The sequence below is a fragment of the Saccharopolyspora taberi genome (assembly GCF_039534165.1).
Taxonomy (GTDB): domain Bacteria; phylum Actinomycetota; class Actinomycetes; order Mycobacteriales; family Pseudonocardiaceae; genus Saccharopolyspora_D; species Saccharopolyspora_D taberi.
Window position 1 is genome coordinate 136,490 of record NZ_BAAAUX010000003.1, and the last position, 55,991, is coordinate 192,480.

General features: G+C 70.7%; 57 protein-coding genes, 3 tRNA genes and 1 riboswitch (1 of these 61 cut by a window edge). Of the genes, 40 read left to right on the plus strand and 20 right to left on the minus strand.

The features are described from left to right. Positions 1–164 precede the first annotated feature (164 nt). The 3 genes from era (at position 165) to ABD691_RS03365 (ending at position 2,452) form a co-directional block, all read left to right on the plus strand. Entirely contained in the window at positions 165–1,088 is a 924-nt protein-coding gene (gene era, locus ABD691_RS03355) for a GTPase Era (RefSeq protein ID WP_425564952.1), read from the plus strand. A gap of 124 nt (positions 1,089–1,212) precedes the next feature. Further along, entirely contained in the window at positions 1,213–1,995 is a 783-nt protein-coding gene (locus ABD691_RS03360; RefSeq protein ID WP_344677856.1) for an RDD family protein, read from the plus strand. A 55-nt stretch (positions 1,996–2,050) separates the two neighbouring features. Further along, on the plus strand, positions 2,051–2,452 hold the full coding sequence (locus ABD691_RS03365) for a DUF2752 domain-containing protein (protein ID WP_344677857.1): 402 nt from the start codon (positions 2,051–2,053) through the stop codon (positions 2,450–2,452). Here the strand turns inward: ABD691_RS03365 and ABD691_RS03370 are convergent. Beyond that, the gene (locus tag ABD691_RS03370) at positions 2,449–2,853 is read right to left on the minus strand and encodes a DUF4190 domain-containing protein (protein ID WP_344677858.1); all 405 of its coding nucleotides are present in this window, start codon (positions 2,851–2,853) and stop codon (positions 2,449–2,451) included. The genes ABD691_RS03365 and ABD691_RS03370 overlap by 4 nt on opposite strands. A gap of 39 nt (positions 2,854–2,892) precedes the next feature. Here ABD691_RS03370 and ABD691_RS03375 point away from each other — a divergent pair, with 39 nt between their 5' ends. Further along, complete coding sequence (locus ABD691_RS03375; RefSeq protein ID WP_344678018.1) at positions 2,893–3,381, plus strand: DUF2752 domain-containing protein; 489 nt, start codon at positions 2,893–2,895, stop codon at positions 3,379–3,381. Positions 3,382–3,389: 8 nt separating this feature from the next. Here the strand turns inward: ABD691_RS03375 and ABD691_RS03380 are convergent, their stop codons facing one another. The 3 genes from ABD691_RS03380 to ABD691_RS03390 all read right to left on the minus strand — a co-directional run bounded on the left by ABD691_RS03380 (position 3,390) and on the right by ABD691_RS03390 (position 5,398). Further along, positions 3,390–3,731, minus strand: a complete 342-nt coding sequence (locus tag ABD691_RS03380; protein WP_344677859.1) for a DUF4190 domain-containing protein — start codon at positions 3,729–3,731, stop codon at positions 3,390–3,392. A gap of 181 nt (positions 3,732–3,912) precedes the next feature. Then, the gene (locus ABD691_RS03385) at positions 3,913–4,986 is read right to left on the minus strand and encodes a hypothetical protein (protein ID WP_344677860.1); all 1,074 of its coding nucleotides are present in this window, start codon (positions 4,984–4,986) and stop codon (positions 3,913–3,915) included. A 1-nt stretch (position 4,987) separates the two neighbouring features. Further along, a complete protein-coding gene (locus tag ABD691_RS03390) occupies positions 4,988–5,398 on the minus strand; it encodes a hypothetical protein (protein ID WP_344677861.1) in 411 nt (136 codons plus the stop codon). A gap of 136 nt (positions 5,399–5,534) precedes the next feature. On the opposite strand from ABD691_RS03390, the gene recO reads away from it, so the two are divergent. The 6 genes from recO to ABD691_RS03420 all read left to right on the plus strand — a co-directional run bounded on the left by recO (position 5,535) and on the right by ABD691_RS03420 (position 10,158). After that, a complete protein-coding gene (gene recO / locus ABD691_RS03395) occupies positions 5,535–6,356 on the plus strand; it encodes a DNA repair protein RecO (protein ID WP_344678019.1) in 822 nt (273 codons plus the stop codon). Continuing rightward, a complete protein-coding gene (locus ABD691_RS03400) occupies positions 6,353–6,958 on the plus strand; it encodes a GNAT family N-acetyltransferase (RefSeq protein ID WP_344677862.1) in 606 nt (201 codons plus the stop codon). The genes recO and ABD691_RS03400 overlap by 4 nt, the downstream gene beginning before the upstream one ends. Before the next feature lie 57 nt (positions 6,959–7,015). Continuing rightward, positions 7,016–7,855 (plus strand): isoprenyl transferase, encoded by an 840-nt coding sequence (locus ABD691_RS03405; RefSeq protein WP_344677863.1) that lies wholly within the window; start codon positions 7,016–7,018, stop codon positions 7,853–7,855. Beyond that, the gene (locus ABD691_RS03410) at positions 7,852–8,283 is read left to right on the plus strand and encodes a hypothetical protein (RefSeq protein WP_344677864.1); all 432 of its coding nucleotides are present in this window, start codon (positions 7,852–7,854) and stop codon (positions 8,281–8,283) included. Before ABD691_RS03405 ends, ABD691_RS03410 begins: the two co-directional genes overlap by 4 nt. A 60-nt stretch (positions 8,284–8,343) precedes the next feature. Beyond that, a complete protein-coding gene (locus ABD691_RS03415; RefSeq protein WP_344677865.1) occupies positions 8,344–9,351 on the plus strand; it encodes a permease in 1,008 nt (335 codons plus the stop codon). 102 nt (positions 9,352–9,453) lie between these two features. Then, positions 9,454–10,158 carry a TIGR03943 family putative permease subunit gene (locus tag ABD691_RS03420; protein ID WP_344677866.1) on the plus strand — a complete coding sequence of 235 codons (705 nt, stop codon included), beginning with the start codon at positions 9,454–9,456 and terminating at the stop codon, positions 10,156–10,158. A 40-nt stretch (positions 10,159–10,198) separates the two neighbouring features. Here the strand turns inward: ABD691_RS03420 and ABD691_RS03425 are convergent, their stop codons facing one another. Together ABD691_RS03425 and ABD691_RS03430 are read right to left on the minus strand one after the other, a co-directional pair. After that, positions 10,199–10,624, minus strand: coding sequence for a Fur family transcriptional regulator (locus tag ABD691_RS03425; RefSeq protein ID WP_344677867.1), 426 nt, complete (start codon positions 10,622–10,624; stop codon positions 10,199–10,201). After that, positions 10,621–11,094: an ArsR/SmtB family transcription factor gene (locus ABD691_RS03430; RefSeq protein WP_344677868.1), complete on the minus strand. Its 474-nt coding sequence runs from the start codon at positions 11,092–11,094 to the stop codon at positions 10,621–10,623. The genes ABD691_RS03425 and ABD691_RS03430 overlap by 4 nt, the downstream gene beginning before the upstream one ends. Positions 11,095–11,380: 286 nt before the next feature. Between ABD691_RS03430 and ABD691_RS03435 the strand changes: the two genes are divergently transcribed. From ABD691_RS03435 to ABD691_RS03455, 5 genes are all read left to right on the plus strand, one after another. After that, entirely contained in the window at positions 11,381–12,766 is a 1,386-nt protein-coding gene (locus ABD691_RS03435) for a glycine--tRNA ligase (protein ID WP_344677870.1), read from the plus strand. A 105-nt stretch (positions 12,767–12,871) separates the two neighbouring features. Then, the gene (locus ABD691_RS03440; RefSeq protein WP_344677871.1) at positions 12,872–13,531 is read left to right on the plus strand and encodes a YdcF family protein; all 660 of its coding nucleotides are present in this window, start codon (positions 12,872–12,874) and stop codon (positions 13,529–13,531) included. Between the two features lie 409 nt (positions 13,532–13,940). Continuing rightward, entirely contained in the window at positions 13,941–15,236 is a 1,296-nt protein-coding gene (locus tag ABD691_RS03445) for a deoxyguanosinetriphosphate triphosphohydrolase (protein ID WP_344677873.1), read from the plus strand. Between the two features lie 222 nt (positions 15,237–15,458). Continuing rightward, on the plus strand, positions 15,459–15,644 hold the full coding sequence (locus tag ABD691_RS03450; protein ID WP_344677874.1) for a hypothetical protein: 186 nt from the start codon (positions 15,459–15,461) through the stop codon (positions 15,642–15,644). An 86-nt stretch (positions 15,645–15,730) separates the two neighbouring features. Then, positions 15,731–16,822, plus strand: a complete 1,092-nt coding sequence (locus ABD691_RS03455; protein ID WP_344677875.1) for a serpin family protein — start codon at positions 15,731–15,733, stop codon at positions 16,820–16,822. Between the two features lie 49 nt (positions 16,823–16,871). On the opposite strand, the gene ABD691_RS03460 is transcribed toward ABD691_RS03455, so the two are convergent. After that, positions 16,872–17,753 carry a sigma-70 family RNA polymerase sigma factor gene (locus tag ABD691_RS03460; protein ID WP_344677876.1) on the minus strand — a complete coding sequence of 294 codons (882 nt, stop codon included), beginning with the start codon at positions 17,751–17,753 and terminating at the stop codon, positions 16,872–16,874. Positions 17,754–17,835: 82 nt separating this feature from the next. Between ABD691_RS03460 and dnaG the strand changes: the two genes are divergently transcribed. The 4 genes from dnaG to ABD691_RS03480 all read left to right on the plus strand — a co-directional run bounded on the left by dnaG (position 17,836) and on the right by ABD691_RS03480 (position 21,187). Then, positions 17,836–19,722, plus strand: a complete 1,887-nt coding sequence (gene dnaG / locus ABD691_RS03465; protein WP_344677879.1) for a DNA primase — start codon at positions 17,836–17,838, stop codon at positions 19,720–19,722. Further along, complete coding sequence (locus ABD691_RS03470; RefSeq protein ID WP_344677880.1) at positions 19,719–20,246, plus strand: hypothetical protein; 528 nt, start codon at positions 19,719–19,721, stop codon at positions 20,244–20,246. The genes dnaG and ABD691_RS03470 overlap by 4 nt, the downstream gene beginning before the upstream one ends. Beyond that, the gene (locus ABD691_RS03475) at positions 20,246–21,007 is read left to right on the plus strand and encodes a trans-aconitate 2-methyltransferase (RefSeq protein WP_344677881.1); all 762 of its coding nucleotides are present in this window, start codon (positions 20,246–20,248) and stop codon (positions 21,005–21,007) included. The genes ABD691_RS03470 and ABD691_RS03475 overlap by 1 nt, the downstream gene beginning before the upstream one ends. Positions 21,008–21,114: 107 nt before the next feature. Then, positions 21,115–21,187, plus strand: a tRNA-Asn gene (locus tag ABD691_RS03480). Positions 21,188–21,292: 105 nt separating this feature from the next. Here the strand turns inward: ABD691_RS03480 and ABD691_RS03485 are convergent. After that, a complete protein-coding gene (locus tag ABD691_RS03485) occupies positions 21,293–21,874 on the minus strand; it encodes a hypothetical protein (RefSeq protein WP_344677882.1) in 582 nt (193 codons plus the stop codon). Positions 21,875–22,650: 776 nt separating this feature from the next. Here ABD691_RS03485 and ABD691_RS03490 point away from each other — a divergent pair. The 8 genes from ABD691_RS03490 to ABD691_RS03525 all read left to right on the plus strand — a co-directional run bounded on the left by ABD691_RS03490 (position 22,651) and on the right by ABD691_RS03525 (position 30,417). Further along, on the plus strand, positions 22,651–22,845 hold the full coding sequence (locus tag ABD691_RS03490) for a hypothetical protein (protein ID WP_344677883.1): 195 nt from the start codon (positions 22,651–22,653) through the stop codon (positions 22,843–22,845). A 130-nt stretch (positions 22,846–22,975) separates the two neighbouring features. Then, a tRNA-Ile gene (locus ABD691_RS03495) sits at positions 22,976–23,053 on the plus strand. 266 nt (positions 23,054–23,319) lie between these two features. Further along, a complete protein-coding gene (locus tag ABD691_RS03500) occupies positions 23,320–24,384 on the plus strand; it encodes an MrcB family domain-containing protein (protein WP_344677884.1) in 1,065 nt (354 codons plus the stop codon). A gap of 129 nt (positions 24,385–24,513) precedes the next feature. Beyond that, a complete protein-coding gene (locus tag ABD691_RS03505; protein WP_344677885.1) occupies positions 24,514–25,140 on the plus strand; it encodes a dihydrofolate reductase family protein in 627 nt (208 codons plus the stop codon). A 113-nt stretch (positions 25,141–25,253) separates the two neighbouring features. Beyond that, complete coding sequence (locus tag ABD691_RS03510; protein ID WP_344677886.1) at positions 25,254–27,158, plus strand: P-loop NTPase family protein; 1,905 nt, start codon at positions 25,254–25,256, stop codon at positions 27,156–27,158. Positions 27,159–27,173: 15 nt separating this feature from the next. After that, entirely contained in the window at positions 27,174–28,658 is a 1,485-nt protein-coding gene (locus ABD691_RS03515) for a type 1 periplasmic-binding domain-containing protein (RefSeq protein WP_344677887.1), read from the plus strand. A gap of 49 nt (positions 28,659–28,707) precedes the next feature. After that, complete coding sequence (locus tag ABD691_RS03520) at positions 28,708–29,691, plus strand: adenosine deaminase (RefSeq protein WP_344677888.1); 984 nt, start codon at positions 28,708–28,710, stop codon at positions 29,689–29,691. A 27-nt stretch (positions 29,692–29,718) separates the two neighbouring features. After that, a complete protein-coding gene (locus ABD691_RS03525) occupies positions 29,719–30,417 on the plus strand; it encodes an alpha/beta fold hydrolase (protein ID WP_344677889.1) in 699 nt (232 codons plus the stop codon). An 18-nt stretch (positions 30,418–30,435) separates the two neighbouring features. Here the strand turns inward: ABD691_RS03525 and ABD691_RS03530 are convergent, their stop codons facing one another. The 3 genes from ABD691_RS03530 to ABD691_RS03540 form a co-directional block, all read right to left on the minus strand. Next, the gene (locus tag ABD691_RS03530; RefSeq protein WP_344677890.1) at positions 30,436–32,043 is read right to left on the minus strand and encodes an alpha/beta hydrolase; all 1,608 of its coding nucleotides are present in this window, start codon (positions 32,041–32,043) and stop codon (positions 30,436–30,438) included. A gap of 143 nt (positions 32,044–32,186) precedes the next feature. Beyond that, entirely contained in the window at positions 32,187–32,396 is a 210-nt protein-coding gene (locus ABD691_RS03535) for a YbdD/YjiX family protein (RefSeq protein ID WP_344677891.1), read from the minus strand. Beyond that, positions 32,393–34,516, minus strand: a complete 2,124-nt coding sequence (locus ABD691_RS03540; protein ID WP_344677892.1) for a carbon starvation CstA family protein — start codon at positions 34,514–34,516, stop codon at positions 32,393–32,395. The genes ABD691_RS03535 and ABD691_RS03540 overlap by 4 nt, the downstream gene beginning before the upstream one ends. A gap of 405 nt (positions 34,517–34,921) precedes the next feature. Here ABD691_RS03540 and ABD691_RS03545 point away from each other — a divergent pair, with 405 nt between their 5' ends. The 4 genes from ABD691_RS03545 to ABD691_RS03560 all read left to right on the plus strand — a co-directional run bounded on the left by ABD691_RS03545 (position 34,922) and on the right by ABD691_RS03560 (position 37,650). After that, on the plus strand, positions 34,922–35,413 hold the full coding sequence (locus tag ABD691_RS03545) for a SigE family RNA polymerase sigma factor (protein ID WP_344677893.1): 492 nt from the start codon (positions 34,922–34,924) through the stop codon (positions 35,411–35,413). Next, the gene (locus ABD691_RS03550; protein ID WP_344677894.1) at positions 35,410–36,438 is read left to right on the plus strand and encodes a WD40 repeat domain-containing protein; all 1,029 of its coding nucleotides are present in this window, start codon (positions 35,410–35,412) and stop codon (positions 36,436–36,438) included. The genes ABD691_RS03545 and ABD691_RS03550 overlap by 4 nt, the downstream gene beginning before the upstream one ends. 27 nt (positions 36,439–36,465) lie before the next feature. After that, positions 36,466–36,882, plus strand: coding sequence for an acyl-CoA thioesterase (locus ABD691_RS03555; protein ID WP_344677895.1), 417 nt, complete (start codon positions 36,466–36,468; stop codon positions 36,880–36,882). Positions 36,883–36,972: 90 nt separating this feature from the next. Then, entirely contained in the window at positions 36,973–37,650 is a 678-nt protein-coding gene (locus tag ABD691_RS03560; protein ID WP_344677896.1) for a hypothetical protein, read from the plus strand. Here ABD691_RS03560 and ABD691_RS03565 read toward each other — a convergent pair whose 3' ends face one another. Further along, positions 37,651–38,916, minus strand: a complete 1,266-nt coding sequence (locus tag ABD691_RS03565) for a hypothetical protein (RefSeq protein WP_344677897.1) — start codon at positions 38,914–38,916, stop codon at positions 37,651–37,653. A gap of 377 nt (positions 38,917–39,293) precedes the next feature. Between ABD691_RS03565 and ABD691_RS03570 the strand changes: the two genes are divergently transcribed. After that, positions 39,294–39,797, plus strand: a complete 504-nt coding sequence (locus ABD691_RS03570) for a DUF3145 domain-containing protein (protein ID WP_344677898.1) — start codon at positions 39,294–39,296, stop codon at positions 39,795–39,797. A 70-nt stretch (positions 39,798–39,867) separates the two neighbouring features. Then, entirely contained in the window at positions 39,868–40,458 is a 591-nt protein-coding gene (locus tag ABD691_RS03575; protein WP_344677899.1) for a hypothetical protein, read from the plus strand. A gap of 60 nt (positions 40,459–40,518) precedes the next feature. On the opposite strand, the gene ABD691_RS03580 is transcribed toward ABD691_RS03575, so the two are convergent. The 5 genes from ABD691_RS03580 to ABD691_RS03600 form a co-directional block, all read right to left on the minus strand. After that, on the minus strand, positions 40,519–41,763 hold the full coding sequence (locus tag ABD691_RS03580; protein ID WP_344677900.1) for a beta-ketoacyl-[acyl-carrier-protein] synthase family protein: 1,245 nt from the start codon (positions 41,761–41,763) through the stop codon (positions 40,519–40,521). After that, on the minus strand, positions 41,760–41,999 hold the full coding sequence (locus ABD691_RS03585; RefSeq protein ID WP_344677901.1) for an acyl carrier protein: 240 nt from the start codon (positions 41,997–41,999) through the stop codon (positions 41,760–41,762). The genes ABD691_RS03580 and ABD691_RS03585 overlap by 4 nt, the downstream gene beginning before the upstream one ends. Positions 42,000–42,065: 66 nt before the next feature. Then, positions 42,066–43,043 carry a beta-ketoacyl-ACP synthase III gene (locus ABD691_RS03590; RefSeq protein ID WP_344677902.1) on the minus strand — a complete coding sequence of 326 codons (978 nt, stop codon included), beginning with the start codon at positions 43,041–43,043 and terminating at the stop codon, positions 42,066–42,068. Next, a complete protein-coding gene (locus ABD691_RS03595) occupies positions 43,040–43,963 on the minus strand; it encodes an ACP S-malonyltransferase (RefSeq protein ID WP_344677903.1) in 924 nt (307 codons plus the stop codon). The genes ABD691_RS03590 and ABD691_RS03595 overlap by 4 nt, the downstream gene beginning before the upstream one ends. A gap of 207 nt (positions 43,964–44,170) precedes the next feature. Further along, positions 44,171–45,373, minus strand: coding sequence for a PucR family transcriptional regulator (locus tag ABD691_RS03600; protein WP_344677904.1), 1,203 nt, complete (start codon positions 45,371–45,373; stop codon positions 44,171–44,173). A 469-nt stretch (positions 45,374–45,842) separates the two neighbouring features. Here ABD691_RS03600 and ABD691_RS03605 point away from each other — a divergent pair, with 469 nt between their 5' ends. After that, the gene (locus ABD691_RS03605) at positions 45,843–46,724 is read left to right on the plus strand and encodes a peptidoglycan recognition protein family protein (protein ID WP_344677905.1); all 882 of its coding nucleotides are present in this window, start codon (positions 45,843–45,845) and stop codon (positions 46,722–46,724) included. Between the two features lie 51 nt (positions 46,725–46,775). Here the strand turns inward: ABD691_RS03605 and ABD691_RS03610 are convergent, their stop codons facing one another. Continuing rightward, entirely contained in the window at positions 46,776–47,006 is a 231-nt protein-coding gene (locus ABD691_RS03610; protein ID WP_344677906.1) for a DUF3263 domain-containing protein, read from the minus strand. Between the two features lie 164 nt (positions 47,007–47,170). Beyond that, positions 47,171–47,308, plus strand: a riboswitch (FMN riboswitch). Between the two features lie 108 nt (positions 47,309–47,416). On the opposite strand from ABD691_RS03610, the gene ABD691_RS03615 reads away from it, so the two are divergent. After that, positions 47,417–48,064 carry a nicotinamide mononucleotide transporter family protein gene (locus ABD691_RS03615; RefSeq protein WP_344678020.1) on the plus strand — a complete coding sequence of 216 codons (648 nt, stop codon included), beginning with the start codon at positions 47,417–47,419 and terminating at the stop codon, positions 48,062–48,064. Positions 48,065–48,119: 55 nt separating this feature from the next. Further along, positions 48,120–49,373 carry a M14 family metallopeptidase gene (locus tag ABD691_RS03620; protein WP_344677907.1) on the plus strand — a complete coding sequence of 418 codons (1,254 nt, stop codon included), beginning with the start codon at positions 48,120–48,122 and terminating at the stop codon, positions 49,371–49,373. Between the two features lie 91 nt (positions 49,374–49,464). Here the strand turns inward: ABD691_RS03620 and aceE are convergent, their stop codons facing one another. Next, positions 49,465–52,239 carry a pyruvate dehydrogenase (acetyl-transferring), homodimeric type gene (gene aceE / locus ABD691_RS03625; RefSeq protein ID WP_344678021.1) on the minus strand — a complete coding sequence of 925 codons (2,775 nt, stop codon included), beginning with the start codon at positions 52,237–52,239 and terminating at the stop codon, positions 49,465–49,467. Positions 52,240–52,540: 301 nt separating this feature from the next. Here aceE and ABD691_RS03630 point away from each other — a divergent pair, with 301 nt between their 5' ends. From ABD691_RS03630 to ABD691_RS03645, 4 genes are all read left to right on the plus strand, one after another. Next, a complete protein-coding gene (locus ABD691_RS03630; RefSeq protein ID WP_344677908.1) occupies positions 52,541–52,975 on the plus strand; it encodes a DUF3052 domain-containing protein in 435 nt (144 codons plus the stop codon). Between the two features lie 104 nt (positions 52,976–53,079). Further along, the gene (locus tag ABD691_RS03635) at positions 53,080–53,544 is read left to right on the plus strand and encodes a peroxiredoxin (protein ID WP_344677910.1); all 465 of its coding nucleotides are present in this window, start codon (positions 53,080–53,082) and stop codon (positions 53,542–53,544) included. A 75-nt stretch (positions 53,545–53,619) separates the two neighbouring features. Beyond that, positions 53,620–53,691 (plus strand) — tRNA-Val (locus ABD691_RS03640). A 394-nt stretch (positions 53,692–54,085) separates the two neighbouring features. Further along, a complete protein-coding gene (locus ABD691_RS03645; RefSeq protein WP_344677912.1) occupies positions 54,086–55,156 on the plus strand; it encodes a hypothetical protein in 1,071 nt (356 codons plus the stop codon). A 10-nt stretch (positions 55,157–55,166) separates the two neighbouring features. Here ABD691_RS03645 and rfbA read toward each other — a convergent pair whose 3' ends face one another. Beyond that, a protein-coding gene (gene rfbA, locus ABD691_RS03650; RefSeq protein WP_344678023.1) for a glucose-1-phosphate thymidylyltransferase RfbA crosses the window boundary here: on the minus strand, positions 55,167–55,991 show its 3' portion. Its footprint extends 54 nt past the window's final position; 825 of the gene's 879 nt are visible here — the last part of the coding sequence; the start codon falls outside the window, past its right edge; it ends in the stop codon at positions 55,167–55,169.

The following is a 55,991-nucleotide window of genomic DNA, read 5'->3' on the forward strand; positions in this document are numbered from 1 at the left end:
TGCGGCGGGCGAGTTCGTGGAGGTCCTGCGGCCCTGACCGGGCCCGGGTCGCGCGCCGGGCGGTCGTCGAGCCAGGGCGCCCGGCATGCCCGACGATCCCGGGCGCGCCGCTGACCTGCTGCGACGACCCCGGTCCGGGAGGCGAAAACCGCAGGTCAGAGGCCATGCGTCAGAATGGGGCGGTGACCAGTCCTGATGCGCATCGTTCCGGGTTCGCCTGCTTCGTCGGCCGCCCCAACGCCGGCAAGTCCACGCTGACGAACGCCCTCGTCGGCTCGAAGGTGGCGATCACCTCCAGCAAGCCGCAGACCACGCGGCACGCGATCCGGGGCATCGTGCACCGGCCGGACGCGCAGCTGATCATCGTCGACACCCCCGGCCTGCACCGGCCGCGCACGCTGCTGGGGCAGCGGCTCAACGACCTGGTCTACGAGACCTGGTCGGAGGTCGACGTGGTGGGGTTCTGCGTCCCGGCCGACCAGAAGATCGGCCCCGGCGACCGCTACATCGCCGAGCAGCTGGCCAAGGTCGCCCGCCGCACCCCGGTCGTCGGCATCGTCACCAAGACCGACCTGGCGAGCAGGGCCCAGGTCGCCGAGCAGCTGCTGGCGTTGCAGCGGGTGATGGACTTCGCCGACCTGGTCCCGGTCTCGGCGGTGGACTCGTTCCAGATGGACACCCTGTCCGACCTGCTGGTCGGGCACCTGCCGGAGGGCCCGCAGCTGTACCCGGACGGGGAGCTGACCGACGAGCCGGAGACCACGCTGATCGCGGAGCTGATCCGGGAGGCCGCGCTGGAGGGCGTGCGCGACGAGCTGCCGCACTCGCTGGCGGTCACCATCGAGGAGATGATCCCGCGCGAGGACCGCGAGGACCTGATCGACGTGCACGCGGTGATCTACGTGGAGCGGCAGAGCCAGAAGGCGATCGTGATCGGCAAGGGCGGCGAGCGCCTGCGGTCGGTCGGTTCCCAGGCCCGCAAGCACATCCAGGCGCTGCTGGGCAGCAAGATCTACCTGGACGTCCACGTCAAGGTGGCCAAGGACTGGCAGCGCGACCCCAAGCAGCTCCGCAGGCTGGGGTTCTGATCACAGAACGGTCAGGGATCTACTGGAATCGCCCTTTCGGCGGAGTGCTCTCAGGTACGTTTTCGCCCGGCCGTGTTCACTGCCGGCCATCCGAACCTCACCCTGAGACCTGAAGGAATCCCCTGTGAGCACCCCTTACGGCGGTCCGCCCTCCGGACCGAACCCGCAGCAGCCCTACGGCCAGCAGCCCGGCGGCTACGGCCCGCCTTCCGGCCCGCAGCCCCAGCAGCCCTACGGCCAGCCCCAGCCGGGCGGCTTCGGTCCGCCTTCCGGGCCGAACCCGCAGCAGCCCTACGGCCAGCAGCCCGGCGGCTACGGTCAGCCGCAGCAGCCCTACCCGGGGCCGCAGTACGGAGTGCCTGGCATGCACCCGGCGGGCCGGCTGGCCGAGTGGGGGCCGCGGGTGCTCGGTTACCTCATCGACGCGGGCATCCCGGGGGCGATCGCCGCGATCGTCTACCTCATCGCGGCCCTCATGATCGGGGCCAGCATCTCCAGCACGGGCAGCTTCGGCGCCGTCGCCGTGATCGGCGTGATCTTCATGGTGCTGGTCTACCTGGGGATCATCGGTTTCCAGATCTGGAACCTCGCCTACCGGCGCGGCACCACCGGCCAGACCCTCGGCCAGAAGGTCGTCAAGATCAAGACGGTGGACGAGATGACCGGCCAGCCGATCGGTTTCGGCCAGGCGTTCCTGCGGCAGCTGTGCCACATCGTCGACTCGATCATCTGCGGTCTCCCCATCGGCTGGCTGGCCCCGCTGTGGGAGGAGAAGAACCAGACCTGGGCGGACAAGATCATGAAGACCGTCGTGGTGCAGGTGGACGAGTTCGCGCCCGGTGCTCCCGGCGCCGTGCCCGGACAGCCCGGTCCGCAGCCGGGATACGGACAGCCCCAGCAGTGGTGATCCGAGACCAGGTCTCCGGCCGGACCGGTCGGAGACCTCTTGCTCGGGGCAGCCGGTGAGTGAGTCCGCGGTCACGGCGCGGCGCAGGCGCAGGACGGCGGGACTGGCCGTGGGTGCAGGGGCGCTCGGTCTGCTGCTCGCCACCGGCGTGCTGGCCGTGCCGTGCCCGTTCAAGCTGCTGACCGGCCTGGACTGCCCCTTCTGCGGTGGTAGCCGGATGCTCGGCGCGCTCCTCGCGGGTGATTTGGGCCGCGCGCTCGACCTCAACGCCTTCGCGCTGCTGGTGGTGCTCCCGCTGGCCGCCTCGATGCTGATCGCGGGGGTTCTCCGGGATTTCCTGGCGGTGCGGATTCCGGGGCCCGGCCGGACGGCCGGGATGACGCTCCTCGTTCTGCTGGCGGCGTGGAGCGTCCTGCGAAATCTTCCGTTCGAACCGTTCCTGGTGCTGCGGGCCTAGTTCGGAAGGTTGTTCACCATCACCATCGCCATCGTGATGACGAACGCGGCGTAGGCCAGAACTCCGCCGATGATGATCCAGCCGATGATGATGGCGGCCAGGGCTATCCCGGCGCCGTCCCACCGCGGATCCTCCTTGATCCTCTTGCGTGCCATGTGGCCGATGATCACGCCCGGGATCGCGGTGACGAAGCAGAACGTGGCCACCAGCGACAGGATCAGGGATGTCGTCGCGAGGCTGTGCGTCGGTCGCCCGACGTAATAGACCGGATGCGGCGTCGGATACGGGTACGGGCCGGCGGGAACGATCGGGTGTTCGGGCGCCGACGGCATGTTCTGGGGAAAGCTCTGGGCCGAGCCCGACGGGTCTCCGGGATTGCCGTCGCCGTGCGCGTTGGTCATGACAGCCTTCTGGTGTCAGCGGTTCTGCTTCGGGTTTCGATGCTCCCGGGCCGGCTGCCGCGCGGGTGGCCGGTCGGCCGGGATGGGAGCGGCCTCACACGGGTTAGGATCGGCCGCGTGCCGACCGGTTGGACGAGTTCGCTGCGGAAACTGCGCTGGACTTCGAGCGCTGTTCTTGCGGCCGGAGCGACCGGGCTGGTGCTCGGCGGCGGAATCGTATCGCTGGCCTGCCCTTTCCGGACGGTTTTCGGAATCGACTGCCCGGGGTGCGGTGGAAGCCGCATGATCGGTGCCCTCCTGCGCGGAGACTTCGCCGCGGCGCTGGACTTCAACGCCTTCGGACTGCTGGTCGTTCTCCCGCTGGCCGCGGTCCTGCTGATCGCGGGCGCGCGCGTGGAGCTCGGCAGGGCCGCCCGGATGTGGCCATCCGGCCGCACCGGGCTGCTCGCCGCTGTCGCGCTGGGGGTTGCGATCGTGGCGTGGGCCGTGGTCCGCAACCTGCCCGGGGCCGAGGTGCTGCTCGCCTGATCGGCGATCTAGTCGAACCCGCGCTGGAGGTCGGGGCCGAGTACCCCGGTCGCGGCCAGGATCACGAAGGTGAGCAGCAGCAGCCAGATCCCGAAGACGATCCAGCCGACGAGGATCCCGGTCAGCGCCATCCCACCGCCGAGGCTCTGCTGCGGGGACTTCTTGATCTGGTTCTGGGCGACGTGGCCGAGGATCGCGCCGACCGGGCAGATGATCAACGCTCCGTAGCAGCTGATCATCCCGACGAGCGAGACCACCATCGAGGCGATTGCCATGCCGTTGTACCGGGGCGGCATCGGGTACTGCCCGTACTGCGGATACGGGGACGGGGCGTTGTAGGGGTAGGTCATCACGATCCTCTCTGCGCCGGCCGAACGGCGGCGCCGGGTATGGGCCCGGGAGATGGGACGGATCGCCGGCGTTGGCGGATCCAACGGGATTCTCCGCCTTGCGTCACCTGGACGTGTGAGTAGGTGTACGCCTGGCGGGAGTACGGCCGACACGGCGTGTCACGCGCCGGCTGCTCGGGTCCTACTTGGGCAGCTCGGGGAGCGGGGCGGCCCCACCGGTGTGCAACTCCAGCAGATCCACGGCCACGATCAGCGAGTGGTACAGGGTCTTGGCCATGTCCCAGACCATCATGCACTGGTCGGAGATCGACTTGATCGCTTCCTGGATGAGATCCCAGATCTCGGTCACGAGACTCCACAGGGTCTCGACCAGTTCGATCAGCACATCCGGCGAGAGCAGCTTTGCCGGATTCCTGGCGAGGTCCTTGATCTCCTTGACGACCTTGCGGATTCCGAGTCCGCGGATGCGCAGGATCGAGATGACCGCGCGGAGGGCGTTCTCGTACACCCGGGCGATGCCGTCGCAGCAGTCCTTCAACGCGACGCAGATGTCGGCCTGAGTCGTCACCGAGCGGATGTGCTTCTCCCGGATCTTCTGCTCGGCAAGGTGGGCGGCGAGACCTTCCCAGTGCCCGGACACCTGATCCAGTCCGGTGCGGGAGTTCTCGGCGAGAGCTTCGAGTGCGACACCGGTCTCGCCCCAAGCGCTCCCGACCCGGCGAATGGCTCCTGGGTCGCCGAGGACGAAGGGCATCACCTGCTCCATGATGTCGAAACCGGTGAAGTCCTTGACCGTGCCGACCCAGTCGCCGATCAGCCCCTCGATCTGCTCTTTGAACGGATCGATCTCGTTGTTGTCCGGCGGAGCCTTCGGGGTGACCGCGGACTCGGGCATGGAAACCGCTGGTTCCGGAAGCCGCCCGGCATGGCCCATGGACGGCATGAGCTGTGCGCCGTGCTTCTCGAACACCTTCTCGGCCCCGGAGTCCGTCTGCGCGTAGACCTCCGCCGACCCCCGCAGCTCATCGGCGTTCCTGCGATACGTCTCGGTGGTCCGCCCGAGGCCCTCCGCGAAGTTGTCCGCCCCTTGGCTGAAAATTCCGCGCAGCGGCGACAGAACTCCGTCTATCCGGTCGAAGTTCCGGCAGTGCTCGTTGATGTGACGGGTGATGTGCGCCAACGCACCGTCGGCATTTCGCTCGAACTGGTCGGCATATCCCTGCAAGTACGGCAATTCGACTTGGAATCCGCCCATGCTACTGCCCTCGGTTTTCGTCGGCGGCCTTTCGGAGCACCGCGTTCGCCGCGTCTTCCGGCGAAGCACCGCCCTGCCTGAGTTCGTAAACCTCGCGCACCACCCGGACCTGGCGGTTCATCTCGTTGTGAATCGCGCGCACCGCCGGTTCGTCCGACAGGTTCCCGGTTCCGCGCAGTACGTCGTTCCAGGTGAGTTCACCGGCCGACACGAGACCCGCCACTTCGCGGTATTCCGGTGAAGCGTCGGAGAGGTCCTCGATTTCGTCGCCGAAATCAGCGTGCGCTTCCGCGAACCGCTCGTTCTCCTCGTCGATCCGCCGCGTCCAGGCGTTCATCGCGGATTCCATCTCATCCAGTTTCAGCTGGATTTCCGCGCGCAGTTCGGCGCGGTTCTTCAGCTCGTCGACCACGAGCGGGAACGTAGCAGCCACGGTGCGGCAGCAGGGCCGTTTTCGCCGAGGATCGTCCCGGAACCGCGGGGTCGGCGGCGGATCGGTCGGCCCCTTGCCTCCCGCCGTCCGCCGAAGAGGTGAGACGATGCCCTGCGTGAGCCTCTACCGGGATTCCGCGGTCGTGCTGCGGGTGCAGAAGCTCGGCGAGGCCGATCGGATCATCACCCTGCTGACCAGGCGCTACGGCAAGGTCCGGGCGGTGGCCAAGGGGGTGCGCCGGACGACCTCCCGCTTCGGGGCCCGCGTGGAGCCGTTCTGCCACGTCGACGTGCAGCTCTACACCGGGCGCACGCTCGACGTCATCACGCAGGTGCAGACCGTCGACGCGTTCGGCGTGCACATCGTCGACGACTACCAGCGCTACACCGCGGCGTGCGCGGTGCTGGAGACCGTCGACCGGCTCGCCGCCGAGGAGGGCGAGCCGGTGCTGCGGCTGTACCTGCTCGCGACCGGGGCGCTGCGCGCGCTGTCCGGGCGCGAGCGCGACCCGTCGCTGGTGCTCGACGCCTTCCTTCTCCGGGCGATGTCCTTCGCCGGGTGGGCGCCCGCGCTCGCCGAGTGCGCGCGCTGCAACGCGCCGGGCCCGCACGGGGCGTTCAACGTCGCAGCGGGCGGTGCGGTGTGCGCGCAGTGCAAGCCCGCGGGCTCGGTGCGCCCGTCGCCGCTGACGCTGCCGCTGCTGGAGGCGCTGCTGCACGGCGACTGGAGCTCGGCCGAGGCCGCCGCCCAGCCGGTGCGCCGCGAGGGCAGCGGGCTGATCGCCGCGCACCTGCAGTGGCACATGGAGCGCCAGCTGCGGTCGCTGCCGCTGGTGGAGCGGTCCGAGTGGAAGGTGCCCGACCTCATCCGCGAGCGCGCGGCCGAACTGGAACCACCCCGGGATGTGATCACCGCCGCGGCCGGGGAGGACGGTTGATCGTCCGGAGCTGGCGGCCCGGCGACGCCGAGGCCGTGCACCGGATCTGCGTGGCCACCGGCGACGCCGGCGAACCGGTGCACCCGATCCTGGCCGACCCGAACCTCGTCGCCTACGTCTTCGCCGACCCGTACGTGCTGCTTCAGCCCGAGCTGGCGTTCGTCGCCGAGTCCGGGGGCGCGGTGCTCGGCTACGTCGTCGCGGCACTGCACACCGAGGAGTTCTACGCGCGGTGGCAGCTGGAGTGGTCCCCGCGCTTCGCCGCGACCCACCCGGCCAGCAGCCGGGTCAACGCCCGCAACGCCGACAGCCAGCTCCGCGCGTTCCTGCACCGGCCGCGGCTGATGCTGCCGCCGCACCTGGACAGCTACCCCTCGCACCTGCACATCAACCTGCTCGCCCAGGCGCGGCGGCAGGGCGCGGGCCGCAGGCTGATGCACGCGGTCTTCGGCCAGCTCGCGCGCGCCGGATCACCAGGCGTCCAGCTGGGCGTGCGGGTGAGCAACACCAGGGCGCAGGCTTTCTACCGGGCGACCGGGATGATCCGGCTCGCCTCGCACGACCGCTCCGAGGTCCGGTTCGGCCTACCACTGAACGGGTGACCGCGAGCGGTCCGGGACAATGAGCGTTCCGGCACGCCGACCAGAGGGAAGGAACCCATGCTGCGACGCAGAGGGCGAGGCAAGGACGACCCGAGCGTGCGGCCTCCCGACCCACACCCGTCCGGAGCGCGCCCGCCCGCGCTGCCCCCGGAGCTGGTGCCCCAGCACATCGCCGTCGTGATGGACGGCAACGGCCGCTGGGCCAACGAGCGCGGGCTGCCCCGCATCGAGGGGCACAAGCGCGGTGAGGCGGTGGTGCTCGAACTGGCCAAGGGCGCCATCGAGATCGGGGTGAAGTGGCTGTCGCTGTACGCGTTCTCCACCGAGAACTGGAAGCGCAGCCCGGACGAGGTGCGGTTCCTGATGGGCTTCAACCGCGACGTCATCGCCCGCCGGGTCGACGAGCTCGACGAGCTCGGCGTCCGGGTCCGCTGGGCGGGCCGCAAGCCGAAGCTGTGGCGCAGCGTGGTCAACACGCTGCAGGCCGCCGAGGTCCGGACCGCGGGCAACGAGGTCATGAACCTGACGATGTGCGTCAACTACGGCGGCCGGGCCGAGATCGGCGACGCGGCCAGGGAGGTCGCCCGGCTCGCCGCCGCCGGGAAGATCAACCCGGACAAGGTCGACGAGCGGATGCTGGCCAAGCACATGTACCAGCCGGACATGCCGGACGTGGACCTGTTCATCCGCCCCTCCGGGGAGCAGCGGACGTCCAACTTCATGCTCTGGCAGTCCGCCTACGCCGAGATGGTCTTCCAGGACACGCTGTTCCCCGACGTCGACCGCACCCACCTGTGGCGGGCGTGCGAGCAGTACGCGCGCCGCGACCGCCGCTTCGGCGGCGCGATCGACCGGGCCGGGCAGCACACCGAGACCGCCCAGGAGGGCACCCGATGACCCAGGAGGCCGCCACCACCGCGGAGCTGATGACCGCGGCCAAGGAGGCGCTGGAGACCTACCACGACGTCCACGTCGACGACGACGGCGCGCTGACGTTCCGGCACGCCGAGGTGCCGTGCGCGGTGCAGGCGATGCAGCTCGCCGAGGGGCTGACGGTGCTGAGCCTGACCTGCGTGGTGGCCTGGGACCTGCCGCAGAGCGACCGGCTCGCCCAGTCCGCGGCCGAACGCGCCGGGCAGGGCCTGTTCGGCACGCTCGGCGTGGTCCGCACCGAACGCGGGATGGACGTGACGCTGCGCTACGCGTTCCCGGCCCAGGGCATGGACCCGACGCCGCTGGGCACGCTGCTGATGCTGGTGGTCTCCACCGCGTCGCAGCTGCGCGGTGAGCTGCTCGCCGAATCCGAGGACGTCACCGGGGAGTAGCTCAGGGGGAGATCACCCCTAGTGCGAACGATTATCACTTCGGGCTGGCAGGATGTCGGCGTGACCACGACCGCCAGTCCGCCGGGCCGCGCCCGGCCACGTCGTCGCATCACCTCCCTCGAAGTGCTCTGCGCGCTGCTCGTCGCCGCCGTGGTGTTCCAGGCGCCGCTGGCGTCGGTGCTGGACGTGCCCGCACTGCGGACCGGCTCGACGGTGTTCGTCGCGGTCTGCGTGCAGGCCATGCCGTTCCTGGTGCTCGGCGTCCTGATCAGCGGCCTGATCGCGGCGTTCGTGCCACCCGAGGCCCTGCGCCGGATGCTGCCGTCGCACGCCGCGGCGGCGGTGCCGGTGGCCGGGGTGGCCGGGCTCGCGCTGCCGGGCTGCGAGTGCGCGTCGGTGCCGGTCGCGCGGCGGCTGATGCAGCAGGGCGTAGCGCCCGCGGCGGCGCTGGCGTTCCTGCTGGCCGCCCCGGCGGTCAACCCGATCGTGCTGGTCTCGACGGCCGTGGCGTTCCCGGCGGAACCGCTGATGGTGCTCGCCCGGTTCCTGGGCTCGCTGCTGACCGCCTGCGTCATGGGCTGGCTGTGGGTGCGGGTCGGCAAGGCGGAGTGGATCGCCGAGCGGGCGCTGCGCCGGATGGAGCACGGCGTCGAGGGCGGCCGGTGGGCGGTGTTCACCGAGACCGCCCGGCACGACCTGGTCGAGGCAGGCGGGTTCCTGGTCCTGGGCGGGCTGACCTCGGCGGTGTTCAACGTCGTCGTGCCCGCCGAGTGGATGCAGTCGCTCGGCGGTCAGCTGGTGCTCGGCGTGCTGGTCATGGCGGTGCTCGCGGTCGTGCTCGCGCTGTGCAGCGAGGCCGACGCGTTCGTGGCGGCGTCGCTGTCCGGGCTGCCGCTGATCCCGAAGCTGGTGTTCCTGGTGGTCGGCCCGGCGGTGGACCTGAAGCTGATCGCCCTGCAGTCGGGCACCTTCGGCCGCCGGTTCGCCGCCCGCTTCGCCCCGGCGACCTTCGTGGTGGCCGTCGCGTGTTCGGTCGCTGTCGGTGCGTTGCTGCTCGGAGGTGCGTGACCGAAGCGGTCCTGCCGCTTCGGAGTCCCCTGCCTGCGGTGGTGCCGGTTGCTCGGATCGGCCAAGCGGCTGTGCCGCTTCGAAAACGAAAAGAGGACGATGATGCGGCGCGAGACCCAGAACCTGCTGTTGCTGCTGCTTGGCGGTGCACTGCTCAAGATCGCTCTCAGCGGCGCGTACCTGCGCTACGTCAAGCCGTCGCTGCTGCCGTGGCTGCTGGTCGCGGGCGGCGTGATGGTGGTGCTGGCGGTGGTCGCGATCGTCGGCGACATCCGCCGCGACAGCGCGCCGCACCACGACCACGGTTCCCGCAGCCCGTGGCTGCTGCTGCTCCCGGTGTTCGCGATCTTCCTGATCGCCCCGCCCGCGCTCGGCTCCGACTCCGTCGACCGCGCGGGGGCGGTCGCGCCGCAGCAGCCGCGCGAGTCGCTGTTCGAGGCCCTGCCCGCGGGCCCGGCGCCCGAGCTGACCCTGTCGGAGTTCGTCACCCGCGTCGTCTGGGACGACAGCGGCGCGCTCAACGGGCGGACCGTGCGGCTGCGCGGCTTCGTCGTGCACCCCGACGGCGCGGGCGCCCAGCTCGCCCGGATGCGGATCAGCTGCTGCGCGGCCGACGCGGCGCCGGTCCGGGTCGACCTGGCGGGCCCCGCCGCCGGACGGGCGGCGTCGCTGCCGTCGGACACCTGGATCGAGATCACCGGAGCGCTGCGCCCGGGAACCGCCACCGAGGGCAACGGCCACGTCCCGACCGTCGACGTCACCGACGTCCGGACGATCCCCGCGCCCGACGACCCCTACGAGTACTGAGCTGCCCTACGAGTCACCGGGCTATGAGTTCCGGGCTGCCCTATGAGTACTGAGCCGCGCAGTCCGGGCAGGTCCCGATGATCTCCACGGTGTGGTTGACCTCGGAGAAGCCGTGCTCCTCGGCGATCCGCTCCGCCCAGTTCTCCACCGGCGGGTCGGAGACCTCCACGGTCCGCCCGCACCGCCTGCACACCAGGTGATGGTGGTGGTGGCTGGAGCAGCGCCGGTAGACGGCCTCGCCCGAGTCGGTGCGCAGGACGTCGATCTCGCCGGCGTCGGCCAGGGTCTGCAGGGTCCGGTACACGGTGGTCAGGCCGATGCCCTCGCCCTGTCGCCGCAGCTGCTCGTGCAGCTCCTGGGCCGAGCGGAAGTCCTCGACCTCGTTGAGCAGCTTCGAAACGGCGGCTCGCTGCTTGGTCGCCCGGAGGCCGGGTACGCCGGCCGCGGGGCGCTCACCGGTGGTCACGCTGTCTCCGTCTCCTGTCGGGTGTGCGGTGCGACGGTCGCTCGCCGGGGACGCTTGCCCGCGATCTCCTCGGCGTGCGCCACCGCGTCGACGACGATGTGGGCCAGGTGCTCGTCGACGAGACGGTAGACGACCTCCCGGCCGTGCCGTTCGCCGTAGACCACGCCCGCCGACTTCAGCACCCGCAGGTGCTGGCTGATCAGCGGTTGGGTGACCCCCAGCGCCTCGACCAGTTCGTGCACGCACCGCTCGGCGGTGCGCAGCTGGAGCACGATCGCGATGCGCACCGGCGCCGCCAGCGCCCGCAGCAGCTCGCCCGCGTCGACCAGCGTCTGCTGGTCGCGCAGCGGCGCGGGCTGCCTGGGCCCCCGTTCGGGAGAGTGCACGTGTTCCTCGGCGCGGTCGGGATGACCGGTGCCAACAGCCGACCGGGCCGGTTCGGGAACGGAGTCCGGACTGACCGCGGGCATGGTGTCCTTTCCGGCGGGGAACTCGCCTGACCTCGAACGGGCGCCGGGGCGGCTGACCTGCGGACCCGGAGCCCGGAACGCGACGCGCGCTCTGCCGTTCCCATACTACGGGTACGACTTGCCCGGACGAGCACCGTTGACCGGCCCCCGCACGCGTCCGCGCCGGGTGGGGCGCGACAATGCGGTCGCACGCATGGGTAGGCTGGGTCATCCAGCACGTCCGTCGTGCGTGACCAGCAAGTTCGACGCCCAAGCGATACTTCCCGAGCGATATTCCGGAGTGAACGTGCCCGCCGATCAGATCGACACGATCGTCAACCTCTGCAAGCGCCGTGGTTTTGTCTACCCGTCGGGCGAGATCTACGGCGGTACCAAGTCGGCGTGGGACTACGGTCCGCTGGGTGTCGAGCTGAAGGACAACATCAAGCGCCAGTGGTGGAAGTCCGTCGTGCAGGGCCGCGACGACGTCGTCGGCCTGGACTCCTCGGTGATCCTGCCCCGGCAGGTCTGGGAGGCCTCCGGCCACGTCGGCGCGTTCCACGACCCGCTGGTGGAGTGCACCTCATGCCACCACCGGTTCCGGGCCGACCACCTCGCCGAGGAGTTCACCGAGCGCACCGGCAAGGAGCCCGCCGAGGGCGACCTGTCCGAGATCCCGTGCCCGAACTGCGGCACCCGCGGCCAGTACACCGAGCCGCGCGAGTTCAACATGATGCTCAAGACCTTCCTCGGCCCGGTCGAGAGCGAGGAGGGCCTGCACTACCTGCGGCCCGAGACCGCGCAGGGCATCTTCGTCAACTTCGCCAACGTGATGACCACGGCGCGCAAGAAGCCGCCGTTCGGCATCGGCCAGATCGGCAAGTCCTTCCGCAACGAGATCACCCCGGGCAACTTCGTGTTCCGGACCCGCGAGTTCGAGCAGATGGAGATGGAGTTCTTCGTCGAGCCGGGCGAGGACGAGACCTGGCACCAGTACTGGATCGACCAGCGCATGGACTGGTACGCCGAGCTGGGCATCGACCGCGACAACCTGCGGCTCTACGAGCACCCGAAGGACAAGCTGTCGCACTACTCGAAGCGCACCGTCGACATCGAGTACCGCTTCGGCTTCGGCGGCGGTGAGTGGGGCGAGCTGGAGGGCATCGCCAACCGCACCGACTTCGACCTCACCACCCACTCCAACCACTCCGGGGTCGACCTGTCGTACTTCGACCAGGCCAGCAACTCCCGGTACCGGCCGTACGTGATCGAGCCCGCGGCGGGCGTGGGCAGGCCGATGATGGCGTTCCTGATCGACGCCTACACCGAGGACGAGGCGCCCAACGCCAAGGGCGGCGTGGACAAGCGCACCGTGCTCAAGCTCGACCGCAGGCTCGCCCCGGTGAAGGTGGCGGTGCTGCCGCTGTCGCGCAACGCCGAGCTCTCGCCGAAGGCCCGCGACCTGGCCGCCGGGCTGCGCAGGAACTGGAACATCGAGTTCGACGACGCCGGTGCGATCGGCCGCCGGTACCGCAGGCACGACGAGATCGGCACCCCGTTCTGCGTCACCGTCGACTTCGACTCGCTGTCCGACCACGCGGTCACCGTCCGCGAGCGGGACACCATGGCCCAGGAGCGGGTCGCGATGGACAAGCTGGAGGAGTACCTGGCGGTCCGCCTGCTGGGCTGCTGAGTGGTGCCGGGCTGCTGAGGGGCTGATCGCTCCCGGCCCCGCGCGGGTCACGCGGCTGCGCCGCTTCGAGGACAAGGCAGGCGGGAAACGGGGATCATGCGGGATGTGAACACCTCTCGGGCCGGCCGGTCGCCGGGATCCCGGTGGGGCACCATCGTGCGACGCGCGCTGATCGGTGCCCTGCTGGTGGCGTTGCTGGTCGGCGGTGGCACCGCGTTCCGGGTCTGGCAGGTCGCCCGCGACGACCAGCGCCGACCGGTCGACATGGTGGTCGTGCTCGGTGCGGCCCAGTACCACGGAAAGCCGTCGGACGTGCTCGAAGCGCGCCTGCGGCAGGCGCTGGAGCTGCACCGGGAGGGCCTGACCGACCATATCGTCACGGTCGGCGGCAGGCAGAGCGGCGACAAGTACACCGAGGCCCAGGCGGGCAAGAAGTGGCTGGTCGACAAGGGCGTGCCCGCCGAGCAGATCGTCGACGTCGACGTGGGCAGCGACACCCTCGGCAGCATGCAGGCGGTGGCCGACCTGGGCAGGCAGCGCGGCTGGAGCAGCGCGCTGATCGTCAGCGATCCCTGGCACTCGCTGCGGGCCAGGACGATGGCCAACGACTTCGGCCTGGAGACCTGGGCTTCGCCGACCAGGTCCGGGCCGATCGTGCAGACCAGGGACATCCAGTTCCAGTACATCGTCCGGGAGACCGGCGCGCTGCTGTACTACCGGCTGACCCACGCCCCGGCCGAGCTCACCGGGGACGGGCTGGGCTGACCGGCGGGCCGGGGTGGTCGGCGGGCCGGGGTGGTCGGCGGGCCGGGTTGCTCGGCGGGCCGGGTTGCTCGGCGGGCCGGGATGACCGGCGGGTCGGGCTGGTCGATGGGCTGGGTTGATCGACGGCCTGGGTTGACCGGCGGGGTGAGCTGGCCGGCAGGCCGGGGTGATCGGCGTGCTGGGCTGATCGGCGTGCTGTGTCGACCGGCGGCCTGTGTCGACCGGCGGCCTGGGTTGACCGACCGCCTGGATTGACCAACCACCTGGATTGACCGGCCGCCTGGGTTGACCGGCCGCCTGGGTTGACCGGCGGCTTGGGTTGACCGGCGGCCAGAGCTGACCGGCGGGCCGGGGTGATCCCGCCTCGGCCGTGACCTGTTCGTCGGGTTCCGGCCGTAGTCTGGGGCCGATGAGCGACGAGTTGCCCGGCTACGGCGAGCACGACCTGCGTCGGCTCCTGCCGGAGCCGCCGAAGCAGGCCGCGCTGCCCGGCTCCCGGTCCGAGGACCGGACCCCGTTCGCGCGCGACCGCGCGCGGGTCCTGCACTCCGCCGCGCTTCGGCGGCTGGCGGGCAAGACCCAGGTCATGGGGCCGGAGGAGGGCGACGTCCCGCGCACCCGGCTGACCCACTCGCTGGAGGTCGCCCAGATCGGCCGCGGCATCGCGGCGGCGCTCGGCGCCGATCCCGACCTGGTCGACACCGCCGGGCTGGCCCACGACATCGGCCACCCGCCGTTCGGGCACAACGGCGAACGGGCGCTCAACGACCTGGCCGAGGGGTTCGGCGGCTTCGAGGGCAACGCGCAGACGCTGCGCATCCTGGTCCGCCTGGAGCCCAAGCTGGTGACCGACGACGGCGCGGGCCGGGGGCTGAACCTGACCAGGGCCTGCCTGGACGCGGCGACAAAGTACCCGTGGCCGAAGCGGCCGGGCGAAGCCAAGTTCGGCGTCTACGCCGACGACCTCGACGTGTTCGCGTGGATGCGCGAGGGCGCGCCGGAGGGGCGCCGCTGCCTGGAAGCGCAGGTGATGGACTGGGCCGACGACGTCGCGTACTCGGTGCACGACGTGGAGGACGGCGTGCACTCCGGCCGCATCTCGCTGCACTCGCTGACCCGGCCGGACGAGCGCGCGGAGATCGTCCGGATGGCGGCCAAGCACTTCTGGCGCGACGGGCGTTCGGCGCAGGAGACCACCGCGCTGCTGGAGCAGGCGGCGGGCGAGCTGGTCGAGCTGCCCGCGGTCGCCGCGGTGCTCGACTACGACGCGACGCTGCGGGCGCAGGTCGCGCTCAAGCGGCTGACCAGCGAACTCGTCGGCCGTTTCGCGTCGGCGGCGGTGACCGGGACGGCGGCCGCGTTCGGCCCGGGTCCGCTCACCCGCTACCGCGCCGACCTGGTGCTGCCGGAGCAGGTGGTGGCCGAGGTCGCGGTGCTCAAGGCGGTCGCGGTGCGTTACGTGCTCAGCGATCCGGAGCGGCTGCGCAAGCAGGAGCGCCAGCGGGCGCTGCTCGCCGAGCTGGTCGAGGCGCTGGCGAGCCGCGCACCGGAGTCGCTGGACCCGGCGATGGCGGTGGCGTGGAACCGGGCGGGCGACGACGCGGCGCGGCTGCGGGTGGTGGTGGACCAGGTGGCGTCGCTGACCGACGCGCAGGCGATCCGCTGGCACCGGCAGGCGTGCGCGGACAGCAGGACTGCGGTGTGAGGTACGTCCGAAAGCCTGCCGATCAGCGGTCCCCGTTCGGCACACTCTTCACTCAGGGTGTTCGCCGGTTCTGAGACATAGCCAGATCGGGTGACACCTGGAGCGTTATGGGTGGCTGGTCGGCCCGTTGCCCCGAACAACGGACCGGCCGCGCAGCGGACCTGTGTCGCTCGCACCCCGCGGCCCGGTCCCCGTAGTCCCCGTGCCGCAAGGAGACCCCCGATGCCCAACCGGCACTACATCCAGAAGCTCGTCGCGGGCGGCGAGCCGTACGTCAACACCGACGACCTGGCCAACTGGGTCAAGGACCTGCGCTGGAACGACCCCGCGGCGCAGCGGGCGGCGGACTACATCGCCCAGGAGCTGCGCCTGATGGGCCTGTCCGACGTCGAGGAATCGCTCCGGTAAGCGAAACCCCACGAGCGCCCGCGGGACTGGCAGACTCGGGATCAGCCCGGAGACCCAGGCGATCCCGATTGGAGTCCAGCGCGGCCATGAGTGAGCATCTCGACTTCAGCCTCTCCCTGCACCGCCACCTCGCACCGGCGGCCGGCCGGCCGTTCTGCTGGTCGCCGTACTCGGTGGCCAGCGCGCTCGGCCTGCTGACCGCGGCAGCGGGCGGCGGTACCCGGCAGGAGATCGCCGACGCGCTGCGGGTCGACCCGGAGGACCGGGGCGGGCTGCTGGAACTGCTCGGCGGCGCGGCCGAGCTCGGCGGTGACCAGCCGGTGCTCGCGGTCGCCAACACGCTGTGGGCGCACGAGGACCTGCTGGTCACCGAGTCGTTCCTGCGGGAGCTCAAGGACTGGCCGGGCAACGCCGTGCGCAACGCGCCCTTCCGGCGGGAGCCGGAGCAGGCCAGGGAACTGATCAACTCCGACGTCGCCGAGACCACCCGCGGCCTGATCCCGGAACTGCTGCAACCGGGCACCGTCGATCCGGAAACGGTCGCGGCCCTGGTCAACGCGCTGTACCTGAAGGTCTCCTGGCAGGAGTCGTTCGACGACAAGGCCACCGCGCCGCGCGCCTTCCACGCCCCCGAGGGCGACCGCGACGTGCCGACCATGCACGTCACCCGGCGCTTCGGCTACGCCGCGACCGACGGCTGGCAGGTCGTGAGCCTGCCCGCGGCCGGGGGTGTCGAAGCTGTCGTGCTGCTGCCCGACGGCGACCTCTCGACCGCCGAAGCGGCCCTCGACGGCGAAAGGCTGGAAAGCCTGCTGTCGGCGACCAGCTCGCAGCGGGTGGAGTTGTTCCTGCCGAAGTTCGACGTGCGCGGGGACGCGGAGCTCCAGCGGTCGCTGGGCGAGCTGGGCGTGCACAGCGTGTTCACCCCCGGCGCGGACTTCTCCCCGCTGACCGACCGGCCGCTGCGGATCTCGACGATGGTGCACCAGTCGGTGCTGCGCGTCGACGAGAACGGGTTGGAGGGCGCCGCGGCCACGGCCGCGATGATGCGGCTGACCGCGATCGTCCGGGAGGAGGAGCCGATCCGCGTCGAGGTGGACCGGCCGTTCCTGTTCCTGGTGCGCCACCGCACCACCGGTGCCCTCTACTTCCTGGCGAGGGTCGTCGACCCGGCCTAGCGGCCCCGTTTCCTAAATAGGCCACCGTTTCCTAAATAGGCCCCGTTTCCTAAATGACGACGTGGGCGATCTTGTCGGGATTGGCGATGTCGAAGATCTCGGCGACCAGCCCGGCCCGCACCGAGAAGACGACCACCCGCGCGTCCACCTCCGGTCCTTCCGGCAGCACCAGCCCGAGGTCGCCGTTGACCGCGACCGGGCGGAGGCCGTCGTACAGACCGGGGCCGTACTTGTCGAACAGCCCTGTGATGAACAGCGCGATCTTCTCCGCGCCGAGGATCTCCCGGCGGGCGGTGCGGGCCTTCCCGTCGCTGTCGCCGACGAAGACCGCGTCCGGGTGCAGGACCCGGGTGATCGCGGCCAGGTCACCGGACGACACGGCCGACAGGAAGGCGCCGAGCACCTCCTGCTGCTCGGGCAGCGGCACGCGCGGCGCCGGATCGGCGGCGGCCATCGCCCGCCGCCCGCGCGAGGCGTGCTGGCGCGCGGTGGCCACGGCGCAGCCGAGGACCTCGGCGATCTCGGCGAACGGGACGTCGAAGGCGTCGTGCAGCACGAACGCCAGCCGCTGGTCGGGCGGCAGCTCGTGCAGCACCCGCAGTGCGGCCATCCGCAGGTCGTCCCTGGTGGCGACGACGTCCTGCGGGTCGTCCACGTCGGCGACCAGCGGTTCCGGCAGCCATGGTCCGACGTAGCGCTCGCGCCGGACGGCGGCCGAACGCATCTGGTCCAGGCAGATCCGGCTCACCACGGTCGTCAGCCACGCCCCGAGCTCGCGGATCTCGGAGCGCTCGGCGGCCAGCCGCAACCACGCCTCCTGCACGGCGTCCTCGGCGTCGGCCACCCGGCCGGTGAGCCGGTAGGCGAGGCCGATCAGCCGGGACCGGTGCCGGTCGAACTCGGCGGCGAGGGCGGTGGCGTCGGTGAGCACGCGTCCGATTCTGCCTCGCGGGCCCGTCCCGCCGGGCCACCGGAACCCCGCCGGCGATCGGCAACCCCCTAGACTGGTCGGCGTGGCAGGCAGGATCCGGGAAAGCGACATCGCCGAAGTACGCGAACGCAACCGGATCGACGGTGTCGTCGGCGAGTACGTGGCGCTGCGCAACGCCGGTGGCGGCGCGCTGAAGGGCCTGTGCCCCTTCCACGACGAGAAGACCCCGTCGTTCAACGTCCGCCCCGGGCACGGCACCTTCCACTGCTTCGGCTGCGGTGAGGGCGGCGACGTCATCGCGTTCGTGATGAAGATCGAGCACCTCGGTTTCGTCGAGGCGATCGAGCGGCTGGCCGACCAGGCGGGCATCCAGCTCACCTACGAGGGCGGGGCCGCGCCGTCCAGGCGGGACCGCGGGACGCGGACCCGGATGGTCGAGGCGCACCGCATCGCCGCCGAGTTCTACGCCGAGCAGCTGCGCTCGCCGGAGGCGCAGCTCGCGCGCGAGTACCTGGCGCAGCGCGGGTTCGACGAGGCCGCGGCCACCCGCTTCGGCTGCGGGTTCGCTCCCGGCGGCTGGGACAAGCTGACGAAGCTGTTGCTGGGCAAGGGTTTCGAGCTCGACGAGCTGTACAAGTGCGGGCTGGCCAAGGAAGGCAGGCGCGGGCCGATCGACCGGTTCCACCGCCGGCTGCTGTGGCCGCTGAAGGACCTCGGCGGTGACGTGGTCGGCTTCGGCGCCCGCCGGATCTTCGACGACGACCCGATCGAGGCCAAGTACGTCAACACCTCGGCCACCCCGATCTTCAACAAGTCCCAGGTGCTGTTCGGCATCGACCTGGCCAAGCGCGAGATCGCCAAGCGCCGCCAGGCGGTGGTCGTCGAGGGCTACACCGACGTGATGGCCATGCACCTGGCCGGGGTCCCGACCGCGATCGCCTCCTGCGGTACCGCCTTCGGCGACGAGCACATCTCGGTGCTGCGGCGGCTGATGATGGACGACGACGCCTTCCGCGGCGAGGTCATCTTCACCTTCGACGGCGACGCCGCGGGCCAGAAGGCGGCGCTCAAGGCGTTCGACGGCGAGCAGCAGTTCACCAGCCAGACCTACGTCGCGATCACCCCGGACGGCATGGACCCGTGCGAGCTGCGCGAGGCCAAGGGCGACGTGGCGGTCAAGGACCTGGTGGCCCGCCGCCGCCCGCTGTTCGAGTTCGCGATCCGCAGCCTGATCGGCGAGTACGACCTGGATTCGGTCGACGGCCGGGTCGCCGCGCTCAAGCGCACGGTTCCGCTGGTCGCGCAGATCAAGGACCCGGCGAGCCGGGACGGCTACGCCGCGCAGCTGGCCTACTGGACCGGGTGGAACGACGAGAACCAGGTCGTGCGGCGGGTGCGCGAGGCCGCTGGGGTGACCTCGTCGAAGCCGCGCCGCCGCCAGCCGCGCGGGCAGGAGCCGCTCGGGATGGAGGTCGACCTCCCCAAACGGCCGCCGCGGCACGAACCGGCGTGGCTGGAGCGCGAGACGCTCAAGGCGGCGCTCCAGCAGCCCGCGCTGGCCGGGCCGCTCTACGACTCGCTGCCGGAGGAGGCGTTCACCGAGCCCGCCTACGCCGAGCTGCACCGCGCGGTGCTCGGCGTCGGCGGCAGCGCCTCCGGGCTGGCCGGTTCGGCGCTGGTCGACGCGGTGGGGCAGCAGTGCGACAGCTCGGTCGCGCGCGGCCTGCTCACCGAGCTGTCGGTGGAGGCGCTGGACATGCGGACCGAGGACGAGGTCCGCTACGTCACCGGGTTGATCACGCGGTTGCAGGAGCGCCTGGTCAGCCGCCAGATCGCGGACATCAAGTCGAAGGTGCAGCGGATGTCGCCGCTGGAGGACGCCGAGGAGTACAACGCGTTGTTCGGCGACCTGATCGCCCTGGAGGAGTACCGGAAGGGCCTGCTGGAGCAGGCGTTGGGGGCGCTGTGAGGCCGCTGCGCCGGTTGCTGGCCAGGCTGGGCGGCACCGGCGACCTGCCCGAGGACTTCGGCGGCGAGCTCGCCAACGACGAGCACGTGCTCGCGGTCGCGGGCAGCCGCGACGGCGCGGTGGTCGCGACCCACCTGGGCCTGTGGCTGCCCGGGCCGGACGGTCCGCGCCGCGTCGGCTGGCACCTGGTGAGCAAGGCGACCTGGAACAGCGGCCGGCTGGAGGTGACCGAGGCCGAGGAGTCCGGCACCGCCGGTGACGTGGTGATCCTGCGAGATCTGCCACCGCGCCGGTTCGACCTGGAGTCGCCGGGCCGCCTGCCCGAGGTGGTGCACGCCAGGGTCACCGGTTCGATCAAGTCCAGCCACCACCGCGATCTGCCGGGCGGCGGTGCGTGGTTCGTGCAGCGGAAGGTGCCGGGCCGCGACGGCATCGTCCTGCAGGTCCGCGCCGACCGGGGTGCGGACGAGATCGCGGTGGCGGAGTTCGCCGAAGAAGTGGGTCGCCGGCTCAGGGAGGCGTGATGTGGGATCCGCAGCAGTACCTGGACTTCAGCGAGCACCGGGACCGGCCCGCGCATGACCTCGTCGCGCGCGTCCGAGCGGCGTCGGCGCGGCGCGTGGTCGACCTCGGCTGCGGTGCGGGCAACCTCACCCACCTGCTGACCGACCGCTGGCCGCGGGCCGAGGTGGAGGCGCTGGACTCGTCGCCGGAGATGGTCGAGTCCGCCCGCGGGCGGGGGATCGACGCCCGCGTCGAGGACGTGCGGGAGTGGAAGCCCCGGCCGGACACCGATGTCGTGATGTGCAACGCGGTCCTGCAGTGGGTGCCCGACCACGTGGACCTGCTGCGCCGCTGGCTGGCCGATCTGCCGAGCGGCGCCTGGTTCGCCTTCCAGGTGCCCGGCAACTTCGAGTCGCCCTCGCACGAGGTCACCTTCGACCTGATCGACGAGCCGCGCTGGCGCGACCGCCTCGGCGGCCTCCTGCTGGGACCGGACAGCGTCCGGCCCGCCACCGGTTACGCGGACGCCCTCGCCGACCTCGGCGCGGCGGTGGACGCGTGGGAGACGACGTACGTGCACGCCCTGGGCGGCGACGACCCGGTGCTGGAGTGGATCACCGGTACGATGCTGCGCCCGGTCCGGGCCGTCCTCGGCGACGAGGAGTGGGACGGTTTCCGCGCCGAGCTCGCCCCGCGCCTGCGCAGCGCCTACCCCCGCAGGCCGGACGGGACCACCTGGCTGCCGTTCCGGCGGATCTTCGCGGTCGCTGAGCTGCGCTGATCAGGTCGGCCGGGGCTTGGCAGGGGGGTGTGTGAAAGCGGCCGACGGCATGGGCTAAAGTAGTCCACGTCAGCGCGACACGGGCTGGCGAGAACAACTGAGAACATTCCTCCGTAGCTCAATTGGCAGAGCATTCGGCTGTTAACCGAAGGGTTACTGGTTCGAGTCCAGTCGGAGGAGCTCCCACCCCAGGTCACCGGCCTGGGGTTTTTGTTTTGGGGTTGTGGTCAGCTGGTGGCTGGTCATGCGGCTGATCACAGCCCTGGCGTGCAGCATCCTCGGGCCTCAGCTGTCGCACGCTGCGTGTGAAATGGCGTTGCGGGTGTTGTGGACGACGTCGACCTCGTTGCGTTCGGGATAGAAGTCCAGCGCAGCGGTGCCTGGTGGCCAAGGTGCGCCGGGCGGGTCCAGGCTGGTGATCAAGCCAGCTGGGACGGCGAATGCCGGGCGGCGCTCCAGATCACCCTGAAAGCCGAAATCGTACGACAGGCTGAAGACCCGGCATGGGCCCGTGATCCGGTCAACCATTGAGTCGCCGGAGAATTCGGATCCATCCGGGCGGGAGATCTTTTCGACGGTGATCTCGGTGTAGCCGTCGGAGTCCGAGTAAGGAAGCGGGGGCCACGTGCAGGAAGCGAACGCGACCACGGAGTCCGATTCGGTTGTTTTCTGCGTCTGGGCGTCCAGGCGGTGGATGGCTTCGCATTGCGCTACGCGGTCCGCGGCGATCTGCTCGGGGGACGGTGACCGTGGAGCAGGCGAGGACAGGTGGTCGGTGCGTTCTCCGGGCGACTGGAGAACGACTGCCAGGATTCCTACGGCGGCACCTAGCCCGACGACGCTGCTGAGCAGCACGAGGATCTTCATGGGCGATCTCGTACGATCGGCGCTGGTGGCCTGCGGTGATGTCAGCTGAGTGACGTGCACTCCTCCATGAATGACGCCCGCCTGTACGACGTTTCCCGGAGCATCATCGACCTGGTTGCGCACGGCTCTGTCGTGTTGTGAGTGCTCAGCAGTCATCGTCCTGACCTGTCGAGGAGGCAGATTGCCTGCGGGCAGCTGAGAGGAGCGGCCGGGTCCTGGCGCCCTCTGCTCTGTCGGGCCACACGATAGACGTGGCGTAGCCAATCTGTGGCCCATATCGGAAAGCGACTCCAGCCGCCCGAGCCCGGCCTGGTGCCGGGGCAGCCGCATCGGCGCGGGGCTGTCCGGGTAAGATCGCGAATGGCTTCGCGGCCGGATCGGCCGATGGTGTTCGAGCACGGGCGGAGCCGGCCAGCGGGTTGCTTGTTCGAATGCGGAGACGGCATCGGTTCTCGATGTCTTTCCGCCGCGCCCGATGCCGATCAACCACCGACGTCACCTGTTCGGGTGAGGAAGTGTCGGGTGCGTCTGGTTCAGGTAACGAATCCGGATCGTGCCCCGATCTCCAGTGGTGCTCGGCAGCCTTCCGCCGCACCGTTGTTCTCGGATGTCTGTGCAGGTCAGCGCCGGTCCGGTGGGGGAGATCACCGGCCTGCGGCGGTTCGGCGGGGAACGAGATGAACTCGTGACACGTTTTGGCACAACGGGAACGCCACCAGCTCCGTCCCAGGAGTAGTGGAGTTCGCAGGGGACTGAACAGAACGGGGGAAGCACGAATGTCCGCTCCAGGGATCGGCAAGGAACCACACCTCTCGCTGCCGGATTTCTCGGCCGTCACCCGGCTGCCGAAGCCGGTCAAAGCACTCGTCTATCTGGTCCTGCTGGCAGTGCTGACGGTGGCCGCGCTCGGCGCGCTGGCGGCCACCATCGTGATCATCGGTCAGCTCACAGGCGCCTTCAGCCTGTTCTGACCGCAACGCGACCGGCCGGCGCTCCGCACGGGGGCGCCGGCCGTCTGCTGTCCGAAGATCGCCCCGCGGCCCCACGCACGCCCCGGGCTCGCTACGATCGCCGCGACGGCGCGTGTCGCGCCGACCACCCGGGGCAGTAGCTCAGCAGGTCAGAGCAGCGGACTCATAATCCGTCAGGTCGTGGGTTCAAATCCCACCTGCCCCACCAGCAGTGCCTGGCCAACAAGGACGCCGGCGGGGTAGATCAACTCCACACCTTTCCACGCCCAGTTCGTCGAACCGTTCAACCTGATCAAGCGTGTCCGTCGAAGGAACACGGGGTCAGGTGAGGCGGGTGAGTTGGCCCGCCGCCAGCTGATCTGGCGGCGGTCGCGTGGTACTGATGTCGGTCCGCCCCGCTACGGTGGCGGCTTGCGGGCTAGCGCGGCATGAAAGTGTCGCCGGTGAATCTTGGGGTATGGGGGCTGAGCGCTGGTGAACTTGCGGGATCTGCTCGGCAGAGTCACGCGTACCTACGTTCGCGAAGAGGGGCAGCAAAGTCACGCGGCGAGGTTGCTCCGCGGTGCCGGTACGGTCGTCGATGGTTATGTGCCCGTCGGGTACCTGGTCAAGGGCAGCAGCGGGCAGAGCACGCCAGCCTTCGTGCCGTGGATCGCGGTGTTCGACCCGGACCACACAACCTCCGCGATGCACGGAATTTACGTCGTTTACCTATTCGCAGCGGATATGCGAACTATCTTCCTGGCGCTGTTATGCGGGTCGGAGGAAACACGTAAGGAGTTCAGGGGACGAGCCCTCGACATCCTCGCAGACCGCGCCGAAGCCATCCGGGACGCTCTAGGGGCCGAGGTGCGAGAAGGGCTCGAAGATCGGATTCGATTAGGCGCTCCGTCACGTGTGCAACGCCCGAAATACTACGAGGCAGGCACGATCGTTGCCAAGCGCTACGACGCGGAAGACCTGCCCACTGACACCGAGCTCGCTGACGACTTGCTGCGTCACCTGCACCTTTATGAACTTGCCGTTGACCGGTATCGGCAACTCGCATTAGTCCGACCAGATGTGGTCGTCGGCGCAGAATCAGATATCCAGCCGGAAGTGATGGGCGAGTTCAAACCCAAGGACGACGCCGACTACGAACAGATCATCAAGGCCAGGAAGATCAAGAAGAGCCGCAAGCACGAAACGCTGCTCAAGAAGTTCAACGACCACCTCCGCGCCTGCGGATTCGCGACCGGGAGCCCGCACCCGCGTGACCTCGTCGCCGAGCGCGACGGTCAGAGCTGGCTTGTGGAGGCCAAGGTCCTCCAGCGCGGCAACGGCGTCCAAGCCACACGCGACGCGCTGTCCCAGCTCATTTGGTACAGGTACTGCCACTATTCAGAGCCGCGTGCGGTCCGCATGTTGGCCTTGTTCAACGAACCGGTCGGTGACCTCTGCCTCGAGATTCTTCAAGAGGTCAACATCGAGGGCGTCTGGCCAGACCGTCACCGCTGGACGGGCACACCTGGGGCCATCGCCGCCGGCCTTTGCGACTGACCGATCGAGTCGATAGCAGTTCCGCCGAAGCACCGTTCAGAGAGTGGAGCCCGTAACGGTCTTGCCTGTCGATCCCGACCCGCCCCGTTCGACGCAGTGGTGAAGACATCGCGAGCGAAGGGGAAGCCCATGCGCAAGTTGTTGGTGACCGCGTTCCTGTCGTTGGACGGGGTCGTGCAGGCGCCGGGTGGCGCTGACGAGGATCGGGACGGCGGGTTCGCGTGCGGCGGCTGGGCGGTGCCGCACTTCGACGAGCAGCTGATCCGGCGGATGGCCGATCTGACCGAACAGGCCGAGGTGCTGCTGCTCGGGCGGAAGACCTACGAGATCTTCGCCGAGGCGTGGCCGTTGGCCGCTGCTGATGATCCGATCGGGGCGAAGCTCAACAGCATGCCCAAGCGGGTCGCCTCGCGGACGCTGAAGAGCGTTTCGTGGCAGAACTCCGCCTTGCTCGCCGGCGATGTCGTGGAGGCCGTTCGCGCGCTGAAGCGGGACGGCGGTGGGGAGATCCAGGTCCACGGCAGCGGGCAGCTGGTGCAGACGCTGCTTCGGCACGATCTCGTCGACGAGTTCCACCTGCTCTTCTTCCCGGTGCTCGTCGGGTCCGGCAAGCGGCTCTTCGCCGGTGGGACCGTCCCGGCCGGGCTCCGGCTCGTCGAGTCGGAGACGTCGGCCACCGGTGTGCTGATCGGTCGGTACGCGCGGCACGGCGATCTCGAACTCGGCTCCATGGGGCCGGAAACGGGGAACTGGTAGGCAATTCCGTTTCCGAACAGATATCTCGTTTCGCATCCCACCGCTCCCCGGCCTGGCACCCTGAGTAGCACGGGAGTTACCCGCTGCACGTGACCGGAGGGGTGGTGCGTCGCATGGCAGGTGATGCCGACTTATTCGGGCCGCGGGGTCGGCCGCAGGATCCCGGGCGCCTGCAAGGGCGTTCCGGGGTCGAGGGACTGGTGCGGGAGTGCGTGCTGCGCCCCAAGCACCACCCCGACCGGGATCTTCCGGTGGTCGTGCTGTTCGGTCCGCGCGGCAGCGGCAAGACCGCCCTGCTCGGCACCATCGAGAACCGGTGCGGGCAGGCCGTTCCCAACGCGCGGATCGATCTGGACAACAAACCCAGCGGTTCCGCGCGGGCCGCGGTGACCCGGCTGGCTTTCGACCTGAGCCGCAAGTACGAGAACTTCGGCCGCATCCACTTCCGCAGGCTGATGCTTTGCCTGCTGGTCGTCGGTGCGCAGCTCAACGAGGAGAACCGGCGCAAGGCGCTGGCCGAGCTGCGCACCACCGTCGCCGAGGACACCGCCATCGACGACCGCACCCGCAACGCGGTGAACGACGTCGTCGCCAACGCGGCCGAGGCCGGGCTGCTGCCACCCTGGTCGAGCGTGGCCGCGGATCTCCTGCTGCGGGGCGCTGATTCGCTGCGCTGGCGCCGGAGGCTGCGGCTCGGATCGGGAATCGGCTGGCCGGTCGAGGGAAAACCGGTCGACCTCGGTGACATGTGGGTCGACATCGGCGTCGCCGACTCCGGGGTGGTCGACGAGGTGTTCTGCGCCGCCTTCCTCGCCGATCTCCGCGAGGCGTACCGGAAGCGCCGTTCCGCGCGGAGCCGGGCGAACTGCGTGGTGCTGCTGGACAACATCGACTCCGAAGGGGGCCGCCAGCTCCTCGACATCCTGCTCGACGTGCGCCAGCGCGGCGAACAGGGATCGCACCCGCTGCTGCTGGTGTGCACAAGCAGGCAGTGGGACCGCCGGTGGGGCCGGCAGGGCGTCGACGCGCACACCCCGGAACAGGCCGGGCTGGCCGCGTGGGAGAGCCTCCGCCGGATCGGCACCGGCCGGGATTCCTGGTGGTACCCGGTGGAACTGCGCGACTTCACCGCGTCCGAGGTCGCCGTCATCGGCCGGTTCGCCACCGAAGCCGCCCCGTCGCCCTTCGTGCACGCGCTGACCGGCGGGCACCCTTGGGGCACCAGGGAAGTCTGCGCTGCCCTCGGCGAACAGCCGACAGAGCCCGAGATGCGCCTGGTGTTCGAGCGGCGGGACGACGACGGCGCCGCGCTGGCCGTGCGGGCGCGGGAATACCTGTTGCAGGACTTCAACATCACGCAGCGCCGCACCCTCGCGGTGTTCGCCGCGGCCCCCGACCTCGAGCTGGCAACGAGATCCGCCGTCCGCGCGGCCGGAACCGACGACGGCATCGGCCCGCTGCGCGAGGTGCGCAGCCGGCTGTGGTCCGGCACTGATGACGACAACCGGCTGTCGCTGCACCCCTGGTTGCGCCGCCTGCTGCTGCACGAGCTGGCATCGCGCGCCGAGGACGACGAGGAGAGCTGGCAGGTCGTCCACGCACGGCACCGGGATCACCACCGCGACCAGGGCAACACCGCCCAGTCGCTCTACCACGCGCTGGCGCTGGAGGACCTGGGCGCGGTCGTCGACGACCTCCGGACGCGGTTCGAGCGCATCCACGCCGAGAACGACGTCCGCCCGTGGGTGCAGCGGCTGGACCTGATCACCTCCGCGCCCAACCGGATTTCCGGCGACCGCGCGCCGCGGGACCGGGTCGAGGAACTGGTGCTGGGCACCGTTTCCCCGCAGGACGCCAACCTCGGGCGGCTCGTCGCCGCCAAGTGGCTGCTGTCCGATCCGCTCGGCGACCCGGGCCGGTCGCTGCACAACGTCGTCCGCATCGGCTTCGAGCGCCTGGCCCAGCAAGCCGAGGCCGGGTTCGTGGTGCTGCTCGCCGAAGCCGAGAAGTACGCGTGAGAACTGGGGGAGAACATGGTCGAGTTCGTGCCGAAGTCGTGGTGGCAGCGCAACCGCGCGCGGGTGCTGGCCGCCGCGGTCGCCCTGGTGCTGGTGGCCTCCGCCGGTGTCGTGGTGGCGTGGTGGACGGGCCGGTGCGCCAACGGGGTCAGCCGGATCGGGGACGAATGCATCGGCGTCACCGACGGTTCCTACGCCTTCGACGATGAACTGGCCGAGGTGACGCGCAAGATCAAGGCGGAGAACGACTGGGTGCTCCAGCAGCCCCGGCCGCACGTCAGCATCGTCTACCTCGCGCCGATGACGCTGACCGAAGGGGACACCATCACGATGGCCTCGACCCGGAACGGCCTGGAAGGTGCCTACCTGTCGCAGCGGCGGGCCAACCGGACCGCGGGCTGGCACGGCGACTCCCCGCTGATCCGGATCCTGCTGGCCAACCCCGGAAGCCAGTTCAAGCAGTGGGAGCCGGTGACCCGCCAGATCGTGGGCATGCGCGACTCCGGCAGCGAGCCGGTGGTCGCGGTCGCCGGGCTCGGGCAGAGCCACGAGGGCACCGCCAACGCGATCACGGCGCTGACCAGGAGCCGGATGCCGATGGTCGGGGCCACCGTCACCGCCGACGGCTTCACCGACCGCATCGACGGCGGGCGCAGCTGGATGATCCGGGTCGCGCCGCCCAACAGCGCACAGGTCCGAGCCGTGGTGGACCGCCTGGCCGACACCCGCAGCGCGATGCTGGTGCAGGACGACAACCAGTCCGACGTCTTCGCCCGCAACCTCAACGAGAACTTCAGCCGGGAGTACCCGCGGGACGGCCGGGAACTGCTGCAACCGCAGATCTACGACTCCTCGCTGGACACCGCGAACAGCTTCTCCACCATCGTCACCAACATCTGCGTCGCCCAGCCGGACGCGATCTTCTTCTCCGGCCGGTTCGGCGACCTGAAGGACCTGCTCGCCGCGCTCAACGCCCGCATCTGCGGCAAGCGCAACCTGCGGGTGGTGACGCTGGACAGCCTGGTCAACATCGCGGGCATCGACAAGATCAAGGAGCAGCTGTCGAACATGAGGCTGGAGTACACGCAACTCGCCGCGCCGAAGGCGTGGGACGGCCGCGACCAGTACTTCTCCACCAGCGCCACCAACGACTTCCGCAACCTCCTGGCAAGCGAGTTCTACCGGCAGCCCGGCGACGAGGAGGCGGCGATCATGTCCTACGACGCCGTGGGCGTGGCGGCGACGGCGATCCGTCGGGCCGCCGAGAACGCCACGCAGAACCCGGCGCCGCCGGTGACGTCCGACGCGGTGTTCCAGCAGTTCTACGCGATGAACGGCGCGTCGGTCGTGCCCGGAGCGAGCGGCTGGATCTCGCTTAACGAGCGGGGCGATCCGCAGCAGAAGGCGCTGTCGTTCTTCACGCTGACCGGCAACGGGTTCGCGCCGGGATCCCCGGAAGTGGTCTCGGACACCGGTCTGCCGCTCGATCCGGGTCTCTGAGCGGCGCTTACCCTGGACGTTTCCACTTCCGAACGTCCAGGAGGAATCTGTGCGTCCCGACGCGGGCCCGCTGCCGAAGGCCGAACTGCACCTGCACATCGAAGGCACCCTGGAGCCGGAGCTGGTGTTCGCGTGCGCCCGCCGCAACGGCGTGGAGCTGCCGTTCGCCGACGTGGAGCAGCTGCGCCGCGCCTACGTCTTCGACGACCTGCAGTCGTTCCTCGACCTGTACTACCTGGCGATGAACGTGCTGCGGACCGCGCAGGACTTCACCGACCTCGCCGACGCCTACCTCGCGCGGGCGCGCGAGCAGGGCGTGCGGCACGCGGAGATCTTCTTCGACCCGCAGGCGCACGTCAGCCGGGGCGTGCCGCTGGAGGTCGTGCTCGACGGGCTGGAGGCGTCGCTGTCGACCTCCGCCGAGCGGTTCGGCATCTCCACCCGGCTGATCGCCTGCTTCCTGCGCGACCGCGGCGCGCGGGAGGCCATGACCACCTGGGAGGCGCTGGCCCCGCACGCGGCCCGGCTGCACGGCGTCGGTCTGGACTCGGCCGAGGTCGGCCACCCGCCGGAGGCGTTCGCCGAGGTCTTCGGCGCCGCCAGGGACGCGGGCCTGCACCTGGTCGCGCACGCGGGGGAGGAGGGCCCGCCGGACTACGTCTGGCAGGCGATCGACGTCCTCGGCGTGGAGCGGGTCGACCACGGCATCCGCGCGGTGGAGGACCGCGCGCTGCTGGACCGGCTGGCCCGCGACCGGACCCCGCTGACGGTGTGCCCGCTGTCGAACGTCCGGCTGCGCTGCGTGCCCGCGCTGTCCGAGCACCGGCTGCCGGAGCTGCTCGACGCCGGGCTGCTCGTGACGATCAACTCCGACGACCCGGCCTACTTCGGCGGCTACGTCGACGACAACTTCCAGGCGCTGCGGCGGGAACTCGGCCTCGGCGACGACGTGCTGCGGGAGCTTGCGGCGAACTCCTTCCGCGCGTCGTTCATCGACGAGGACGACCGCGCCCGCCTGTTGCGGGAGCTGTAGCCGGCCGCGGTCGGCTACCTTGCCGTCATGGCGGAATTCGTACTGGTCGCGGGTGCGTGGCTCGGGTCGTGGGCGTGGGACGACGTGGTCCCGCACCTGCGCGCGGCGGGCCACGGCGCCCATCCACTGACGCTGTCGGGTCTCGCGGACAAGCGAGGTGTGCCCGCCGGGCAGCAGACGCACGTCCGGGATGTCGTGGGCGTGGTCGAATCGGAAGACCTGCGCGACGTCGTGCTGGTCGGGCACAGCTACTCGGGAATCCCGGTCGGCCAGGCGGCCGAGCGGATCGGCGACCGGCTGACCCGGGTGGTCTTCGTCGACTCCAACGTCCCGGTCGACGGCGAGTCGTTCGTCTCCGGCTGGTGGGAGGGCCCGGCGAAGCTGGAGGCGTCGATCGTCGGCAACGGCGGCTTCTGGGCGCCGCTGACCGCGGCCGACTGCGCCGGCCAGGACCTCACCGACGAGCAGATCGCGCGGTTCGTGGAGCGCTCGACGCCGCACCCGGGCACCTCGCTGGCCGAGCCCGCCGCGCTCGCGCGACCGCTCGGCGAGCTCCCGGCCACCTACGTCAAGTGCCTGCTCGACGGCGCGGAGCCCGGCGCCGCCGTCGCCGAGCTGCTGACCAGCGACCGCTGGCAGCTGGTCGAGCTCGGCACCGGCCACTGGCCGATGTTCTCCCGGCCGCGCGAACTCGCGCGGATCCTGCTCGACGCGGCCGGGAGCTGACACCCGGGTCTCGCGGGATCACACCGGCAGCCGGCCCGCGGCCTCGCCGTAGCGCTCGTTGGCCAGCAACGGGTTTTCCGCACCGGTCGAGGCCGCTGCCGGCGGCTCCGGGATCGGCAGGCCCTCGCAGGTGAGGTCCGCGCCCGGCACGACGCCGTCGACCAGGTAGGACTCGACGACGTCGTCCACGCACGCGTTGCCGCCCGCGTAGACGCCGTGGTCGCCCTCGCCGGTGACGGTCAGCATTCGCGACCCGGCGAACCTCTCGTGCGCCTGCCGCGCACCCTCGAACGGGGTCGCCGCGTCGTGCACCGACTGCACCATCAGCACCGGCGGCACGCCGTTGCCGGTCGGCGTCGGCATCGAGACGTCCGGGCGGTTCCAGAACACGCACGGCTCGACGATCTTGCCGCCGCCGATGAGCGGGTACCGGTCGTTGAGCTCGCCGGACCACTCGGCCAGCCATTCCCTGTCACCGTGCCACGGGGTGTCGTTGCAGGTGATCGCGAAGAAGGTGGAGTCGAAGGCGTCGTCGGCGCGCTGGAACAGGCCGGCGAACCCGGCGGTCTGCGCGGTGGCGCCCTGCGGGTTCTCGATGGGCTGCTTCAGGTACGCCAGGCCCGCGGCGAGCTTCTCGAACTGCGTCTTGCTGTACATGGCCTGACCGGCCGCCGCGTCCAGCGCGATCTCGTCGATCACGCCGACGCCGGGCATGTCGACCGGCTTGCGCTTGACCTGCGCCCGCAGGTCCTCGAACGTGGCGCGCACCTGGTCGCTGGTGCTGCCGAGGCGGTAGAGACCGTCGTGCGCGGCTGCCCACGGCTGGAAGTCCTCGACCATCCGCCGTTCGAAGCCCATCGGCTGCCAGCCGAAGGAGTCCTGCCAGGAGGCGGTGAAGTCGGTGTTGGAGTCGAGCACGAACTTGTCCACGCGGTGCGGGAAGTAGGTCGCGTAGTAGGCGCCCATCCAGGTTCCGCCGGAGTAGCCGACCCAGCTGACCTTCTCCCGGCCGAGCAGCTCGCGCAGCAGGTCCAGGTCGCGAACCGTCTGCTCGGTGGTGATCAGCGGACCCAGGTCGCCGTTCTCCCGCTGGCAGCCCGCGGCGATCTGCTCGGCGCTGTCGAGCAGCTTGTCCACATTGGCCTGGCTGCGGTCGCGCGGATCGAGGTCGGCGCCGATCGTGGTCGCCCCGCCGCAGCTGATGTTGGTGCTGTCCCCGGTGCCGCGCGGGTCGATGCCGACGACCTCGAAGCTGTCGAGCAACTTCTGCCGGCCCAGGAACGTCAGCGGCAGCGTCCGGCCGGGTCCGCCGGGCCCGCCCGGGTTGGTGAGCAGGCTGCCGCGCTCGGCCTGCCCGTCAGCGGGAGCGAGCCTGCTCACCGCGATCGTGACGGACTCGCCGTCGTCGGGCCGGTCCCAGTCGCGCGGTGCCTGGAACGAACCGCATTCCAGCCGCTCCGAGCCGGGTGGCAGCTCCGGTGGCGGCGTCTCGAAGCACGGCTTCCACTCGATGCCCTGCGCCAGGTACGGCGCGGGCACCGGAGCCGCGGGCGCGGCCGGCACCGGCGGTGCCGTCGCGAGCAGTGCGCCCGCCGCGGTGGCGACGGCCAGCAACGTCTTCCCCATGTCGTCCCCTCGTGCGATCGCACGCCGGTCTGGCGTGCTTGTCGATCACATAAGGGGTGGGGAAGCCTCGCGACCGCCGAACGTACGATCCGGAAAGGCCGTCTTTAACTGGGAAAAGGGGGCGCTGGGCCCCCTTTTCCCCCTCAGCAGCAGCGGGATCCGGGATTGGTGTCGCCCCGGTCGACGTGGCGGCGCCAGAACTCCCGCTCGGTCAGGACCGGGTGGTCCGGGTGGTGCGTCCGCTGGTGCTCCAGGTACTGCTCGTAGGCGGTCTCGCCGACGATCCCGCGCACGACCTGCCAGGCGCCCCGAGCGGATCGGCGCAGCCTGGTCAGGATCGGCGCGGAGGTCACGTTCCGGCCCCTGCCTTCTGCCGCTGCCGTTCCTCGGCGGTCGGGATGAGCCCGGCCGGGGCGAACAGCTTCGACTCGACGTGCGGGACCTCGGTGTCGGGCAGCGGTGCGGTGGCGCGCAGGGCCCTGATCCACACCCTGATCGCGTCGACGAGCACGATGATGATCAGCACCGCGAACAGGATGCTCAGCACTCCGTCCACAGTGGAGTTCAGCACCACCTTGTGCATCTCCTCCACGGTGCTCGCCGCGCCCTTGCTGGTCTGCCCGGCGTCGATGGCCGCCTGGTACGAGGCCCGCTGCGCGAAGAACCCGATCTTGGGGTCGGCCGAGAACACCTTCTGCCAGCTCGCGGTCAGCGTCACGATCGCGTCCCAGGCCAGCGGGACCAGCGTGACCCAGGCGAACTTCGCCCGCCCGGACTTGATCAGGATCGTGGTCGCCACCGCCAGCGCCACCGCCGCCAGCAGCTGGTTGGCGATGCCGAACAGCGGGAACAGCTGGTTGATGCCGCCCAGCGGGTCGTTGACCCCGGCCCACAGGAAGTAGCCCCAGCCGCCGACGATCGCCGCGCTGGAGATCCAGATGCCCGGCTTCCAGCTCACGTCGCCGAACTTCTTCCAGACGTTGCCGACGGTGTCCTGCAGCATGAACCGCCCGACCCGGGTGCCGGCGTCGACGGTGGTCAGGATGAACAGCGCCTCGAACATGACCGCGAAGTGGTACCAGAACGCCTTCATCGCGTCCCCGCCCAGGACCTGCGAGAACACCTCGGACAGGCCGTAGGCCAGGGTCGGCGCGCCACCGCTGCGGCCGACCAGCGTCTCCTCGCCCACGGCCGCGGCCGCGGCGGCGAGCTGCTCGGGGGTGACCTGGAAGCCGATGCCGGCCACCGCCTGCGACGCCGACTGCAGCGTGTCGCCCAGCGCGGTCGAGGGCATGTTCATCGCGAAGTAGATGCCCGGGTCGATGATGCAGGCCGCGGCCAGCGCCATGATCGCCACGAACGACTCGGTCAGCATGCCGCCGTAGCCGATGACCCGGACCTGCGACTCCTTCTCCAGCATCTTCGGCGTCGTGCCGGAGGAGACCAGGGAGTGGAAACCCGACAGCGCACCGCAGGCGATGGTGATGAACACGAACGGGAACAGCGCGCCCGAGAACACCGGTCCCTGGGCGTTGAGCGCGAAGTCGGTGACCGCCTCGGTCTTCATCACCGGCCAGGCGATCAGGATCGACACCGCCAGCATCACCACGACGCCGACCTTCATGAAGGTGCTCAGGTAGTCGCGCGGGGCCAGCAGCATCCACACCGGCAGCACCGAGGCGACGAAGCCGTAGGCGATCAGCGCGAAGGTCAGCTCGTTGCCGCTGAGGGTGAACGCCGAGGCCAGCCCGGACTCGGCGATCCAGCCGCCGCCCACGATGCTGACCAGCAGCAGCGCCACGCCGATCACCGAGGTCTCGACGATCCGGCCGGGCCGCAGGTAGCGCAGGTAGAAGCCCATGAACAGGGCGATCGGGATGGTCATGCCGATCGAGAAGGTGCCCCACGGCGACCCCTTCAGCGCGCCCACGACCACCAGCGCCAGCACCGCCAGCAGGATGATCATGATCGCCAGCACCGCGATCAGCGCCGCGATCCCGCCGATCGGGCCGATCTCCTCGCGGGCCATCTGGCCCAGGCTGCGGCCGTCGCGGCGGGTGGAGAAGAACAGCACCACCATGTCCTGCACGGCCCCGGCGAAGATGACGCCGAGGATGATCCAGATCGTGCCCGGCAGGTAGCCCATCTGGGCCGCCAGCACCGGACCCACCAGCGGGCCCGCCCCGGCGATCGCCGCGAAGTGGTGGCCGAACAGCACCCGCCGGTCGGTCGGGTGGAAGTCGACGCCGTTGTTGAGGCGTTCCGCGGGCGTGGCGCGGGTGTCGTCGACCCGCAGCACGCGGTAGGAGATGAACCGGGCGTAGAAGCGGTAGCCGATCGCGTAGGACGCGAGCGCGGCGAAGACCAGCCACGCGGCCGAGATCTCCTCGCCCCGGCTCAGGGCGATGATGCCCCAGGCGATCGCACCCACGATCGCCACGAGCACCCAGACACCTATCTCCTTGGGACTCATTTTCCGTTTCGGCGCCGCTGGGCCGTTCGGCGCTGTAGTAGTGCTCGCCACCGTCTCCGGTCTCCGTTCTCACGTCCACCCGCGCGAAGCACGGCAATGTGACGAGGATCTGCCCCGCGAGGGTTCGATGTCCAGTGCGTGGCATCGAAGTAACCATGATGTAAGACGCGACCTCGGCCGGTGCCCGGGCGGTCGCCGTACGCAGCGCGAGCAGGCGTCATGGGAATTCCCGCCGATCTTGGTCGGGGTCGGCGGTAAGCTTCGCCGCCGTGGGTTCCGCCGGACGGCAGGCGGGAAAACCGGCTCCGGCCACAACCACGGAGGGGGTCTCGGGCGTCTTGCAGGTATGTGACGGTATCGATCGCATTGCCCGCGACCGCCTGGCCGGACGGCGGGTCGGCGGCGATGGATGAACTGACGGCCCGGCTGACCGACCTCTACCAGGAGCACTACCGCCAGCTGCTGCGGATCGCGGTCCTGCTGGTCGACGACCGGGCGTCGGCCGAGGACATCGTGCAGGACGCCTTCGTCCGGGTGTTCGACTCCCGGTCCCGGCTGCGCGATCCGGACAAGGCGCTGGCGTTCCTGCGGCAGGCCGTGCTCAACCGGGCCCGCTCCATCCTGCGGCGGCGGATGGTGGCCAAGAAGTACCAGCCCAGGCTCGCCACCAGCGACTCGCTCCCGGACGACACCGGCCGCGGCGTCGACCGGGCGGTGCTGGCCGCCGCGCTCGCCCAGCTGCCGCGCAGGCAGCGGGAGGCGGTCGTGCTGCGCTACTACGCCGACCTCAGCGAGGCCCGCACCGCCGAGGTGATGGGATGCAGCCAGGGCGCGGTCAAGTCCTACTGCTCGCGCGGGGTCGCGCGGCTTTCCGATCTGCTGCGGGAGCGGGTGTGACGAACCGAGACAGCACGCGAGAAGAGGACCTGCTGCGCGCCCGCCTGCACCGGCTCGTCGAGGACGTGGAGCCGCGCGGCGACTCGCTGCCCCGGCTGCTGGCCTCGGTCCGCAGGCGGCGCTCGCCCCGGCGGCCGTTCGTCCTGGCCGCGGGCGCGGCGGTCGCGGCCACCGCGGTGTTCCTGGTGGCGCTGCTGAACTTCCCAGGCAACCGCGGGACCGAACCGGTCAGCATGCAGCCCAACAGCTACGTCGCCGCTGCGCGCCCGGACTCGATCACCGCTTTCAACATCGTCTCCGGCAAGCAGCTGGGCCGGGTCGCCGAGCTGCCCGGCAGGCGGGTCCAGGCGCTGGCCACCGACGGCGAGCACGTCTACGCGCTGGTGTCGGGCTCGCGCGACCAGCTCGTCGAGACCTCCTCGCGCGGGGCCCAGCAGGTGCTCGCCGACGTCCCGCCGCAGACGAACCTGCTGGCCGCGGGCGGCGGGCAGGTCGCGTACGCCTCCCCGGACGCGGTGGTGGTGCGCGGCGGTTCCGGCGAGCGGCGGCTGCTCCCGCCGCGGGGCGAGCGGGTGGTGGACGTGGCGCTGGCCTCCGACGGCAGGCTCGCGGTGCTGACCGCTTCGGACGGCTCCCGCGCGGGCACGATCCACCTCGTCGGCCCGGGGGAGACGTCGATGACCTCGGGCCCGGCGATCGACCCCGGGGACGAGTGCGGACCGCTGGCGGTGACCTGGTCCGGGCCGGAGGTGGCCGCGCTGCGCAGCGCGGGCTGCGACTCCGGCAGGGTCCGGGTGACCACCATCGACGGCAGCGGTCGGCAGATCGGCGGCGGGGTGCCGTTCGAGGCCGGTCGGGTCGAAGTCCACGACGTGCAGCTCTCCAGCGACCGCCTCGGGCGGTTCCTGGTCTCGGTCGGCGGCGGGCGGCAGTGGCTCGTCGACGAGACGGACGTGCGCGAGGTGCCCGCGGCGTGCGCACCGGGCGGCGGCTGCGCGGACGTGGCGACGACGTTCTGGAGCTGAGCCGGGTTCCGTGCCAGGGTGGCGGCCATGACGTTCCAGATCCGGGTCGGTGTCCGCGGTTACGAGCTGGACCTGCACGGCCACGTGCACAACGCGGTTTACCTGCAGTACGGCGATCACGCGCGCTGGGAATGCATCCGCAGGGCCGGGGTGGAGATCGCCGACGTGCACGCCGACGGCCTCGGTCCGATCAACCTGGAGACCACCATCCGCTACCAGCGGGAGCTGCGCGGCGGCGACGAGGTCGACGTCTCCTGCGAGTTCGAGTGGGGTACGGGCAAGACCTTCCGGGTCCGCCAGGAGCTCCGGCTCGCCGACGGGTCGCCGGTCGCCGAGATCATCAGCGTCAGCGGCCTGCTCGACCTGGCCGAGCGCAGGCTGGTCGCCAACCCCCAGGAGCGGTGGCGGGCGCTGGCGAGCTCCCCCGAGCTGATGGGGCTGTGACCGGGACACGCCCCTGATCCGGCCAATGCGGATCGCGGGCGCCGCTCGCCGTGATCATCGCTCGGAGGTGATCGGAAACGAGGGGGGCACGTGCACAGGCATCGGCAGGAACTCGTCCGGCTCTTCCGCGTCGCGCTCGACCGGCCGCGGTGGCAGTGGGTGCTCGCGTTCGCCGTCTCGGTCTGGACGCTGCTGTGGATCGGCGGCCAGTTCACCGGCAGCGCGCCGTCGGCGCTGGGCGTGCTGGAGGTCCTCGGCGGCGCCGTGGGGGTCGCAGCCGAGCAGTGGACGACGCAGGTCGCCGCGGTCTGGCACGGCGCGGGCGCCTGGCCGCCGGTCGCGGGCGGTCTGCTGTGGGCGGCCACCAGCGAGCGCGGGCAGACCCCGGCGCTGCTGGGCTGGATCGCGGTGATGCTCGGATCCGAACGCCTCGGGTACCGGCCCGCCGTCCTGATCGCGGTGGCGACCCTGGTCGGCTTCGCCGTCCTGATCGGACTGCTGTCGCTGACCACCGCCCGGTTCGTCGACCGCCGCTCCACGCTGCTGCCGCGCGACGTGCTGCGCGCCTCGGTCACCGCCGCGACGCTGTCGGTCGTGGTCCCGCTGGTCGCCCCGGCCGCCGCGATCATCCGGCTCGGACGTCCCTACATCACCCGGGCTCCGCGCGTGCTGACGCCGGAAAGCGGCGCGTCCGGGCGCGGCGGCTGGAGCCGCATCCCCGAGCAGGCCAAAGCACCCGAGCAGGACAGGGCCCCCGAGCCGTCCTGATCAGGCGCCGCGCAGCCGCAGGCCGCGCTCGGCCAGCGACCGCAACGCCACGTCGTCGGAGTCGGACGGCCCCTGCGACCACACCGCCTGCACGATCCGAACCCGCGTCCCGGTGCGCTCGACGGCCTGCGCCGCGCCGTCGAAGGACTCCGGTGCGCCGGGCCAGCGGTGGCCCGCCCGGACCGGATCGGTCACACCGCCGGTGCCCGCGGTGTCGAGGACGCCGCGCAGCTCCAGCGCGCTCTGCTCGTCGGCGAGATCGATGACCGCGACGGCGACCGCTGCCTTGCGCCCCTGCACCTGCGTGTCGAACGCGAGCCGGGAAAGCCCGGTGCAGGGCCGGGACTGGAACCAGACCCGCACGTCGCCGTAGGAACCGGCGGTGCAGGCGGAGTCCTTCAGCGATGCCCGCTCGACGAACTCGACCCCGTCGACCCGCTGCACCGGGACCGCGGTGTTGCCCGCCCGCGGCTGCTGGCTCGCACCCACCAGCAGCGCCACGATCACGACGAGCACGACCAGCACCGCCGCGCCGAGCGCGATCAGCTTGTGGCGCGCGGAGAACGAACGGCTTGGCTCCCGCGCGGGCGCGGGTGGCGCGGGCTCGTCCTCGACCTTCGAGAGCAGCATCGTGTCCGCTGTGGCCAGGTCCGGGGCGACCGCGTCCGGGAAGCCCTCGGCGGTCAGCGCGGCGATGTCCAGCTCCGCGGCCTCGTCGCTGAGGACCGCGAGCAACCGCTGCGCGGCGCCGACCGGGCAGGAGCGCTCGTAGGTCGCGAGCTCCCGCGCCGCGGCCAGGACCGACGTCGTCGTCGGGTAGAGCACGCGGACGCCGCGGTGCAGATCGCTGGTCGGCTGGGTGACCTGCTCGACGAACGGTCCGACGGCGATGATCGTGCTCACCGGCATCGGCTCGACGTCCCGCGACTGGAGGCTGCGTGCCAGCGCCGACGCCGACTCCAGCGCCTCCAGCCCGGGGTTGACCGCGCCCTCGGTGCGCACCAGCGGCCAGCCGTCGACCGACCACGGTGTCCGAAGTGGAGCTTCCAGCTTGAGCACCGGCTCCGGCAGGTCCACCCCGGCCACGACGATCACGCCGCGGGGCAGCACGATCACCGCGTCCAGCGTCCGCGGGCAGCCGGGCGGCTTGCAGCCGAACACGGCCACGCCGCCGAGGACCTCCACGCCCTCACCCCAGGCGGTGAGGGCCGCGCGGATGTCGGCGCCGACCGTCGTCGGTTCCGGACCGGTCCGCACCAGCCGCATGACGACCTCCCTAAGGACTGCTCGGCGTTCCCGCCTGAGCACCGTAGCCGGACGGGGAACCCGCTGGCCCGCGGTTGCGACCTTCGCCCTTTCGAGTGTTATCCACCACTCGTCCGCCCCCGCCGAGCTGCCGCGCCGGCAGGGTCGGCGATCTGCTCCCGCAGGGCCGGGAACTGCGCATACCGCTACCCGGCGGGCACCTCCCGCCCGCCGGGTCCGGACGCGGCCGCCGTTGGCGCATCCACGCCGATTCGTTGCGTTCTTGTGGCGAAGGTCAACCCCCGCCGTGCAGAATGACGCCGCGAGCTGGTGATCGCTTCCGCAGGACGAGGTCGTAGGGGAAGACGTCCCTCGTCGAACAACAGCGGAGGTCAGCAGTGAGCGCCCGTGGTCCAACATGCGGAGTCGTCTACGTCCACTCGTCGCCGTCTGCGGTCTGCCCGCACGTCGAGTGGGCGATCTCCGGCGCGCTCGGAGTCCGGACCGAGCTCCGCTGGACGGCGCAGCCCGCCGCGCCGGGCCAGCTCCGCGCGGAGTGCAACTGGTCCGGAGAGCCCGGTACGGGCGCGGCCCTGGTCGCCGCGCTGCGGGCGTGGCCGATGCTGCGCTTCGAGGTCACCGAAGACCCGAGCCCCGGCATCGACGGCCAGCGGTTCTGCCACGTTCCCGGACTCGGGCTGTGGCGGGCCTGCACCAGCGCCAACGGCGACGTCGTGGTCGGCGAGGACCAGCTGCGCACGCTCGCGGCCAACAGCCGCGGCCCCGAGTCGTTCGCCCACCGGGTGGACCAGCTGCTGGGCGCGGCGTGGGACGACGCCCTGGAGCCGTTCCGCCGCGCGGGCGACGGCGCACCGGTGACCTGGCTGCACCGCGTCGGCTGACGGCGCAGGTCTGTGGGCTTTCGCCGGGGAAGCGCTGATCCCGGCGGGTGCGCTGTGGGAAGCTCCAGGGGTGTCGACTTCTCCCACCAGGTCCACCGGTCGCCCGTGGCTGAAGTGGGGTGTCCCGCTCGCCGCCGTCGTCGTCGCGCTCGCGGCGTTGGGCGGACTGGTCGCGCGCACCCCCGCAGGCCGGCCAACGCCCGATGCCACCTCCGAGCTGGCCCCGCAGTCGCTGCGCGCGGACGAGGGCGGCGGCCAGGTGCTCGTAGACCTCAGCCCCGACGCGACCGCGCACCCCGACCAGTCCACGGTCCGGTACCTGCTGGAGCGCCACTTCAACGCGATCAACTTCAAGCAGTACGACGTGTGGAAGGAAACCGTGGTCCCCGCCCGGCAGCAGGAGAAGCCGAAGAAGCTGTGGGAGCGGGAGTACCAGAGCACCGACGACCGCGACATCAGGGTGCACCGCATCGAGCCAGGTCCGGATTCGTCGCTGCGGGTCATGCTGACCTTCACCAGCACCCAGGACCCGGCCAGCTCGCCCGACTCCCGCTCCAGGTGTCTCAAGTGGAACGTCGTCTACCCGCTGGTCCCGGACTCCGGCGGGCTGCGGCTGGACACCGCCAGGCTGCCGGGCAGCGCCCAGTACGCGCCCTGCTGACGACGACGGGCCACCCCGGAGATCCGGGATGGCCCGTCGTGGAAGAGTCCCGCCCGCGCGTCAGGCCCGGGCGAAGGTCAGGGCGACGTTGTGCCCGCCGAAACCGAAGGCGTCGTTGATCGCCGCGGTCTGCTCGACCTGCCGCGGCTTGTCGGCGACCACGTCGAGCTCGACCTTCGGGTCGAGCTTCTCCAGGTTCCGGGTAGCCGGGATGATGCCGTCGCGCAGCGACAGCACCGTGACGATGCTCTCCACCGCACCGGCCCCGCCGACCAGGTGGCCCAGCGCGCCCTTCGGCGCGGTCAGCACCACGTCGTCGCCCAGCGCCTTGCGGATCGACTGGGCCTCGCCCACGTCGCCGACCACGGTGGACGTCGCGTGCGCGTTGACGTGCCCGATGTCGGACGCCGACAGCTCGCCGGACTCCAGCGCCTTGCGGATGGCCGAGCTCTGCCCGATGCCGTCCGGGTGGCTGCCGGTGATGTGGTAGGCGTCCGAGGTGATGCCGACACCCGCGAGCCTGCCGTAGATCCGCGCACCGCGGGCCCTGGCGTGCTCGGCGCTCTCCAGCACCATCACGCCCGCGCCCTCGCCCATGACGAAGCCGTCGCGGTCCACGTCGAACGGGCGGGAGGCCAGCTCCGGCTCGTCGTTGCGGGTGCTCAGCGTCCGCGCCTGCGCGAAGCCGGCGATCGTGATCGGGTGGATGCAGGCTTCGGCACCACCGGCGACCACCACGTCGGCCTGCCCGGAGCGGATCATCTCCCAGCCCTTGGCCAGGCCCTCGGCACCCGACGCGCAAGCCGACGCGGGGGAGTGCACCCCGGCGCGGGCCCGCAGGTCGAGGCTGACGTAGGCGGCCGGGCCGTTGGGCATCAGCATCGGCACGGTCAGCGGCGAGACCTTGCGCAGCCCGTGCTCCTCCAGCAGGTCGTCCTGCTGGAGCAGCGTCACCGGGCCGCCGATGCCGGTGCCCAGCGCGACGCCGAGCCGGTCCGGGTCGACCGGTTCCTGCTCGTCGGTGGGCAGCTCGTAGCCCGCGTCGGCCCACGCCTCGCGCGCCGCGATCACGGCGATCTGCTCGCAGCGGTCCATCCGGCGCAGCTGCACCCGGGGCAGGACCTCACTGGGCTCGACGGCCAGCGGCGCGCCGATCTTGGCGGGCAGGTCGAACCGCTGGACCCAGTCGGCGTCCAGCACCCGGACCCCGCTCCGGCCGTTGATGACTCCGTCCCAGGTGGACGCGACGTCGCCGCCCAGCGGCGTCGTCGCGCCCAGCCCGGTGATGACGACTTCGGTTGTCATGCGTTCGAGGCGATGTAGTTCACCGCATCACCGACGGTCTTGAGGTTGGCCAGCTCGTCGTCGGGGATCTTGACACCGAACTTGTCCTCGGCCTGGACGGCGATCTCGACCATCGACAGCGAGTCGATGTCCAGGTCGTCCACGAAGGACTTGTCGGTGGTCACGTCCTCCGCGTCGACACCGGCGACCTCTTCGACGATGGCGGCCAGACCAGTTGTGATTTCCTCGTTCGACACGGTGGTGTTCCTTCCTTGTTCCGGATGTGCGACCGGGGACTCTTCCCGCGGTGGTGGGGGGTGCCCTCAGGGGCAGATGGCGACCTGCCCGGCGTAGGACAGACCCGCGCCGAAGCCGACCAGCAGCATCACGTCGCCGCTGGAGATCTCGCCCGCCGACCGCATGTGGTCGATCGCGAGCGGGATCGATGCCGACGAGGTGTTGCCGGAGTAGACGATGTCACGTGCGACCACGAGGTCGTCACGGGCACCCTGCGACTGGAGCTTCTTGGCGATGGCCTCGACGATGCGCAGGTTCGCCTGGTGCGGCACCAGGACGTCCACATCGGACAGCTTCAGCCCGGCGAGCTCCACCGCGCGGGCCGCCACCGGCGCGATCTGGGTGGTCGCCCACCGGAAGACCGCCTGGCCCTCCTGGTAGATGTACTTGTCGTCGCGCAGGTAGATGGTGTCGACCAGGTCGCCCGCGCTGCCGAGGGTCGCCGGGCCGATCTCGGCCTGCTCGGCCGGACCGACCACCGCGGCACCCGCGCCGTCGGCGAAGATGATGCAGTTCGCCCGGTCCTCCCAGTCCAGCCACTCCTGGAACCGCTCCGAGCCGATGACCAGCACGTTGCGGGCCGAGCCCGCGCGCACCGCGTCGGAGGCGACCGACAGCGCGTAGACGAAGCCGGCGCAGGCGGCGTTGACGTCGAAGGCGCTCTTGGCCTTGATGCCGATCTGGTCCGAGACCTGGGCGGCGGCGTTGGGGATGCCGCCGATCATGGTGCAGGTCGCGACGATCACCTGGTCCACGTCGTCGGGCGTCAGCCCGGCGTTGGCGATGGCCTTGGCGCCGGCCTCGACCGCCATCGAGACCACGGTCTGGTGGTCCTCGCCGAGGCGGCGGCTGATGATGCCGACCCGCTGGCGGATCCACTCGTCGTTGGTGTCGACGATCTTGGCGAGGTCGTCGTTGGTGACCACCCGGTTGCCCTGGGTGCTGCCGAAACCGAGCAGCTTGGTGGCGGGCGGCGGGGTTGCCTGCCGGATGGTGGGGGTCACGCGTTGCTCCCGTCGAGTAGTTCGGCGACCTTGTCCAGGTCTGCCGGGGTCTTCAGCGGCACCGCCTTGGTGCCCTTGAGCTCGCGCTTGACCAGGCCGGACAGGGTGCCTGCGGGCGGCAGCTCGACCACGGCCTCCACCCCGCGCTCGCCGAGCGCGGTCATGCAGCTGTCCCAGCGCACCGGGCTGGTGACCTGCGCGACCAGCCTGCGCAGGACCTCGTCGGCAGCGCCGACGAAGGTCCCGTCGGCGTTGGACAGCAGCGGCAGCTCGGGGTCGCTGGTGGTGACCTGCTCGGCGTGCTTCTCCAGCGCTTCCCGCGCGGGCGCCATGAACCGGGTGTGGAAGGCGCCCGCGACGGCGAGCGGGCGCACCCGCGCGCCCTCGGGCGGCTCCTCGGCCAGCGCCTCCAGCGCGGGCACCCGCCCGGCGGCGACGATCTGACCGGCGCCGTTGCGGTTGGCCGGGTCGAGTCCGAGGCCGTCGAGGTGCTTGACCACGGTCTCGGGATCGCCGCCGAGGACCGCGGACATGCCGGTCGGCTCCAGCCCGCAGGCCGCGGCCATCTCCCGGCCGCGCACGGCGGCCAGCGACACGGCGTCGTCGAAGGTCAGCGCACCGGCTACCGCCGCGGCGGCGAGCTCACCGACGGAGTGCCCGGCGACCGGCGTGTCCTCCGGGATCCGGATCCGCCCGCGCAGCTCGTCGGCCGCGATCAGCGACAGCGCCACGACCAGCGGCTGGGTGACCGCCGTGTCCTTGATCTCGTCCGCCTCGGCGGTGGTGCCCAGCCGCACGAGGTCCAGGCCGATGCGGTCGGACCAGGCGGAGAGGCGTTCCTCGACACCGTCGAGTTCGAGCCACGGGTTCAGCATGCCGGGGGCCTGGGAGCCCTGTCCGGGAGCGAGCAGCGCGATCACGCTTGCTACTGAACACGTCCGGGTGTGCCCGTCGTGATGCCGGGATGGACGAAGTCCGCCAGGCAAAGTTGTGGGGTGTCTACAACCCGCCTGCTCAGGTGCATCTGCGCTGGTCGGCCGTGTCCGGATGGTGACATGGCGGTTATCCGGGAGCCGGTGAGATTTCACTCGAAAGTGTTGCAATCGGCCCGGTCGGATGTTGGCGGATCACCACAGCCCGCGCGACTTCGCCAGCCGCCCGACGGCGAGCCCGACCCGCAGCACCAGCGCGTCCCGCGGGTTCGACGGGGTGCGGCCGGTGAGCTCGGCGACCCGGCGCAGCCGGTAGCGGACGGTGTTGGGGTGCACGTAGAGCTGGCGGGCGCAGTTCTCCAGCACGCCGCCGACCTCGAGGTAGGTGTCGACCGTCTCCATCAGCGCGCCGCCCGCGTCGACCAGCGGCAGCACGATCCGCTCGACGAGCTGGCGCTCGGCCTCCGGATCGCCCGCCAACGCCCGCTCCGGCAGCAGGTCCGCCGACTGCACCGGTCGCGGTGCGGTCGGCCAGGCCACCACGGCGCGCAGCGCCGACATCGCGTCCGCCGCCGACCGGTGCGCCTCGGCGAGGCTGGTCACCGTCGGCCCGACCACGACCGGGCCCTCGTCGAAAGCCTCGGCCAGCCGCGCCGCGGCCTCCTCGTCGCCGCGCTCCTCGGACGGACCGCCGAAGACCACCACGAGCCGGGTCCCCTGCACGCCGAGCAGCACCGGCCGCCCGAGCCGGGCCGCGCGGCTGCGCACCTGGTAGACGATCGTCGGCGGGTCGTCCGCAGGCGAGGTCCCGACCAGCACGGTCGCCTCCGACGACGGTTCCCAGCCCAGTGCCGCGGCGCGGGACAGCAGCGACTCCTCGGCGTCGCCGCGCACGATGCCGTCGACGACCAGCGCCTCCAGCCGGGCGTCCCAGGCGCCGCGCGCCTCCGCGGCGGCGGCGTAGGAGGTCGCGGCGGCGAAGGCGATCTCGCGGGTGTAGCGCAGGATCCACTCGCGCAGCACCGAGCGTTCGCCGGGTTCGTCGGCGAGCTCGGGCAGCTGCTGCTCGAACACGTCGATCGCGGCGCGCACCAGCTCCAGCGTCTGCCGGAGGCTGACCCAGCGCGAGAGGTCGCGCGGGGCGGAGCGGAACGCCTCCGCGGTGAGCCGGATCGCCTCGGTCGGATCCTGCAGCCAGGCCACGAAGTTCGACACCCCGGTCTGGGTCACCAGCAGCACGCTCGCGCGCTGGTCGGCGGGCATCCGCCGGAACCACGGCAGTCGCTGCTCCATCGCGGCGATGCTGGCGGTGGCCAGGCCACCGGAAGCGCGTTCGAGCCGGCGCAGCGTGGCGGCCGAAACCTGACGTGGTTCGTCGCCTGCCCGTTCGGTAGCCATGGCTCCAGAATCGCACGCGGCCTGATCGCGCCCGGCCGGGTGCGGGTCGGATCGGTGCCAGGTCACACCGGCAACTCTCGGTCGATCGAGTGCGGAAATGACACTTTGGTGACGCTTGTTCCGCGATTTCTCGGCGAGGTCGCCGATTCCCGCTTTACGGACGAGCCGGTTGAATCCGATTCTGCCGAACAGCAGCTGGATTCCCTTTGCTGACCTTTTCGCCACCAGCCATCCGGCCAGCAGCAGAATTGGTGGCGCTGGGCGTGATCGCCGCGCTGAACCAGATCGGAATCGCGCTCACCGTGACCACGCCGGTGCTGGCCACGACGGGCGGCGGGTTTGGCCACGCCTGACCGGTGGCCGGGGACCTCGATCGAGCGGTCCCGGCCATTTTCACGCGGTTGGCCGTGGCCGGTCCGCGGCGGCGGCGACACCATGGAACGACGCCGACGATCAGGGAGTGATCGCGATGGCATTGCCTCTCGCATGGCTGGCGGACGTCCTGCGGGCAGCGGGGCTGAAGGTCGTCGAGACCCCGGGGTGGAAGGAGCGGTCCGCCAACTCGGGGCCGCTGCCCGACCCGGTCGGCGTCCTCGAACACCACACCGCCTACGTCGCGTCCTACGAGAACCCGGCGCCCAGCCTCCAGCTCTGCATCGACGGCCGCCCGGACCTCAAGGGCCCGCTGTGCCACGGGCTGATCGGCTACGACGGCGTGATCCACGTGATCGCGGCCGGCCGCGCCAACCACGCCGGGGAGGCCAGGGAGTCCGGGCCGAACCCGGGCGGTGACGGCAACGTCCTCTACGTCGGGTTCGAGTGGGACTACCAGGGCGTCGACCAGCAGCCCAGCCCCGAGCAGTACGCCGCCGCCCTGCGCGCGACGGCCGCCGTGCTGCGCCACCTCGGCCGCCCGGACGAGGCCGCGCGCGGCCACAAGGAGACCAGCACCACCGGCAAGATCGACCCCGGTCACGTGGACATGGACAGGTTCCGCAGCGAGCTGTCCGGCAGGAACGAGGAGGGCGAGATGACTCCGGAACAGGACGCGATCCTGCGGCGGATCGAGAACGAGCTGCTCGGCCCGCGCGGCCCGAAGGGCGAGATCACCGGCTGGGACACCGACCTGGGCCCGCGCACGATCGTGGCGATGCTGGTGGACCTGGTGAACGGGCTGCTCGCGCAGCGCCCCGGCGCGGTGCCGCAGCAGCGGTCGCTGGACGCGGAGGGGATCAGGTCCGCGTTCCAGGCGCTGCCGCCGGAGCAGGCCGCGCCGCTGCTCGCGGAGTTGGTGCGGATCCAGCAGGAGCGGCAGCTCACCCCGGAGCAGCACGCCCAGCAGAAGGCCTGAGGAAGATCCTCGGATCGCCGCTGCCCGGACCGGGTGGCGGCGATTCCGCTTTCAGCGGCGGGCGGAGCGGCGCTGCTCGCGTTCGTCGCGTAACCGCAGCAGCCGTTTGACCAGCGACGGCTGCTGCGCGAGCGCCTCCGGCTGGTCCAGCAGCCGGTTCAGCCGCTGGTAGTAGCGGTTCGGCGAGAGCCCGAAGCGCTCCTGGATGACGCGCTCCTTGTTGCCCGCGTGGTGCCACCACTCGTTCTCGAAGGCGAGGATGGCGCGATCCCTGTCGTTCACGAGTCCGACCCTCCCCGGTTCGATCTTCGGCCGTGCCGAGTTTACCCAGTGGCGTACTGCTGTTCGATCGGCCGTTCGGCGTTGTTCGCCTCGTGTGATCCACCCCACCAGCGGGTGCCGGAACAAGGTCGGCAGCGCAGGATGTTGGGCGGAGTACGAACGTCGTGCGCTCCGGGGCTCGGTGGAATTCCGAACCGGCGGTGAAAGTCCGCGAACCGGCGCCGTTCCCGAACGGGACGGCGCGGGCCGATCCGGTGGAAATCCGGAACCGACGGTGAAAGTCCGGATGGGAGGCAGCGCACGGGTGCCGGACGATGCCGCGGCGCAGTGCGCCCGCGGCGGGGTCCGCGCTCCCGCCGACCGCGCGCACCGCCCACCCGGGGTTTCACGACCTGCCGGAGGGAACGCAGGTGCGCAGTCTCGCGGAGTGGGTGCTCGGCAACGGGATCACCGTGCTGGGTCAGCAGATTTCCTGGGCGGAACTGGTCGGGCAGCTCTGTGCGCTGGCCGTGGTCTTCCTCGCCCAGCGCCGGACGCTGGCCACCTGGCCGGTGCAGGTCTCGGCCACCGTGCTGCTGTTCGCGGTCTACGCGAGCGCGCACCTGGGCGGCCTGGCGATCCGGCAGGTCATGATCCTGGTCATCTCGATCTACGGCTGGTGGGCCTGGAGCCGCCGCAGCGACCCGGTCTACGGCGTCGCGGTGCGCCGGGCGCGACCGCAGGAACGGCTGGTGCTGCTGGCCGCGCTCGTGGTCGGGACCGCCGCGTTCGCGCTGCTGCTGACGGTGCTGGACGCCTCGTGGGCGCCGTGGCCGGACTCCTGGATCTTCGTCGGGACGCTGGTGGCGTTCTGGGCGCAGGGCCGCGGGCTGGTCGAGTTCTGGCTGGTGTGGCTGGCCGTCGACGCCGTCGGCGTGCCGTTGCAGCTGGCGTCCGGGCTCTGGTTCAGCGCCGCGATCTACGTGGTCTTCGCCGCCCTGGTGATCCACGGTTGGTGGAGCTGGAACCGCACCGCGCGGGTCCAGCGCGCTCGGCAGGCCACCCCGGTCGGCGGTTGACTCCGCAACGACCCCCTGATGGATTCGAGCACTATCGATCACGAAGGGGGCGGCCATGTTTCGTCGGTTTCGCTGGGTCGCGGTCGTCGCGCTGTGCGCGCTGGTGACCGCGTCCGAGCCCGCGCTCGCGCAGGAAGCTCCGACCACCGGCTTCGAGGATTCGCAGGGGGAGCGGTGGACCACGCCGGAGGAGGAGGCCCGGTTCCTGGCCGAGGTCGACCGGGCCCAGCCGGACGTGTCGGTGCAGGGGATCGGCACCACCGCGCAGGGGCGTCCGCTGAACCTGGTGCGGGTCGGATCGGGCCGCCCGACCGTGCTGCTGGTGTGCGCGCAGCACGGTGACGAGCCGTCCGGGCGCGAAGCGTGCCTGAGCGCGGTCCGGGACCTCGGCTACTCGCAGAACCGCGAGGTGCGGAAGTTCCTGCGCTCGACGACGGTTCTGGTCGTGCCGAACGTCAATCCGGACGGCCTCGTCGCCAACACCCGGGAGAACAGCGACGGCGTCGACATCAACCGCGATCACCTCGCGCTCGTGTCGCCGGAAGCGCGGGCGGTCGCCGCGGTCATCCGCGACCACCGGCCCGCGCTCGTCCACGACCTGCACGAGTACACCGCCGAACCGCCCTACTACGACAAGGACCTGCTGGCACTGTGGCCGCGCAACCTCAACGTCGGAGGAGGAGTGCACGACGGGTCCCGCCTGCTGTCCGAGGAGTACGTGCGACCGGAGGCTGAAGAAGCCGGCTACTCCAGCGGCGTCTACGGGATCTGGACCGATCCGCAGACCGGCGAGCCGATCAAGCAGGTCGCCGGGGACGGCCAGGAACGCATCCTGCGCAACACGGCCGGGGTGAAGCACGCGGTCGGGCTACTGGTGGAGGCCAGGGTCGAGCCGCTGGCGGAGGACGACCCGGCTGCCAACAACCGCCGCCGCGTCGATTCCCAGCGGGTTGCCCTGCAGGCGACCATGCGGATGGTTTCCGAGCGCCGCGAACAGATCGAGCGCGCGACCACCGACGCCCGGCTTGCCGGGCTGCGCGGGGACGGCCCGATCTACTTCGGTGGAGCCGACAACGAGCCGCCCGCCCCGGAGGACGTCGACGAGAACCCGCCGTGCGCATACCGGCTGACCGACGCGCAGTTCGCGCAGATCGGCGACGAACTCGACCTGCACGGAGTGCGCAGCGCTCCCGAAGCGGGCGGGACGCGGCTGGTGCCGATGCGGCAGGAAGAACGCGCGCTGGCCGCGCTGCTGCTCGACTCCCGCGCCACCCACCGCATCGCCGACGCCGAACCCGTGCGCTGCTGAAGCACGAAGGACGCCAACCCCGCGAGCGGATCGCGGGTCGGCCAATCCGAAAGACGGAGGGGCGCCGCCGGCCGGTGGCGCCCCTCCGGTTTCACGCCACCCCGGGGTCCGACGTCTGCGGCCCGGCGGCCCGGACGTCGTCGAGCCGGTACCGGCGCGCGGCCTCGGCGACCTTCGCCTCGTCCACCCGGCCCTGCCGGGCCAGCGCCGCCAGCGTCGCGACCGCGGTGGACTCCGCGTCCACCAGGAACACCCGCCGGGCGGCGGGCCTGGTGTCGGAGAACCCGAACCCGTCGGCGCCGAGGCTGACCATCTCGCCCGGCACCCACGGCCGGATCAGGTCCGGAACCGCCCGCATCCAGTCGCTGACCGCGACCACCGGTCCCTCGGCGTCCGACAGCACCCGCGTCACGTACGGCACCTGCCGCTCGGCGTCGGGATGCAGCAGGTTGTGCCGGTCGGCGGCCTCGGCGTCCCTGCGGAGCTGCGACCACGAAGTCGCCGACCAGACATCGGCCCGCACGCCCCACTCCTCGGCGAGCAGTTCCTGCGCGCGCAGCGCCGACGGCATGGCGACGCCCGAGCTCAGGATCTGCGCCCGCGGGCCCGAACCCGGCGCCTGCCGGTAGCGGTACAGGCCGCGCAGCAGGCCGTCGACGTCGAGGTCCTCCGGCTCGGCGGGCTGCTGGTACGGCTCGTTGTAGACGGTGAGGTAGTAGAAGACGTTCTCGGCTTCCTCCCCGTACATCCGGCGCAGCCCGTCCTTGACGATGTGCGCCACCTCGTAGGCCCACGCCGGGTCGTAGGCGACCACCGCCGGGTTCGTCGCGGCGAGCAGCAGCGAGTGGCCGTCGGCGTGCTGCAGGCCCTCGCCGGTCAGCGTGGTCCGGCCCGCGGTGGCGCCGAGGATGAACCCGCGCGCCATCTGGTCGGCCGCCGCCCACAGGCTGTCGCCGGTGCGCTGGAACCCGAACATCGAGTAGAAGATGTAGATCGGGATCATCGGCTCGCCGTGGGTGGCGTAGCTGGTGCCCGCGGCGGTGAACGACGCCGTCGACCCGGCCTCGTTGATGCCCTCGTGCAGGATCTGGCCCTGCTCGCTCTCCCGGTAGGCCAGCATCAGCTGGTAGTCGACCGGGGTGTAGCTCTGGCCGAGCGGGTTGTAGATCTTCTGGGACGGGAACATCGAGTCCATCCCGAAGGTGCGCGCCTCGTCCGGGATGATCGGCACGATCCGCGGCCCGATCTCCGGGTCCTTGGCCAGGTCCTTGAGCAGCCGGACGAAGGCCATCGTGGTGGCCACCTCCTGCTTGCCCGAGCCGCGCCGGACCACGTCGTAGACCTTGTCCCCGGGCAGCACCAGCGCCTTGGACTTCACCCGCCGCTCGGGCAGGTAACCGCCGAGCCGCTGCCGCCTCTCCTGCAGGTACTGGATCTCCGCCGACTCCTGGCCGGGGTGGTAGTACGGCGGCAGCGACGGGTCCTGCTCCAGCTGCGCGTCGGTGATCGGGATCCGCAGGCTGTCCCGGAACAGCTTCAGGTCGTCCAGGGTCATCTTCTTCATCTGGTGGGTCGCGTTGCGGCCCTCGAAGTGCGGGCCCAGCCCGTAGCCCTTGATCGTCTTGGCCAGGATCACCGTCGGCTGGCCGTGGTGCTCGGTGGCGGCCTTGTAGGCGGCGTAGACCTTCCGGTAGTCGTGGCCGCCGCGGCGCAGGCCCCAGATCTCCTCGTCGCTGAGGTCGCGGACCATGTCCTTGGTGCGCGGGTCGCGGCCGAAGAAGTGCTCGCGGACGAACGCGCCGTCGTTGGCCTTGTAGGTCTGGTAGTCGCCGTCCGGCGTGGTGTTCATCAGGTTGACCAGGGCGCCGTCGCGGTCGGCGTGCAGCAGCGCGTCCCACTCCCGGCCCCAGATGACCTTGATGACGTTCCAGCCCGCGCCGCGGAAGAACGCCTCCAGCTCCTGGATGATCTTGCCGTTGCCGCGGACCGGGCCGTCCAGCTGCTGGAGGTTGCAGTTGACCACGAAGGTCAGGTTGTCCAGGCCCTCGTTGGCGGCCACGTGCAGCAGCCCGCGCGACTCCGGCTCGTTCATCTCGCCGTCGCCGAGGAACGCCCACACCCGCTGCTGGCCGGTGTCCTTGATGCCGCGGTCGCGCAGGTAGCGGTCGAACCGGGCCTGGAAGATCGCGTTCATCGGGCCGAGGCCCATCGACACGGTCGGGAACTCCCAGAAGTCGGGCATCAGCCGCGGGTGCGGGTAGGACGGCAGGCCGCCGCCCGGTCCGGCGTGCGAGTACTCCTGGCGGAACCCGTCGAGCTGGTGCGCGCCCAGCCTGCCCTCCAGGAACGCGCGGGCGTAGATGCCGGGGGAGGCGTGGCCCTGGATGTAGAGGTGATCACCGCCGCCGGGGTGGTCCTTGCCGCGGAAGAACCAGTTGAACCCGACCTCGTAGAGGCTCGCCGACGAGGCGTACGAGGAGATGTGGCCGCCGACGCCGATGCCCGGCCGCTGCGCGCGGTGCACCATCATCGCGGCGTTCCAGCGGGTCCAGGCCCGGTAGCGGCGCTCGGTCTCCTCGTCGCCGGGGAACCACGGCTCCAGCTCGGTGGGGATGGTGTTCACGTAGTCGGTGCTGGTAAGCGAGGGGACACCGACGCCGCTCTCGCGGGCGCGCTGGAGCAGGCGCAGCATGAGGTAGCGGGCGCGCTGCTGACCGGTGGCCGAGAGCACCGAGTCGAACGACTGCAGCCACTCCTCGGTCTCCTCCGGATCGATGTCCGGCAGGTGCGAAGCGAGACCGTCGCGGATGACCCGCACGCGCTGCGGGGCACCGTCGTTGCCGGCGTCGTTGTTGAGCGGGGACAAGACGTACTCCTCGACTGCGTCGTGGCGTGGGATGACGTCGGAAGTGATGTCCGACACGTTCATCGTCCCCCATCTTCGCCGCCGATGCGCAAGCCGTCATCGCTACCGGTCAGTACGGCGTATCGGGGCAGCGGTGCGCACGGCTACAGTCGTCTCCCAACGTGCAGCTCCGGCGTGTCGAAGCGCCAGCAGTTGCGCTCGTGGCCCTTGGCGGTGTTCGCTAACGGCCAGATCGTGGAAACTGGTGTGCGGTGGGCGCGATGCCGCGCCGCACCGGTGGCATTGGAGGAGTGAGAAAACCGTGGTCGCCGCGGGAGACGCCGGCAAAGGCGATGTCGACGTCGCCGAGAGGCTCGACATCGAGCCGGAGATGGTTGTCCAGGAGATCGGCTGGGACGAGGACGTCGACGACGACGTCCGCGCCGCGATCGAGGAGCGCTGCGGCAGCGAGCTGCTCGACGAAGACGCCGACGAAGTGGTCGATGTGGTGCTGCTGTGGTGGCGCGACGATGATGGCGACCTGACCGACACGCTGCTCGACGTCATGACTCCACTGGCCGATGACGGGGTCATCTGGGTGCTGACCCCCAAGACCGGCCGGGACGGCTACGTCGAGCCCAGCGATATCGCCGAGGCCGCCTCGACGTCCAACCTCGCCCAGACCTCCAACGTCAGCGTCGGCGACGAGTGGATGGGTACCAGGCTGGGATACCGGAGAGCGAAGACCAAGCGCTGAGGTGCCACCGCGGGCACCGGCGGCGCGAGCGGCCGGTGCCCGCACGGGGTGGTGCGGTGTAGGTTCGGCGACGACAAGGTCACGCCGAACAGAAGGGCGCGCTCATGACGGTCGAGGTCGGTGCGCAGGCACCGGACTTCACGCTGCCGGACTACAACAAGGAGCAGGTCTCCCTGTCCGGGTTCCAGGGCAAGAAGAACGTGCTGCTGGTCTTCTACCCGTTCGCCTTCAGCGGCATCTGCCAGGGCGAGCTCTGCCAGGTCCGCGACGACCTGAGCGAGTTCCAGAACGATGACGTGCAGGTGCTCGGCGTCTCGGTCGACTCCCCGTTCGCGCTGAAGGCGTGGGCGGAGAAGGAGGGCTACACCTTCCCGCTGCTGTCGGACTTCTGGCCGCACGGCGAGATCGCCAAGGCCTACGGCGTCTTCAACGAGCAGGCGGGGATGGCCAACCGCGGGACCTTCCTGATCGACACGGAGGGCAAGGTCCGCTTCGCCGAGGTCAACCAGCCCGGCGAGGCCCGCGACCAGAGCGTGTGGAAGAAGGCCCTGGCGGAACTGTCCGCCTGATCTCACGCGGTGGTCGACCGGTACAGTGTTCGCCAGCCGATCCCGGTCAGCGCGCACCGGCCGGCCACCCTCCAGGGGCGCATAGCTCAGCGGAAGAGCACTTGCCTTACAAGCAAGGGGTCGTAGGTTCGAACCCTACTGCGCCCACTTTTTGATTTCGGGTCGCGGCCGTTGTTGGTGAACAGCGCCGAAGCTGCGGTAAACGGATGATCCGCGAAACACCGTGCCGCCGAGGTGTAGACGGAACGGCTCTCCTCCACGAGTCCCATGAGACGGACACGTAGAGAGGAACTACGCGGATGATCGACGTGTGGGTGCTGGCGGTCGCCACGACCACGATCGTCGCTGCTGTCGCACGGGAGTGGTTCGCGCTTCGCCGTTACCTCGTGCGGCGTCGAAGTGTCGAACGGGTTGTGGCCAGTGCCGCTCCTGGCAGCCGGGTCGTTGATCGGGAGGCCGATGGTGCGACGCTCGACGTCGTGACCGCTCCCGGCGGATCCGCCCCGGCAGGGCTCCCGATCGGGTCGGAGCGGCCGGCAGCATGACGTTGGGCCATCCCCGGAGGGCACCTGCCGACGGCAGCTTCGAGGCGTTCTACGCCGAGACCTTCTCCCGAACGTTCAAGGCCGTGCTGCGCAGGGCCGGCGGCGACCGGCACGTCACCGACGACGCCACCCACGACGCCTACGTCGCGATGCTGAAGTCCTGGCCGGAGCGCAAGCACCGGTCGCTGGACGAGAACCGGCAGTACGTGCAGGCGATAGCGGCGAACAAGGTGTTCGACTGGTACCGGCACCAACGCCGGTACGTCGAGCTGGACGACGAGTTCGACGCGGCGACGGACGAGTCGGGGTTCGCGGAGGTCCTCGACGAGCTCTCGGTCGTCGGCGAGGTGCGCGCCCTGATCGGCAGGCAGCCGCTCCGGCGCCGCGCCGTCGGGGAGCTGTTCTTCCTCGAGGAGATCGGCGACTACCGGGAGATCGCCGACACGCTCAGCATGGCCCCGTCGACCGCGCGCAACCACGTGAAGCGGTTGCGGGACCTGCTGAAGCCCTTCGTCAGCCAGATGACCGAGACCGGCAGGCGGGGGAACCGGCCGCATCCGCCCAGGACCCGGGACGCGGTCTACGTGAAGATCGTCATCGCCGGTGGACGGGGCGCGGGCAAGACGACCTTCATCAGCTCCCTGTCGGAACGCACGGCCGTGGCGGGGCCGATGCCGCTGGACTTCGGCCAGGTGCCGCTGGATTCCGATCTGACCCTCTGCCTGTTCGGGGCGTCGGCCCAGGAATCGCACTGGGCGGTGTGGGACGACCTCGTGCGGGACGCGGTCGGTGCCGTTCTGCTCGTGGACACCCGCGAGATCAGCCGCTGCTTCGCGTTGCTCGACTACTTCGAGGACCGGGAAATGCCGTACGTGGTCGCGGTGAACTGCTTCGACGACGTGTTGAGCCACCAGCTCGACGAGGTGCGCCGGGCGCTCGCCATCGCCGAATCAGTGCCGGTTCTCAGCTGCGACGCCCGCAATCCCTCGTCGGTCAAGCAGATGCTGCTCGCGCTCGTCGAAACCGCACTCCGCCATCACGCGCAGAACGTCCGGCAGCGTTCGTAGCCGCTGGCCCTCAGCGCCCGGCCCGCTCGGCCGCGGCGGCCAGAACGTACTGGCCGTACTCGGACTTCTGGAGTTTTCGGCCCAGGGCGGTGCATTCCTCGGGGCTGATGTAGTTCATCGCCAGTGCGATTTCCTCCAGGCAGGCGATTCGGGTGCCCTGGCGGCGTTCGATGACGTGGATGAACTGGGAGGCTTCGAGGAGTCCTTCGTGCGTTCCCGCGTCGAGCCAGGCGTAGCCGCGGCCGAGGGGGACCAGGTTCGCCCTGGACTGCTCGATGTAGATGCGGTTGATGTCGGTGATTTCGAGTTCGCCGCGGTTCGACGGGGTCAGGTCGCGGGCGAGGTCGACGATGTCGTTCGGGTAGACGTACAGTCCGGTGACCGCAACCGAACTCGTTGGTTCGGCGGGCTTTTCCTCGATTCCGACCAGTCGGCCGTCAGCGTCGGTTTCGGCCACTCCGTATCGGCGGGGGTCGCTCACCGAGTAGCCGAACAGCGTCGCGCCGGTGGTGTCGCGCATGCTTTGGCGGAGCAGCGCCGGTAATCCCTGGCCGTAGAAGATGTTGTCGCCCAGGATCAGGGAAACCGGGTCGTCGCCGATGAAATCCGCGCCGATGCGGAACGCGTCGGCGATGCCCGCGGGTTCGGGTTGTTCCGCGTAGCTCAGGGAGATGCCGAACTGGGAACCGTCGCCCAGGAGGCGCTGGAAGAGAGGCAGGTCCAGCGGCGTCGTGATGATCAGGATTTCCCTTGCCCCGCCGAGCATAAGCGTCGACAGCGGGTAGTAGATCATGGGTTTGTCGAACACCGGGAGAAGCTGCTTGGAGACGGCGAG

Coding starts and splice junctions, on each gene's coding strand:
- era (WP_425564952.1), top strand. CDS start 165: ATGCGTCAGAATGGGGCGGTGACCAGTCCTGATGCGCATCGTTCCGGG.
- ABD691_RS03370 (WP_344677858.1), bottom strand. CDS start 2,853: ATGACCAACGCGCACGGCGACGGCAATCCCGGAGACCCGTCGGGCTCG.
- ABD691_RS03375 (WP_344678018.1), top strand. CDS start 2,893: ATGCTCCCGGGCCGGCTGCCGCGCGGGTGGCCGGTCGGCCGGGATGGG.
- ABD691_RS03380 (WP_344677859.1), bottom strand. CDS start 3,731: ATGACCTACCCCTACAACGCCCCGTCCCCGTATCCGCAGTACGGGCAG.
- ABD691_RS03385 (WP_344677860.1), bottom strand. CDS start 4,986: ATGGGCGGATTCCAAGTCGAATTGCCGTACTTGCAGGGATATGCCGAC.
- ABD691_RS03405 (WP_344677863.1), top strand. CDS start 7,016: ATGCTGCGACGCAGAGGGCGAGGCAAGGACGACCCGAGCGTGCGGCCT.
- ABD691_RS03410 (WP_344677864.1), top strand. CDS start 7,852: ATGACCCAGGAGGCCGCCACCACCGCGGAGCTGATGACCGCGGCCAAG.
- ABD691_RS03420 (WP_344677866.1), top strand. CDS start 9,454: ATGCGGCGCGAGACCCAGAACCTGCTGTTGCTGCTGCTTGGCGGTGCA.
- ABD691_RS03430 (WP_344677868.1), bottom strand. CDS start 11,094: ATGCCCGCGGTCAGTCCGGACTCCGTTCCCGAACCGGCCCGGTCGGCT.
- ABD691_RS03445 (WP_344677873.1), top strand. CDS start 13,941: ATGAGCGACGAGTTGCCCGGCTACGGCGAGCACGACCTGCGTCGGCTC.
- ABD691_RS03450 (WP_344677874.1), top strand. CDS start 15,459: ATGCCCAACCGGCACTACATCCAGAAGCTCGTCGCGGGCGGCGAGCCG.
- ABD691_RS03455 (WP_344677875.1), top strand. CDS start 15,731: ATGAGTGAGCATCTCGACTTCAGCCTCTCCCTGCACCGCCACCTCGCA.
- ABD691_RS03475 (WP_344677881.1), top strand. CDS start 20,246: ATGTGGGATCCGCAGCAGTACCTGGACTTCAGCGAGCACCGGGACCGG.
- ABD691_RS03485 (WP_344677882.1), bottom strand. CDS start 21,874: ATGAAGATCCTCGTGCTGCTCAGCAGCGTCGTCGGGCTAGGTGCCGCC.
- ABD691_RS03490 (WP_344677883.1), top strand. CDS start 22,651: ATGTCCGCTCCAGGGATCGGCAAGGAACCACACCTCTCGCTGCCGGAT.
- ABD691_RS03505 (WP_344677885.1), top strand. CDS start 24,514: ATGCGCAAGTTGTTGGTGACCGCGTTCCTGTCGTTGGACGGGGTCGTG.
- ABD691_RS03510 (WP_344677886.1), top strand. CDS start 25,254: ATGGCAGGTGATGCCGACTTATTCGGGCCGCGGGGTCGGCCGCAGGAT.
- ABD691_RS03515 (WP_344677887.1), top strand. CDS start 27,174: ATGGTCGAGTTCGTGCCGAAGTCGTGGTGGCAGCGCAACCGCGCGCGG.
- ABD691_RS03525 (WP_344677889.1), top strand. CDS start 29,719: ATGGCGGAATTCGTACTGGTCGCGGGTGCGTGGCTCGGGTCGTGGGCG.
- ABD691_RS03530 (WP_344677890.1), bottom strand. CDS start 32,043: ATGGGGAAGACGTTGCTGGCCGTCGCCACCGCGGCGGGCGCACTGCTC.
- ABD691_RS03540 (WP_344677892.1), bottom strand. CDS start 34,516: ATGAGTCCCAAGGAGATAGGTGTCTGGGTGCTCGTGGCGATCGTGGGT.
- ABD691_RS03545 (WP_344677893.1), top strand. CDS start 34,922: ATGGATGAACTGACGGCCCGGCTGACCGACCTCTACCAGGAGCACTAC.
- ABD691_RS03555 (WP_344677895.1), top strand. CDS start 36,466: ATGACGTTCCAGATCCGGGTCGGTGTCCGCGGTTACGAGCTGGACCTG.
- ABD691_RS03565 (WP_344677897.1), bottom strand. CDS start 38,916: ATGCGGCTGGTGCGGACCGGTCCGGAACCGACGACGGTCGGCGCCGAC.
- ABD691_RS03580 (WP_344677900.1), bottom strand. CDS start 41,763: ATGACAACCGAAGTCGTCATCACCGGGCTGGGCGCGACGACGCCGCTG.
- ABD691_RS03600 (WP_344677904.1), bottom strand. CDS start 45,373: ATGGCTACCGAACGGGCAGGCGACGAACCACGTCAGGTTTCGGCCGCC.
- ABD691_RS03605 (WP_344677905.1), top strand. CDS start 45,843: ATGGCATTGCCTCTCGCATGGCTGGCGGACGTCCTGCGGGCAGCGGGG.
- ABD691_RS03620 (WP_344677907.1), top strand. CDS start 48,120: ATGTTTCGTCGGTTTCGCTGGGTCGCGGTCGTCGCGCTGTGCGCGCTG.
- ABD691_RS03635 (WP_344677910.1), top strand. CDS start 53,080: ATGACGGTCGAGGTCGGTGCGCAGGCACCGGACTTCACGCTGCCGGAC.
- ABD691_RS03645 (WP_344677912.1), top strand. CDS start 54,086: ATGACGTTGGGCCATCCCCGGAGGGCACCTGCCGACGGCAGCTTCGAG.